Source organism: Pseudoalteromonas sp. NFXS53 (assembly GCF_056629255.1).
The window spans coordinates 56734-114404 of record NZ_JBWVBR010000009.1; the positions used below are offsets into that span (position 1 = coordinate 56734).

General features: G+C 38.8%; 46 protein-coding genes and 1 riboswitch (2 of these 47 only partly in view). Of the genes, 23 read left to right on the plus strand and 23 right to left on the minus strand.

The window, feature by feature from the left end; all coding sequences use genetic code 11:
- Positions 1-382, plus strand: the final stretch of a protein-coding gene (locus AC1HJP_RS11265) for a winged helix-turn-helix domain-containing protein (RefSeq protein WP_480361906.1). Its footprint begins 1703 nt before the window's first position; the window shows 382 of its 2085 coding nt (coding positions 1704-2085); the start codon falls outside the window, past its left edge; the stop codon is at positions 380-382.
- Positions 383-427: 45 nt separating this feature from the next.
- Positions 428-874, plus strand: a complete 447-nt coding sequence (locus AC1HJP_RS11270; protein ID WP_480361907.1) for a hypothetical protein — start codon at positions 428-430, stop codon at positions 872-874.
- Positions 875-939: 65 nt separating this feature from the next.
- Here AC1HJP_RS11270 and AC1HJP_RS11275 read toward each other — a convergent pair whose 3' ends face one another.
- From AC1HJP_RS11275 to AC1HJP_RS11290, 4 genes are read right to left on the minus strand one after another with little or no spacing between them, the layout of a single operon-like run.
- Positions 940-1491: a DUF4136 domain-containing protein gene (locus AC1HJP_RS11275; protein ID WP_480361908.1), complete on the minus strand. Its 552-nt coding sequence runs from the start codon at positions 1489-1491 to the stop codon at positions 940-942.
- Positions 1492-1550: 59 nt separating this feature from the next.
- Positions 1551-4337 carry an ATPase gene (locus AC1HJP_RS11280; protein WP_480361909.1) on the minus strand — a complete coding sequence of 929 codons (2787 nt, stop codon included), beginning with the start codon at positions 4335-4337 and terminating at the stop codon, positions 1551-1553.
- Entirely contained in the window at positions 4334-4885 is a 552-nt protein-coding gene (locus AC1HJP_RS11285) for a condensin complex protein MksE (protein WP_480361910.1), read from the minus strand. Before AC1HJP_RS11285 ends, AC1HJP_RS11280 begins: the two co-directional genes overlap by 4 nt.
- The gene (locus AC1HJP_RS11290; protein ID WP_480361911.1) at positions 4872-6134 is read right to left on the minus strand and encodes a hypothetical protein; all 1263 of its coding nucleotides are present in this window, start codon (positions 6132-6134) and stop codon (positions 4872-4874) included. The genes AC1HJP_RS11285 and AC1HJP_RS11290 overlap by 14 nt, the downstream gene beginning before the upstream one ends.
- A 148-nt stretch (positions 6135-6282) precedes the next feature.
- On the opposite strand from AC1HJP_RS11290, the gene nhaD reads away from it, so the two are divergent.
- The 3 genes from nhaD to AC1HJP_RS11305 all read left to right on the plus strand — a co-directional run bounded on the left by nhaD (position 6283) and on the right by AC1HJP_RS11305 (position 10778).
- The gene (gene nhaD, locus AC1HJP_RS11295) at positions 6283-7530 is read left to right on the plus strand and encodes a sodium:proton antiporter NhaD (RefSeq protein WP_138482439.1); all 1248 of its coding nucleotides are present in this window, start codon (positions 6283-6285) and stop codon (positions 7528-7530) included.
- Positions 7531-7660: 130 nt separating this feature from the next.
- Positions 7661-7834, plus strand: a riboswitch (Lysine riboswitch).
- Between the two features lie 81 nt (positions 7835-7915).
- Positions 7916-9262, plus strand: a complete 1347-nt coding sequence (lysC, locus tag AC1HJP_RS11300) for a lysine-sensitive aspartokinase 3 (protein ID WP_480361912.1) — start codon at positions 7916-7918, stop codon at positions 9260-9262.
- A gap of 193 nt (positions 9263-9455) precedes the next feature.
- Positions 9456-10778 (plus strand): sodium-dependent transporter, encoded by a 1323-nt coding sequence (locus AC1HJP_RS11305; protein ID WP_480361913.1) that lies wholly within the window; start codon positions 9456-9458, stop codon positions 10776-10778.
- A 631-nt stretch (positions 10779-11409) separates the two neighbouring features.
- Here AC1HJP_RS11305 and AC1HJP_RS11310 read toward each other — a convergent pair.
- Together AC1HJP_RS11310 and AC1HJP_RS11315 are read right to left on the minus strand one after the other, a co-directional pair.
- On the minus strand, positions 11410-12609 hold the full coding sequence (locus tag AC1HJP_RS11310) for a DUF642 domain-containing protein (protein WP_480361914.1): 1200 nt from the start codon (positions 12607-12609) through the stop codon (positions 11410-11412).
- Between the two features lie 262 nt (positions 12610-12871).
- Entirely contained in the window at positions 12872-14512 is a 1641-nt protein-coding gene (locus AC1HJP_RS11315; protein ID WP_480361915.1) for a SulP family inorganic anion transporter, read from the minus strand.
- A 156-nt stretch (positions 14513-14668) separates the two neighbouring features.
- On the opposite strand from AC1HJP_RS11315, the gene AC1HJP_RS11320 reads away from it, so the two are divergent.
- The 4 genes from AC1HJP_RS11320 to AC1HJP_RS11335 all read left to right on the plus strand — a co-directional run bounded on the left by AC1HJP_RS11320 (position 14669) and on the right by AC1HJP_RS11335 (position 18379).
- The gene (locus tag AC1HJP_RS11320; RefSeq protein ID WP_480361916.1) at positions 14669-15880 is read left to right on the plus strand and encodes a lipoprotein-releasing ABC transporter permease subunit; all 1212 of its coding nucleotides are present in this window, start codon (positions 14669-14671) and stop codon (positions 15878-15880) included.
- Positions 15873-16562: a lipoprotein-releasing ABC transporter ATP-binding protein LolD gene (gene lolD, locus AC1HJP_RS11325; RefSeq protein ID WP_480361917.1), complete on the plus strand. Its 690-nt coding sequence runs from the start codon at positions 15873-15875 to the stop codon at positions 16560-16562. The genes AC1HJP_RS11320 and lolD overlap by 8 nt, the downstream gene beginning before the upstream one ends.
- The gene (locus AC1HJP_RS11330; protein WP_480361918.1) at positions 16555-17781 is read left to right on the plus strand and encodes a lipoprotein-releasing ABC transporter permease subunit; all 1227 of its coding nucleotides are present in this window, start codon (positions 16555-16557) and stop codon (positions 17779-17781) included. Before lolD ends, AC1HJP_RS11330 begins: the two co-directional genes overlap by 8 nt.
- 166 nt (positions 17782-17947) lie before the next feature.
- Positions 17948-18379 carry a DUF4826 family protein gene (locus AC1HJP_RS11335; protein WP_480361919.1) on the plus strand — a complete coding sequence of 144 codons (432 nt, stop codon included), beginning with the start codon at positions 17948-17950 and terminating at the stop codon, positions 18377-18379.
- Here the strand turns inward: AC1HJP_RS11335 and AC1HJP_RS11340 are convergent.
- From AC1HJP_RS11340 to cspD, 8 genes are all read right to left on the minus strand, one after another.
- Positions 18363-18821, minus strand: coding sequence for a GNAT family N-acetyltransferase (locus AC1HJP_RS11340; RefSeq protein WP_480361920.1), 459 nt, complete (start codon positions 18819-18821; stop codon positions 18363-18365). The two genes, AC1HJP_RS11335 and AC1HJP_RS11340, sit on opposite strands and share 17 nt — an antisense overlap.
- 87 nt (positions 18822-18908) lie before the next feature.
- Positions 18909-20060 carry a JmjC domain-containing protein gene (locus tag AC1HJP_RS11345; protein ID WP_480361921.1) on the minus strand — a complete coding sequence of 384 codons (1152 nt, stop codon included), beginning with the start codon at positions 20058-20060 and terminating at the stop codon, positions 18909-18911.
- Positions 20061-20122: 62 nt separating this feature from the next.
- Entirely contained in the window at positions 20123-21493 is a 1371-nt protein-coding gene (gene purB / locus AC1HJP_RS11350; protein WP_480361922.1) for an adenylosuccinate lyase, read from the minus strand.
- Positions 21494-21532: 39 nt separating this feature from the next.
- Positions 21533-22135 (minus strand): high frequency lysogenization protein HflD, encoded by a 603-nt coding sequence (gene hflD, locus AC1HJP_RS11355; RefSeq protein WP_480361923.1) that lies wholly within the window; start codon positions 22133-22135, stop codon positions 21533-21535.
- Positions 22135-23235, minus strand: a complete 1101-nt coding sequence (mnmA, locus tag AC1HJP_RS11360; protein ID WP_058029681.1) for a tRNA 2-thiouridine(34) synthase MnmA — start codon at positions 23233-23235, stop codon at positions 22135-22137. Before mnmA ends, hflD begins: the two co-directional genes overlap by 1 nt.
- A gap of 87 nt (positions 23236-23322) precedes the next feature.
- Complete coding sequence (locus AC1HJP_RS11365; protein WP_480361924.1) at positions 23323-23964, minus strand: pseudouridine synthase; 642 nt, start codon at positions 23962-23964, stop codon at positions 23323-23325.
- A 117-nt stretch (positions 23965-24081) separates the two neighbouring features.
- Positions 24082-26304 carry an NADP-dependent isocitrate dehydrogenase gene (locus tag AC1HJP_RS11370; RefSeq protein ID WP_480361925.1) on the minus strand — a complete coding sequence of 741 codons (2223 nt, stop codon included), beginning with the start codon at positions 26302-26304 and terminating at the stop codon, positions 24082-24084.
- Positions 26305-26624: 320 nt separating this feature from the next.
- Complete coding sequence (gene cspD / locus AC1HJP_RS11375) at positions 26625-26843, minus strand: cold shock domain-containing protein CspD (protein WP_138482390.1); 219 nt, start codon at positions 26841-26843, stop codon at positions 26625-26627.
- Between the two features lie 200 nt (positions 26844-27043).
- Here cspD and clpS point away from each other — a divergent pair, with 200 nt between their 5' ends.
- Both clpS and clpA read left to right on the plus strand, forming a co-directional pair.
- The gene (gene clpS / locus AC1HJP_RS11380; protein ID WP_138482388.1) at positions 27044-27361 is read left to right on the plus strand and encodes an ATP-dependent Clp protease adapter ClpS; all 318 of its coding nucleotides are present in this window, start codon (positions 27044-27046) and stop codon (positions 27359-27361) included.
- Positions 27362-27390: 29 nt separating this feature from the next.
- The gene (gene clpA / locus AC1HJP_RS11385; protein WP_480361926.1) at positions 27391-29658 is read left to right on the plus strand and encodes an ATP-dependent Clp protease ATP-binding subunit ClpA; all 2268 of its coding nucleotides are present in this window, start codon (positions 27391-27393) and stop codon (positions 29656-29658) included.
- Positions 29659-29808: 150 nt separating this feature from the next.
- Here the strand turns inward: clpA and infA are convergent, their stop codons facing one another.
- From infA to trxB, 4 genes are all read right to left on the minus strand, one after another.
- Positions 29809-30027, minus strand: a complete 219-nt coding sequence (gene infA / locus AC1HJP_RS11390; RefSeq protein ID WP_058029687.1) for a translation initiation factor IF-1 — start codon at positions 30025-30027, stop codon at positions 29809-29811.
- A gap of 95 nt (positions 30028-30122) precedes the next feature.
- Entirely contained in the window at positions 30123-30830 is a 708-nt protein-coding gene (locus AC1HJP_RS11395) for an arginyltransferase (protein WP_480361927.1), read from the minus strand.
- Positions 30823-31542: a leucyl/phenylalanyl-tRNA--protein transferase gene (gene aat, locus AC1HJP_RS11400; protein WP_480361928.1), complete on the minus strand. Its 720-nt coding sequence runs from the start codon at positions 31540-31542 to the stop codon at positions 30823-30825. The genes AC1HJP_RS11395 and aat overlap by 8 nt, the downstream gene beginning before the upstream one ends.
- An 80-nt stretch (positions 31543-31622) precedes the next feature.
- Positions 31623-32573, minus strand: a complete 951-nt coding sequence (gene trxB / locus AC1HJP_RS11405) for a thioredoxin-disulfide reductase (RefSeq protein WP_138482380.1) — start codon at positions 32571-32573, stop codon at positions 31623-31625.
- Between the two features lie 252 nt (positions 32574-32825).
- Here trxB and pssA point away from each other — a divergent pair, with 252 nt between their 5' ends.
- The 6 genes from pssA (at position 32826) to AC1HJP_RS11435 (ending at position 40829) form a co-directional block, all read left to right on the plus strand.
- Positions 32826-34151, plus strand: coding sequence for a CDP-diacylglycerol--serine O-phosphatidyltransferase (pssA, locus tag AC1HJP_RS11410; protein ID WP_480361929.1), 1326 nt, complete (start codon positions 32826-32828; stop codon positions 34149-34151).
- Positions 34152-34271: 120 nt separating this feature from the next.
- Positions 34272-35480 (plus strand): ABC transporter substrate-binding protein, encoded by a 1209-nt coding sequence (locus AC1HJP_RS11415; RefSeq protein WP_480361930.1) that lies wholly within the window; start codon positions 34272-34274, stop codon positions 35478-35480.
- A 3-nt stretch (positions 35481-35483) separates the two neighbouring features.
- Positions 35484-38789, plus strand: a complete 3306-nt coding sequence (locus AC1HJP_RS11420; RefSeq protein WP_480361931.1) for a response regulator — start codon at positions 35484-35486, stop codon at positions 38787-38789.
- A gap of 33 nt (positions 38790-38822) precedes the next feature.
- Positions 38823-39164 (plus strand): DUF1294 domain-containing protein, encoded by a 342-nt coding sequence (locus AC1HJP_RS11425; RefSeq protein WP_480362007.1) that lies wholly within the window; start codon positions 38823-38825, stop codon positions 39162-39164.
- 87 nt (positions 39165-39251) lie between these two features.
- Complete coding sequence (locus AC1HJP_RS11430; protein WP_480361932.1) at positions 39252-40007, plus strand: Nif3-like dinuclear metal center hexameric protein; 756 nt, start codon at positions 39252-39254, stop codon at positions 40005-40007.
- A gap of 9 nt (positions 40008-40016) precedes the next feature.
- Entirely contained in the window at positions 40017-40829 is an 813-nt protein-coding gene (locus AC1HJP_RS11435; protein ID WP_480361933.1) for a methyltransferase domain-containing protein, read from the plus strand.
- Positions 40830-40908: 79 nt separating this feature from the next.
- On the opposite strand, the gene AC1HJP_RS11440 is transcribed toward AC1HJP_RS11435, so the two are convergent.
- Positions 40909-42681 (minus strand): DUF885 domain-containing protein, encoded by a 1773-nt coding sequence (locus tag AC1HJP_RS11440; RefSeq protein WP_480361934.1) that lies wholly within the window; start codon positions 42679-42681, stop codon positions 40909-40911.
- 12 nt (positions 42682-42693) lie between these two features.
- Positions 42694-43203: a redox-sensitive transcriptional activator SoxR gene (gene soxR / locus AC1HJP_RS11445; protein WP_480361935.1), complete on the minus strand. Its 510-nt coding sequence runs from the start codon at positions 43201-43203 to the stop codon at positions 42694-42696.
- Between the two features lie 105 nt (positions 43204-43308).
- Between soxR and AC1HJP_RS11450 the strand changes: the two genes are divergently transcribed.
- Complete coding sequence (locus AC1HJP_RS11450; protein ID WP_480361936.1) at positions 43309-44745, plus strand: sigma-54 interaction domain-containing protein; 1437 nt, start codon at positions 43309-43311, stop codon at positions 44743-44745.
- A gap of 134 nt (positions 44746-44879) precedes the next feature.
- Positions 44880-46262: a cytochrome c oxidase accessory protein CcoG gene (ccoG, locus tag AC1HJP_RS11455; protein ID WP_480361937.1), complete on the plus strand. Its 1383-nt coding sequence runs from the start codon at positions 44880-44882 to the stop codon at positions 46260-46262.
- 179 nt (positions 46263-46441) lie between these two features.
- Here ccoG and AC1HJP_RS11460 read toward each other — a convergent pair whose 3' ends face one another.
- Complete coding sequence (locus AC1HJP_RS11460) at positions 46442-47278, minus strand: transporter substrate-binding domain-containing protein (protein ID WP_480361938.1); 837 nt, start codon at positions 47276-47278, stop codon at positions 46442-46444.
- Positions 47279-47467: 189 nt separating this feature from the next.
- Between AC1HJP_RS11460 and AC1HJP_RS11465 the strand changes: the two genes are divergently transcribed.
- The 4 genes from AC1HJP_RS11465 (at position 47468) to AC1HJP_RS11480 (ending at position 55008) form a co-directional block, all read left to right on the plus strand.
- On the plus strand, positions 47468-48064 hold the full coding sequence (locus tag AC1HJP_RS11465) for a dienelactone hydrolase family protein (protein WP_480361939.1): 597 nt from the start codon (positions 47468-47470) through the stop codon (positions 48062-48064).
- A 122-nt stretch (positions 48065-48186) separates the two neighbouring features.
- Positions 48187-50430, plus strand: coding sequence for a TonB-dependent receptor (locus AC1HJP_RS11470; RefSeq protein WP_480361940.1), 2244 nt, complete (start codon positions 48187-48189; stop codon positions 50428-50430).
- Between the two features lie 42 nt (positions 50431-50472).
- Entirely contained in the window at positions 50473-53139 is a 2667-nt protein-coding gene (locus AC1HJP_RS11475; RefSeq protein WP_480361941.1) for a 7TM diverse intracellular signaling domain-containing protein, read from the plus strand.
- A 132-nt stretch (positions 53140-53271) separates the two neighbouring features.
- The gene (locus AC1HJP_RS11480; protein ID WP_480361942.1) at positions 53272-55008 is read left to right on the plus strand and encodes an MFS transporter; all 1737 of its coding nucleotides are present in this window, start codon (positions 53272-53274) and stop codon (positions 55006-55008) included.
- Positions 55009-55241: 233 nt separating this feature from the next.
- Here AC1HJP_RS11480 and AC1HJP_RS11485 read toward each other — a convergent pair whose 3' ends face one another.
- Positions 55242-56402, minus strand: coding sequence for a putative manganese transporter (locus AC1HJP_RS11485; protein WP_480361943.1), 1161 nt, complete (start codon positions 56400-56402; stop codon positions 55242-55244).
- A gap of 71 nt (positions 56403-56473) precedes the next feature.
- On the minus strand, positions 56474-57671 hold the 3' portion of the coding sequence (locus AC1HJP_RS11490) for a M28 family peptidase (RefSeq protein WP_480361944.1). The gene runs 428 nt beyond the window's last position; the window shows 1198 of its 1626 coding nt (coding positions 429-1626); its start codon lies off the right edge, out of view — the gene reads right to left on this strand; its stop codon occupies positions 56474-56476.

Here is a 57671-nt window from a genome sequence, read left to right on the forward strand (position 1 = left end):
TGAAGTATCTCAAAACTTATATGTTGAGTTGGCAAAAAAGCAGGTTTTCTTAGACGCTAAAGACAATTTAATAAGCTTGTCAGAGGGTCAAATCATTGAGCACACTAATGACCAAGAACTTCTGAAAGGTGTTGAGGGTATCAAACGTGTTTACCCGCATTACCAAGGCTTTTCTTATCTGGTTAAAAAAGACTCAAAAACACGCCTTGGTTTTTATGAGTATGACCCCTTTACTAATAACAACAATGAAATACGAAGAGAGTTACTAAAGTTCTGTGATTTATGGTGTGAAAGAATTACTACGATATCTAACAAAGTAATTTTGCTAGAACTAAGCAACAATTCAGCCGATATTCTTGGACTTGATATTAAAAGCCTTTAGTGATGAAGGCTTAAAGCTATTAAAGGTTATATAGTAAAGTTCGATATGATGAGAAATTATTTAAACCGTATTAAATTTGATGTAGCCGTTGCTTTGATGCTATCAGTTTTCGTTTATCTCCTGTTTGAAATTGAGTACGCTGACATTGAAGTAAATAGAATTGATTTATCAAATGCAACTTTACAGTGTAGTGAAGCGGATAAACTTAACAGAGTAAACGGCTATATAAAGTTTCACGGCTTACAATTAAGGCTAAGAGATTCATTTGCCCGTTGTTCAGATTTTGAAAATGAGTTTCAGAATAAAATAATAGAGGTGGAATACCTTAAAGGTGATGGCCTTATCACAAAATTAAAGATGAACGGTGAGGTGTATTACACTCGCTCTGTATTACTGACTTCATTAATAAGTTTCTTTATCTCAGCAATTTTATGGGTTTATTGTCGCAGTTTTGTTCTAGGGTTAGTTAAGCTTGTGGCCAAGAGAATATAGTAGATATTTTAATTTTTTTAAGCTAAAAAGGCGCTAAACAAAGCGCCTTTTAACTTTATCGATTATTAATGCTGAGGTTTAGGTGGAAAGTTCTTTAAAATCTCAGCTATCGTTTTGTTAATCGCTTCAGTACGTTGCTCAGGTGTTTGCTTTTTACGTAAACGACCTTCTTTTGCACCACGCCAAACCAGTTGATTTGATTTAGCATCTACAATATCAACTACGAGTGTGCCAACATCGTATTCTCGGGTTGTAGTTTGAGTTTGATAGCCCCAGCCCCAGTAATTCCAACGCGCAGAATAGGTGGTTTGCATAGTGTCTGATTCTAACTTTTGATCAACAGACGCATGATAGTTTACTAATACATCCGCGTTTTTAGCGTCAACAAATTTGATCCCTTGCGCAGCTAAATTGTCAACAATGGCTTTGCGAATGCGTTTTTCCATTAAGTCATTAATTTGATAGTCACTGCCGTGATTTTTAATATCAGCATGTTCTGACCATGCAAACGTTTTGTAGTTAGCAAACTCAACCGAGGTATCATAATCCCAATCTGGTGTGCTACCACAAGCCGCAACAAGCATGAGCAATGCTGTAATAAATAAATGCTTTAACATAGCGTTCTCCTAATTTCTGGGATCCATCCCAGTTGATAATGTCATTTGCTTTCTGAGACCTAACTGGCCTCAGAATGTTCCACTTCAATCCAATCTTTTTCATCAACCCAGTTCTGACTGCCATCTTTTACACTACGAATAGGCACTAGGTAGTCACAACTGATTTGCGGTTTAACCGAAGCAAAAATTGGTACAAAGCCGAAACTCAATGCGGTTTCAATAATGGCTTTTTGGTTTTGCGGGTCGATATCAGCCGCTTCATCTATATAGATAGGAATACGATACAATGTTTGTTCCTGATCTGATAATAGATAACGAATAAACAACATACCACATAACAGCTTGATTGTAATACGTGTTCCGTTAGAGCCGGCAGAATCGATTTTATCGAAATGCTCAGTCTCACCAGCGCGGTTAACCACTTCAAAACGAATATCGAATAGATCGGTAAGCGTTAAACCGGCTTTTTCGCTGGCAAGCTTAATTAAATGATCTTTTGCTGCGTTGACGGCTTTTTCGTCCGTAGGTGAGTCACTTAACAGGTCAAGATTGTCACCTTTCTCATAGCTGTCAGACGTGCTAATAATGGTATCGATAGAATCAACCAGCATCTTGCGAGGGATAACATTGATCTTAAACGCTTGTAAGTTTGAGATCCTATGTTGACTGATCCCTTTATTAAAACTGTTCATTTCGCGACGTAAACGATCTAAATCTTCACGAAGGCCTTTAATGGTTGCAGCAACTTCAGTGAGCGCAACACGTGCTTGTTTTTCAACCGCGTCACGTTCATTGTCAATATTATGATATGCGCTGATAAGTTTCTGATACTTAGTAAATTCTTCAGATTCATTATCAAACTTCGTGATTCCCGCATTGTAAATATGCAAATAGGTATTACGCACGTTCACAGCAAGGTTACGCAGCTCATGGCAATCTTTATTGAACTGGTGGATAACATCGGCCAAGTTATCGAAATCAAGATTTATCTCAACAGGGTAAGGCGCTTGTTGCTCGCTCACTATGTCTAATGTGTGATCAATACGCTCAGATTTAACCTGTTTTAATCGATCCCCTTGACGTTTAATTAAGTCTTGCTTCGATAAAATAATTGAACGTCTATCTGAAATTGAGCTGGCGTTGCGTTGTATATCTTGTAGGTAGCTGTCTACTTGCTCGCGCTCTGCGTCTAATTGTTCTTTGAGTAGAGATTGCGCTTCAACAGATTGCAACATGGTTTGGTATTGTTCGAAGCGTTTAAGCGTTGCTTCTAGCGCCATTAGCTCGTCATATAAGGCATCACGCTCTTGCTGCTTTTGTACTACGTTTGCTGCAACTTCACGCTGTTGTTTGAGCTCGACTAACGATTGCTGTAATGATTCTAACTGCGCTTTTAACTGTGCTTTGTTCTCGCCACTTTGCATTTGCACAGGGCTCAGTTTTTTAAGCTTAATGGTCGCACCAGGCAGTTTTAATTCACCGCCTTTAACGCTGTTTGATAAGTTTGCTAAGAACTCACCGAAAGCATCTTCATCATGAATGTCAACTTCACCTTGGCTTGTCGTTGCAAAGCTCAGAATATCCGGATTTAAAATACGAGAAATTTCTTCTACTTCTTTTAGAGACAGATCTTCACGCATACGAGTAAACAGGTTGAACTCAAGGTTTTTAAGTTGCAGCTTTAGGCTCTTGATCTGCTTATTGTTCTCGTTAATACGATAATCAAGGGTATGTAAGCTTTGCCCTTGGGCGCTATTTATAGAAAACGACAACTGCTCATATTCTTTTTTCAATAATTGCAGATTGGTTTTTAAAGTCGCGTGATTGGTTAATTCAAACTCAGTTTTAAGGGCCGAATAGTCAATAAACCACTGCTCAATTTGCGCTTGGCGGCGGGCAATGTCGCCAGATTGTTGTAAGTAAAGCTGTTGCTTTTGTTCGAAGTCGTGTTTTTCTTGCTCTATGTCTTCTAGTTGAACTTCAAGCTCACTCATTTGTGATTCTTGATAATCGGCAAATTCCACCAGTGCCATATCAATTTTAGGTGCGTAGGCGGCAAGTTTACCTTTTATACCGCTCTCGCTATCAAGCATTTGTTCAAGTGCCGCAATGGGCTCTTGCATCGACTCAAGAGCAGCAAGTTCACGACGAGAGTGGTTTACTTTATCAAAAGCGCGACGCCATACTTCATAAAAGTCGACTTTTGAGTTTGACATGTGGCGTTCAAATACACGCAGCATAAAGCGTTTTACGTCTTGTGCGCCTAACTTATGTAAGTTCAAAATTCGTCTGAAAATCTCTTTGTAAATAGACGCATCTTGTACGTTATTTAATGGGATCATTTTCAGGTTAATATCACCATCAAATTGTGTTGCGCCACCAATGAGAAGGGCATTTAGCTCTTGTGCTTTTAATTCGACCGCTTTTTTGCCTTTGCTCTCAAGGTGATTAAACAGCTTGGTATATTTAATGATGCTTTTATCTTGCGTGAAATCATTTAAATCTAGCTTACCTGGATAGCAGAAAAATTGGTGGGCGTAACCTGCGATTTTACCTAAACCAGCAACGCCGATGACGACATCGCCGTGGGGTAGGTTGGCTTCAAGTAAGATATAACTTTGATCGCTTGAGAAGTAGAACTTACGTGTTTCTTCTAAATCGTGACCATCCCATTCAGTTAAACGCAGGTCGTTGATCAGCGGAAATTGTAGCGCATTAATCACCGAGCTTTTACCTGTATTGTTCGGCGCACAAATAGAGGCACTCTTATTCAGCGGGATCACACATTTTGCATATCCTGCTGTATTCAACAGTGCAAGCTTACTTAATCCATATAACTTACTCATACTTCTTCCTCGAGTTCGTCAAAGTTATTATCATTTACTTCCATTAGTGCGTCTATATATCTATAAACTGGCGCGAGTAATACAAAGCCTTGCTCAACTTCTTTAGCCAGCCCTAAGCGTACCATACGTAAATAAACGTCTTTACGAAGCTCCGAGCCAGAAAAAATTTCGAGCTGGTCAAATAGGTGTTTATTCATTTGTACCAATGTTTGCATAAGCTCTAAATCGGCGATGTTATCAAATAGGGCACGAAGGGGATCTTTACCTTGGTTCGCGTAATGCTCAATAAGAATATAGATAGTTAATGCAATGGCACGCGAAATCTTACCCATGTTTGGCGTGCTCTCATCACTACCTAAATAATAAAAGCCTCGGGCATCATGAATAAGATCATGCCCAAGCGCAGAAAATAAGGCTTGGTAAGCATCAATGTTTTGGTCAAGTTGCTGCCATAAAGTGGTGTCTTGTTCACTGATGTGATACCCGCTAACCAATTTTTTATTGATGGCTTGTAATTCTGATAAATCAGTTAAATTAATGTTTGTCATTCTTTTGTTCTTGCTTGTTGGCGGCATTAAATGGATACAGTTTGAATGTCTGTCCCGAAATAGAAACTTTTGTGCGTTGTTCGTCCTGTTGTAATTCGAGATCTGTATCGTTGATTAATTTTTGGTATAAAAACAGCATTTCATCGGCTTCGAGATCTGGATATTGTTCAGATAAGAAACCTAAAATCGCCGTTCGCTTTTTGCCTGTTTTTGCGAAAGTCGTTCTTACGTTGTTGTAATCTGGAATATTTGGGCTCTGATAGGCTGGCACATCGTTTTGATCGGGAAGCTCGTATTCGTCATGCTCAAACTCTACTAAACTTGCCATATAGGCGACCATGTGGCGTTGTTGGCCTAATGAAAAACGTTGAATATCAGAAACAAACTCAGGCTGTACGGCACTTAATGTACGATCAACGCCGTTTTTACGTATAAGACCTAGTACTTTAGATGCTTGTCGTGTAATCAGGTTATTACGTCTTAGTTCTTCTCTCAACGGCATTAGCATATCAGCACTCTTACGCAGACTTTCTCGACCAACTAGATGCATATCAAGAATACGAGTACGAAGTTGTTCTAGCATGCGCTTGTCAATACTGCCACGGCCAAAGAGTTCGATATGTTCTATCTGAGCACTAATTTGCATTTCTATGCGGTTAAAGCAGCGGTGAAAGTCACCTCGAATATCGACCATTTCCAGCATGGGCTCAATATATTCGTCAAATGCCTCTATAACGGCTTTATAACGCTTTTGAAGTGAAACATGGCTAGTATCAGACTTTGCTTGCTCTACAATGTTAAAGATAGCGTTTTCATTGTGATTAAACAGCTTAACGATTTTACGAACACGTTCGTCCATGATGCGGCTAAAGCGACGTAACTCTGTAAAGTCACCATCTTCACCGGATTGTGCTAAGCGGTTACCGAGTCGTTCAAGATCTGTGACTAAAACCGTTATTTCTGCAGCAAGGCCTAAGTCCTCTTCTTGTAATAAGAAACTGATGAACTCAGCAATCGCTCTGTTGATTTCTAATTGTGACGATTTAGCCAGTGGTATGATTATTTCCTGATTTAATAATTTATTAGTTTCCTTGAATATTTTGTCACTTTTCCAATGAGGATTTTTGTTTTTTATGATGTTTTGAACGTCTTTGATGCTGAAATCAGTCATTTTGAAACGTTTAAACAAAAGCTCAATGACAGACCAGTGTTCAGTGAGCGTATTTAAAACTTTCTTCGCTGGGATCATATTTTTCCACTTTGTGTCTTTTTTGTGAAAAAAGACCGTATTTTATACTTATATTGATAGCTTACATGTACCTATAATGCTAGAATCTGCGCCGACTTACGTTACCCACCATTTTTGTTAATTTTTAAACACAGGTTGTTTACGCATTATGGTTACTACTATAATCCTAACACTGATAGCGATAGCTTTTGTGCTCATCGTTATAGAGGATATAATCCATGTAAACAAGGCCAAAACTACACTTTTTTTTGGTACTTTATGTTGGATTATCGCCTTTATCTCTCCGATACATGGTCAAAGCCCAGAAAATGTACAACATGAGCTAAACCACAACATATTAGAGATAGCAACCTTGTGGCTATTTTTAATGGCCACCATGACTTTCGTCGCTTATCTAAACTCTAAAGGCTTTATACAAAATATCGTGCACCGTGTCATGCCATCACAAATCAGCGAACGTAAACTCATGTTCCTGGTGGGCATTGCCGCTTTTGTATTTTCGTCAATTTCAGACAATATTACAGCAACGCTTATTTCATTAGCTGTTGTTATGTCGCTGAAATTAGACCCAAAGAAGCTTATTAAATATGCAACTTTAATCATATTTAGTGTCAACTCAGGGGGAGTATCATTGATCACAGGCGATGTGACAACACTTATGATTTTTCTTGCCGATAAAGTAACCATTCCTGACTTGTTATTGCTTGTTGCCCCAGCGATTGTGAGTGTAATCGTGTTGGCTACATTACTGTCATTTGGCATGAATGAAACGATTGTGTTTGAGAAAGAACAAACACGTCGGATTGAGAAAACAGATGTAACAATAGCGTGTATTTTTGCATTAACGGTTTTTTCTACTTTATTCTTGAGTGTTGAATATCAAGTGCCACCTTTATTAACCATGTTATTTGGTTTGTCACTGATGTTCTTAGTTGCTCAGTTCTTAATGCGTAAAAAAGACGTAAACCGCAAAATTATCGACTACATTCGCGAGATAGAATACGACACGTTACTTTTCTTCGTCGGTATCTTACTTGTGGTAGGCGCACTTAAAGAAGTTGGTTTCTTGGTTAAATTCACTCAGTTGTATGACTATCTAAAACCCGAGTATGCGAATTACATTGTTGGTATTATGTCTGCAGCAGTAGATAACGTGCCTTTAACTGCGGCGCTTTTAAAAGCCGATATCACTATGTCTACACAGCAGTGGCTAATGTTTACCTATGCAACGGGTGTTGGTGGTTCAATGCTAATAATCGGCTCTGCTGCGGGTATAATCGCGATGAACAAGGTTAAAGCACTGACATTTGTTAGCTACTTACGTATGTTCTTTTATCTACTCATAGCTTATTCAGTAGGTTATGTAGGTGCTTATTACGCAGGCATGATGATTTAGAAGCGTTAAGTAAAAATTACTTAAAACAGTACTTGACACCTAGACGTCTAAAAGTTACTTTTTAAAAACCCGCACAAACTTGCGTTTGCGCGGGTTTTATTTTGCCTAAGTTCAGCTTAGATTACGCAAAATAAACAGAAGAGGCGCGAAACTTAGGTAGCTGGTTTGAGGTGACGTATACCGATGACAGTCAGTGAGGGAAGTGTTCGCCGAGAAGAATACCAGTACGTCGCTGTTATTTTTCGGTTTACGAGGCTGAATCCTCGGAACTGTCACCGATTTATGGTGGAGAGCTTCTGGCAATGAGCATATCAAATCTATCCGTATATTCTTGCCGAGTTCTCCTTATTGATGTTGAACACACAGTGTTCATAAAGGAGATAAAATGACTTCCCAGTTCACAGTTGCTAAGTTTGGTGGTACAAGTGTCGCCAATTTTGAAGCAATGCATCGCTGTGCACAAATTATTCATGATGATAATCAAGTACGTATTGTAGTAGTGAGTGCCAGTGCAGGTGTTACTAATCACCTAGTGACATTAACTCAGCAAAAGGCTGATTTAGCAGAGCGTAAAACCCTTGTTAAAGCTGTACTTGATATCCAGGATGCCATTTTAGAAAAACTGACACTAGATGCAGACTTAGCAACCGGCTTTTCTCAAACAATTAGCGAGTTTGAACAACTTGCTGAACTACCAGCGTTAAGCGCACAGCAGTGTGACGAAATGCTTAGCTTCGGTGAGCGACTATCCTCTTTTCTATTTACTCAAGTATTACGTAATTTAGGTGTTACTGCTGACAGGTTTGATGTACGCCAAGTACTTAAAACAGATAACCAGTTTGGTAAAGCAACGCCTGACGTGAGTGCAACTGCAAGCGCAGCAGAGCAGCATTTATTGCCACAACTTGCAGACAAAGTGTTAGTAACACAAGGTTTTATTGGCAGTGATACGTATGGGCAAACAACCACGCTAGGCAGAGGTGGTTCAGATTACAGCGCCGCATTATTGGCGGAAGCGATAGGTGCACAAAGTGTACAGATCTGGACAGATGTTGTTGGCATATTCAGTACAGATCCACGTCTATGCAAAAAAGCGTCACCGATTGCACGATTGAGCTTTGATGAAGCGGCTGAAATGGCCACATTCGGTGCAAAGGTATTACACCCAGCAACCATCTTACCTGCAAGCCGCAGCGGTATCGCGGTCTTTGTTGGTTCTAGCCGCGAACCTCAAGCCGGTGGAACTTGGATTGAGAAAGAAACTGAATCTAAAGCTGGGATCAGAGCCGTTACACAACGTAAGAATCAGATTCTTTTAACGTTAAAGAGCCCAGAAATGTTGTTGGCGAGTGGCTTTTTAGCACGCATTTTTACCATTTTAAGTAAATATAATATCTCGGTGGATTTAGTAACCACTTCTGAGATAAGTGTTGCTATCACACTTGATAATGCATTGAGTTCATCTAGACCTGAACTTGATCAAGCGTGTTTAGAAGAGCTGAGTGAATTTTGTCATGTAACTGTTGAGACAAATCTAACCTTGGTTGCCCTGATAGGTTCTGAGATCCAGCTTCGTCAACACGAAGTGAATCTTATGAATGTACTTAAAGACTTTAACATTCGTCTAATTTGCCATGGCGCAAGTAAACACAATTTGTGTTTCTTAGTTGAACAAAGCGAATCAGATAACGTTGTTCAGTCGATACATGCGCAATTGCTAGAAGCGTGTTAAGAAGGCGTTTCATTGTTAAATTTAATCAAGCGAGCTGAGCTTTAATACTCAGCTCGCTTTTTAAATTCTGATATTTGATAGAAAGTGTCAGTACCATAACTAGAAACTCTATGTTATTAAACTCAGTTGCTTCGCAAAGGGTTTTAACTTGCGTATACTCATCCGTCTATAACAAAAACATAAAGATATCAAAATGGCTCAATTGCGTGATGGCTTTCAAAGTCGCCTAGGCTTTGTTTTGGCAGCTGCTGGTGCTGCTGTAGGGCTTGGAAATATTTGGGGTTTTCCCACCCAAGCTGCAAACCATGGTGGTGGTGCATTTTTATTAGTGTACTTTGTCGTTATATTTCTCTTGGCATTACCAGCTTTGTACACTGAGTTGTATATAGGTCACCAAGCACAATCTAATCCAGTTAAAGCACTTAAACAAGCATGGCAGGATAGCAATCCTAAAGTGGGCGCTACAGCAGGTTATGTTGGCCTATGTGGTGCCATTGTGATGTTAAGTTTTTATTCGATCGTTGCAGGTTGGATGCTGGCCTTTTCACTTGAACCACTTGCAAGGCTATTAGAACTAAATGAACTCGCAGCATTCTTGAAAGGTGACTCGACATTGCGGAATTTCATTTTCACCCCGCTTATGTTGTTGCTTACTGCCAGTATCATTTTGCAAGGTGTTAAGTCTGGTATAGAGGCATGGTCTAGAAGATTAATGCCTTTATTATTGTTATTACTTATAGGTTTAATTGGCTATATGGCAACGCTTGACGGTGCTATAGAAGGCTTTAAGGCTTATTTAGTACCAGATTTTTCAAAAGTAACCGATCCTGATTTGGTTATTGCTGCTATGGGTCAAGCTTTCTTCTCACTTTCATTAGGGGTTGGCTGCATGATGATCTATGGCTCGTATTTAAAACCAAATGAAAATTTACCTAAATTAACTGTGAGTGTTGCCTTGCTTGATACAGGTGTTGCTTTTCTTGCAGGCTTATTAATCATTCCTGCAATATTTGTTGCACAGCAAAGTGGCGTTGAGGTTTTCCAAGATGGTAAGTTGATCGGGGAAGGGCGCTTGATTTTTGCTGTTTTGCCAGAGCTATTTATGAATATGGGGCAAATAGGCCTATTTGTAGGTCTAACCTTTTTTGTACTTATGTCTATTGCTTCGTTAACTTCTACAATATCTTCTACTGAGATACCTGTTTCTTTTTTAGTAGAAAACCACGGTTTTAAACGAAAAAGTGCCACAATTTGGGTAACTCTAGTGATTATGTTGGTTTCAACGACGATTATACTTAATTTTGAATGGCTATTTGGTTTGATTATCAGTGTGTTCACACAGTATCAATTACCTTTAATGGGACTGTTTTACTTTTTGACAGTCGGCTGGATGTGGCAAAGAGGCAATAAGCTTTTAGAAGCAAGTAGCGGTTTCCATTATTACTTTGCGCAATATGTTCGTTTTGTATGCCCGGTATTAATGACTGCGGTATTTGTAAATGTAGCTTTGAAATAGGTAATACGATTAAGCAAAGCCAAGCAAGTTTGTATTAATCACAAAGCACTTAAACATAAAAATTTATAATTCAGCCCTGACATTTGTTGGGGCTTTTTTATGTTTATTAATTCATTAAAGTAACCAATTAAGAATGTTAAGCCCAAACTTGAATAACCTAAGCTGTAGATAACAAATTAAATGACAGCGGTTAATCTTAATTAAAACGGCTTGCACTTACACAAAATAGATGTGTAAATTCGCCCTGTTTTTCTAAAGATTATAGTCTGATGGTGTAGATTTTTTTCAAGCAATGTTTCATGGGTTATTTCAAACAGACTGAGGTTGAAACTTATCCAAGTTTAGATGGTTTTAAACTGCTGTGAGCAGAGCCAAATGTAATAGGCTTCTTAATAGAACTGAAATTAAAGCTGCGAACTGTAGTTTATTAATCTTCGAGGGTAATCAGAGCTTTGTTGCGTAATCTCTAAATTTTTTACTGCTCGATAGGTAGGGTATTAAAAGAAATTATAAGAGAGCATTAATGTTTATCAATAACGTAAAATGAAGCGTACTAAATGATTAAGTCAGTTTAAGGTAAATTTGGTGTAAAAAAATAGCCAGTAAAAACTGGCTATTTTCTAATAAATATTTAGTTGCAGTAGTTGTCCACAAACGTTAAGTCATTAATATGTTCAGGTGCATCCATCACATAGGTTGCAACTGCTGTTTGAGGATTTACACTGTAAATTTTTGCGTTTTCTCCTGACACTCGACCTGATACGTATAGCGTACCGTTGTCAGAAATTGCCAAGCCAGACGCCCAATTAACTCCGTGATGGCCTACTAATGTCAGTGCCATAGTGCTGTCATCAATTGTGTAAAGAGACTTACCAGTTAACACATAAAGCGTGTTGTTATCTGCCGAATAGGCAACATCACCGTGTGAGAATGTGTCACCAGAAAAACGCATTTTACCTAAAACCGTTTTCTCGCCAGTTTGTAAGTCGTAGTCGTACATGTATGTTTTGCTGGTAGCACGCAGAGATTGACCGTCAGCGGTGACTGCAGAACGATAGATAGGCCATGAAGTGGCATCTGCTTCAGCGGTTTGAGTACCTGTTTCTAAATCTAAAGACCAAAGCTTAGATGCTTTAGTTTTTGAATCTAATTGTTCCATGAAATATAGCTTGCCGTTGTGACTAGCAATGTTAGATGCGGTGTTTTGTGCGCCAGCAACAACACTGTACGTTTTAGATTCAAGATCGAATTTGTATACGTAACCTGTTTCTAGGTCGCCATAATTATTAATACCGAAAATACCTGTGTGGCATGCTTGCTTTTTAGTCACACTTACATTGTCGATGAATGCGCCAAGGCTATCGTTCTTGCCTGTACCAACAAAACGCAACTCAGATGAATCAGTGTCAGCAGTTACAGTAACGTTAAATGACTGCCAACCGCGAGTTGTAGAATTAAGGCTTAGTACAGTTTGGCCATTCCATTTAACTTCTGCTTTGTTTGTTGAGCTATTACCTTGAATACGAGGAGAGTAATAAAAAGAAACTTCGTAGCTTTGACCAGCTTCTGTAGCAATATTTTGGAAAATACTGTAGTTCGCAGTCGAGTCCAACTCAATGTACTGATTGCCGTTTTGTGCATTTATGATGCCCAGTCTAGAAGTTTGAATTTCGAAACGTGCGCCTTCACGTTCCCATCCGTTAACTGAATTCAACAATGTCCATTTAGAGTTGATCACATTTTCTTCAAACGAGCCGTTTGTAACTAAATTATCAGCCATTGCAAATTGCGTTGCAAAAAGCGTTGACATTGCTAATAAAGATAACTTCATTTAGTAGTTCTCCAAGTTTAAAAACTGCTTACAACAAACTTTGAAAGCGAAATTAATCCTATTGTCGTATTTTGTATTGGTTTCGTCAACAATTAATAAACAATTAAATCAATAATTAGTTTTTTGCAGTAATTTAATATTCCAAAAATATAGACCTGCAAAGAAAATGCCAGTTAGGAGGTTTTTGATTTTAATTTATAAAAAGAGGTTTTTGAAAGTCGTTTTGGCACAAAGAGTCTACTTTATGCCAAAACGATTAAATTTACATTGATTCCAACGCGCGTTCTAATGCATCACTTCTAGAATTACAAAATGCATTTTCACCTAACTTTTCGTTTATTTGAAAACGATGGAGTTGATCGGATGTTTCTGAGTTTGGAGAGTAGATGAAAACTTTGCAGTCTGCATCTAACGCATCAGTAATCGCATTTTCAAGCGCTAGGCTCACAGTGACATCAAGCATTGGCACATCACTTAAGTCTAAAACCATGGCTTTATATTTACTTATATCGCGATGTTGACGTGCAATGGCTTTAGAGACACTGAATATCATAGGGCCTGATAGGTAAAAGTAGAGCAGTTGACCGTTCGCTTGTTCAAATAATGCCTGTTCTGATTTATTCATCGGAACATCGTCATCAGAGTCACTGATGGCTTTAACTTGTTCTGATTGCACACGGCTAAGTCGTTCTATCACCATAATATTTGAAATAAAGACACCTAAGCCTACAGCGGCAATGAGGTCTACAAATACAGTGAGTAACATTACACCATACATAATTGCCATTTGAGAGATACTCAATTTATGTGCTCTTTGAATAAAGCTCCAATCAAGAATATTTATACCAACATATACGGCAATACCCGCTAAAACAGCCAAGGGAATTGGTTCGGTTAAGCTTCCAGCTACAAATACAACGGCCATTAAAATCAATGCTCGGAAAATACCAGCCAGTGGAGAACGCGCACCGACTTGAATATTTACCACTGTGCCCATGGTCGCACCTGCACCAGGTAATGCACCGAATAAGCCAGAGATAATATTTGCAACACCTTGACCTCTTAACTCTTTATCAGAATCGTGCTCAGTTCGAGTTAAGCTGTCGCCTATAACAGCAGTTAATAAGGTATCAATACAACCTAAAGTACCCAGCACTAAGGCGTCGATTACCATTGATTGAAATTGATCAGCAGTAAAAGTAGGGATAACTATAGAAGGTAGGCCACTTGGTATCTCACCGATCCTACGAATGCTGTCAGTATCAAAAATGATCACTGAAACTAAGGTCACAGCAACGAGTGCGACTAATTGAGCAGGCACATATTGGCGATATTTTTTAGGGAAATAAAACAATATTGCTAATGTTGCCGCGCCTAATAACAACTCTGAAAACTTAATATTTAATAGAAGTTCTGGGAGTTGAGCTAGAGTGCCTGTAACGCCTCCTGCGGGAGCTTGGTGGCCTAATAAAGGTGCAAGCTGTAATATGATGAGGATAACACCAATACCTGACATAAACCCAGAGATAACAGAGTAGGGCATCAGTGTTACGTATTTACCGAGCTTTAAGGTACCTAGTAACACTTGAAAGGCACCGGCCATCATCACAACTGTGAAGCCCATAGCCAGGCCAGATTCAGGATATTTAGCCATCATTGCGGTCAAAACTGCGGTCATAATAACCGTCATTGGACCAGTTGGCTCAGAAATCAGAGAAGTAGAACCGCCAAACAAGGCAGCGAAAAGACCGACTAAAATTGCACCCCACATACCTGCTTCAGCACCGGCTCCTGAAGCAACACCAAACGCGAGGGCAAGCGGGAGAGATATTATGGCAGTGGTAACACCACCAAACAAATCGCCCTTTAAATTCATATGCTTATATCGAGATAGAGATAACATAGAACTTCCATACCGCGAGATTTCACGCATTTTACACCAAATTTTCTTTTTAACTATCGGATTTACAAACTTTTTTACAAGTTAGTATTTATATATGTGATGTGACTTTGTGGTAGTATGCAGGCATGTCTAATATGAAAGTTGAATTTATCATATATGTTTCAACCAGTTAGCCTTTTCGTTGGGCTTCGGTATGCCAAAGCGAGCAAAGGGAATGCGTTTATTTCATTTATTTCTTTTTTTTCTATCGCAGGTATCGCATTAGGACTTATGTCCTTGATCACAGTGAGCTCTGTGATGAATGGCTTTGAGCAAACACTAAAAAACGCCATGCTTGACATGATCCCTCATGTGCAGCTTAAACCTGAAGAGGAAGTAAAATCATCTAATAATTTTAAGGCGCAATTAGCCGAGTTAAGTACGGTTAAGCGAGTGCAATCTTATCTGACCTCAGACGTTATTCTACAAACTAATGAAGAACTTTTAGGCGTTAGATTACAGGGCGTTTTTGAGGGCGGGACCTCGCTGTTAGAGAGTCATATTGAATCAGGCAGTATCAAGCAATTTCAATCGGGTAAGTATCAATTAGCCATTAGCCGTTACTTGGCAAATAGTTTGAAAGTTCAGGTGGGTAGTCAAATTCGAGTGATTATGCCTGAGGTCACAACTTATTCGCCTATGGGGAGGGTGCCTGCACAAAGGCTATTTACTGTGGCCCTTATTTATAATTCAAGAAGTGAAGCTGATACACAACTTGCTTTTGCGAATGGCCAAAGCTTGGCAAGATTAATGCGGAAGAAGTCGCAATCTCAATTAGATATCAGTGTCTCACTACATGATGCTTTTTCTCTTGAAGACTTTTATAAAGAGCTTGCTAGTCTAGATACCTCTAATTACACAAGTATTGATTGGCAATTACAGCAGGGGGCTTTGTTTGAAGCTGTTGCAATGGAAAAAAGAGTGATGTCTTTGTTGCTAGGACTCATTGTCTTAGTCGCGATTTTCAATATTATTTCGGGTCTTTCAATGATGGTCAAAGAAAAACAAGGTGAAGTAGCCATATTGCAAACCTTAGGTTTTACACCCGCGATGATATCGAAAGTGTTTATGGTTCAAGGACTTTACAATGGGGTTATCGGTACTTTATTGGGGTTATTTGTTGGATTATTACTGGCAAATTATATCAATGAAGTGATGTCAATGGTCGGCTTGTCTTTATTAGGAGGGATGACCTTACCCGTTAAGTTTGAAGTCACAGGTCTAATAATCATGGCCACATTGAGTGTTTTATTAAGTTTTATAGCTACCCTTTATCCAGCAAAACAAGCTGCGAAAGTAATGCCTGCTGAGGTTTTAAGATATGAGTAATTTAGTAATTGATTGTCAAAACTTAGGCAAAGTTTACCAAGATGGAAAGAACAAAGTCGAAGTGTTGAAAGGTGTAAACTTACAGTTAGAGCAAGGGCAAATGCTTGCAATAGTTGGCAGCTCTGGATCGGGGAAAAGTACCTTATTACATATTCTTGGTACCTTAGATCATGCAACAACTGGCTATGCCAAAATTAAAAGTACAAATGTTGCGGAGCTATCTAGAAATCAGCAAGCCGAATTTAGAAATAAACATATGGGGTTTATCTACCAATTTCACCATTTATTGATGGAATTTACTGCGCTTGAAAATGTTGCCATGCCACTACTCATACAAGGTGTTAAAGCAAATAGTGCACATACTGAAGCACTCAATATGCTAGAGAAGGTGGGATTGGGACATAGGGCTGAACATAAACCCTCAGAGTTATCAGGCGGTGAGCGTCAACGTGTGGCAATCGCGCGCGCACTGGTTACAAAGCCTGCATTGGTTTTGGCTGATGAGCCCACAGGTAACCTAGATAAGCAAAATGCTATTAAAATTTATGATTTATTAAATGAACTCAATCAACAACTTCAGACCAGTTTTGTCATTGTGACTCATGACTTAGAGCTTGCAGAAAAACTTGGTCGAAGTGTGCAATTAAATGATGGTGTGTTGACTGAGGTTAGTCATGCTTAGCCTGTTTTTATCAAAGCGCTTTAGTCAATCTCGGCAGAAGGGTTTCGCTTCAATCTTAAATAAAGCGTCTACTATCGGCGTTTTACTTGGGGTTAGTGTGCTAATCGTGGCCTTGTCGGTTATTAATGGTTTTGAAGAGCAACTTGAAAAGCGGCTTTTATCTGTTGTTTCTCATGTAACCTATGATGCGCCATATGAACCAATCAATGATTGGCAATCAAAAGTTAATATACTAGAGCAACAACAAGGTGTTGTTGCAGCTGTACCAGAAATAAACGTGACTGGAATGGTTCAATTTAAAGGTAAGTTAAAAGCTGCTCAAATAAAAGGTGTTGATGTTGGCTCACATGAGGATGTATCAAGCGTCGGTGAGTTTATAAAAGATGTCAACATAAAGAACCTGGCGCAAAATGAAGTGATTTTAGGAGCTCAAATTGCTGAAAGCTTGAACCTTTCTATTGGTGATAATTTTACTTTATTAATTGCCAATAAAAATGCGAAATCTATGTTATCAGCGCCTAAACGCTTAAAAGTGACCTTAGTTGGCATGGTTAAAATGGGGGGGCCGATAGATCAGTCAATGGCGCTGATTAGCTTAGAGTCTTTACAAGCATCACTCAGTCTAAAATCAGATCAAGTCACAAGCTTGAGAGTCAAAGTGACGGACGTATTTGAAGCTCATAATATTGCTATGTCTGCAGGCAGAAGCTTACCCGATTTAGTGTATGTAAATAGTTGGTTCAGAACACAAGGCAGTCTGTATCAAGATATTCAAATGGTTCGTACTATTGTATTTCTAGTGGTTATTTTGATTATTGCTGTAGCAAGTTTTAATATCGTTTCGTCTATGGTGATGGAAGTTAAAGATAAGCAATCAGATATCGCAATACTCAAAACAATGGGCGCCAAAGACAGTACGATATTTTCTACTTTTGCCTTTAAAGGTGTTGGTAATGCGTTACTAGGTTCATTAGTTGGCAGTGCGTTAGGTGTTTTAATATCGCTTTATCTGCCTGAATTATTTGCCTGGTTTTATGGTGAGGGTACACAAAACCCACTTTCAGGTGTCTATTTTGTTGAGTTTCTTCCATCAAAACTGATTTGGACCGACATCGCTATCACTTTAGGCATCACGTTAATACTCGCACTTTTAGCCAGTATTTATCCTGCTTGGCAAGCAACAAAAACTGATCCAGCGAAGGTGTTAGGCAACGGTTAAGAATCAAAGTTTGGTTGCTAGAAGCAATATACTTATATGATAGACAAGCTCCGTAATGAATGTTTTTTGTGCAAATAAATCAATAAATAAATTTTTGGGCCTACATATGTTGACAAGATGTTGTTAGGAAGTAGAGTGACAGCAAGAAAAATTATGAGAAAACGACATGTCTGAAGAAAATAAAGCACCGGTTGAACTGACTGAAGCGCAAGTTAATCAGTGGCAAAGAGAATGTTTAGGAAATGCACAAAAGTTTTTGGCAGACAAAGGTGTACTGCCTGTTAGCATTTTAGAGAAGGAATGTAGGATCCTTCCACCACTGTGTGCCGTTTGGAAAATAAAAGGCAATGATGGCAACACTTATTGGGTTATAACAGGCCGTTTACCTACTGATGCAGTACAAATTAGTGCAGCAGAAAATGCAAGAGATGTGTTACGTCACTTTTCATTTCAGTGGCAACTGAAGGCTGATGGGATTATGGCAAGTAAACCAATCGACAAAACTCAAGTTGACTTTGCAAACTTGCTTGTAAACAGAGCGCATGGCATTTACGAGTTATTTGAGAACGAACAGCTTTGGGCTAATGTAGCATCGTAAAAGGTTCTGCATTAAAGTCATTTACAGGGCAGTATAATTGCTGCCTTGGAATGCCAGCCTCCATAAACACCCCTCCTTTTTTAGAAAAGCCGTAGTCGACAAAAGCTGGTACCTCTTCAAGTACCGAGTTGATAAAAATATTAGTTAAGCCTTTTTCTTTAGCAATAACAACTAAGTAATTTAGGATTGAATAGAAGGCATCTTTATTTCTGTGTTGACTAACAATGGCAACGCGACTTATTAACCCATTGGGACAAAGCCTACCTGTACCAACGGGTGTATCAGAGTCGTCATAAATGATTGCGTGTTCAGATTTTTTATCGAGTGAATCGAACTCCACTTTTTTTGGTAAGTTCAGTTCATAGACAAATACTTTTTCTCTTAGCTCAGTTAATAACGTTTGTTGCTCAAACCAATTAACTTTAGTTACATGGTAAACCATGTGTCCTCCAGTAAGATTCAAATCAAATGTGCAAGCCTTGGCACTCAAAGTAATTAATTGTCAGGCTTGCTTGCACATACAGGATCTTTATTCTTCTTGTTGGATAAAGTAGTAACCTTCATTAATAAGCTTAGTTAACATTTCAGCAAAATCCAAACATGTAATTGAAAGAATAATTTGGTCAGCTTCAAAATAGGTTAAGTCTGTGAGTAATTTGGCAGCATCTAACATGTTGATTGGTAGTGAGAAAGTTTCACTGTTTACACTGAGAAGTATCGAGTCTTCAAGCAATTGGTAAAAGGTTCTAACACCACCTGCTCTGTTAATTACTTGTGATGATAAGTAGTTAGCTAACTCATCTGATGAGATTGGTTCATCTAATGGCAATAAATCCATATCATGCTTAGGTTGACTTAAATAATTGCCAAGCCAACGTTTAATAACATCTTTGTCTTGAATTGCATCAAGCATTAAGTTTTGGATTTGCTCGACTTCATCGTTTTTGAGCTCGCCAGATGATTCTCTGAGTGTAAGTGTTTTGTCAGAATAGTGTGTTTTACCGAGCTCATTATCAATTAAGTAATCTGCAAAATTACTTAAGAAATCCTTAGTGTCAGGCGCTCTAAAGCCCACAGAGTAGTTTAATGCATTCTCAACGGCATAGCCTTCATGCGGGCAGCCCGGTGGAATATAAAGAATATCGCCGGGTTCAAGGACCTCGTCAATGATTGCATTGAATTGCTCAACTTGTAGGAGACTCTTATTTTGTGCAAACTCTTTTAGGTTTGTGTCAGGCATGCCTACGCGCCAATGTCTTTTACCTTCACCTTGAATAATGAACACATCATACTGATCAAGGTGGGGTCCAACACCGCCGCCAGGGGTTGAGTAGCTGATCATCAAGTCATCAATTCGCCAGTTCGGAATGAATCGAAATGGCTCCAACAATTCAGCAGCAACAGGGTGCCAATGGTCCACTGCTTGAACAAGTAGGGTACTATTAGTTTCTGTTAATAATGAAAAGTCTTCGAATGGGCCATGGTAAGATTCCCATTTATCGTCATGGTTTGTGATAAGACGAGACTCGATGTCATCTTCCATGGCAAGACCCGCTAATTCTTCAGGCTCAATCGGATCTGCGAAATCAGCAAAACCACCTTTGATTAATAACGGTTTTTTTTGCCAATACTCTTTTAGAAATTCGGCGTGAGTTAATGCGTTAATTTTTAAATCAAACATATTTTTTCCATAAAAAAAGCGAAAGGAAACCCTTTCGCTTTATAAACTAAATTTGTGTCTAATTACACTAATTCGTCAATGAATGCTTCAGCACGACCGATATAGTTAGCCGGCGTCATTAACTTCATTTCAGCTTTAACTGCTTCTGGTAGTTCTAAACCATCAATGAAATCAGCCATGATTTCTTGGTTTACACGTTTACCACGAGTTAACTCTTTAAGTTTCTCGTACGGCTTTTCGATACCGTATTTACGCATAACTGTTTGAATTGGTTCTGCAAGCAGCTCCCAGTTTTGATCTAGCTCTTCTAGAAGACGATCAGCATTTACTTCTAATTTGCTTACACCTTTTAATGTTGCTTGGTACGCAATCAGTGTATAGCCCATACCAACGCCAAGGTTACGTAAAACTGTTGAGTCAGTTAGGTCACGCTGCCAGCGAGATACTGGCAGTTTTTGCGCTAGGTGAGCAAAAATTGCGTTAGCTAGACCTAGGTTACCTTCTGAGTTTTCAAAGTCGATAGGGTTAACTTTGTGTGGCATAGTTGATGAACCAATCTCACCAGCAATTGTTTTTTGCTTGAAGTGATTTAGTGCAATGTAACCCCAAACGTCACGGTCGAAGTCTAATAAGATCGTGTTGAAACGCGCGATTGCATCGAATAACTCAGCAATGTAATCGTGCGGTTCGATTTGCGTTGTGAATGCATTCCAAGTTAAGCCAAGGCTTGTTACGAATTGCTCTGCATGCGCATGCCAGTCGTAATCAGGGTACGCGCTCAAGTGCGCATTGTAGTTACCTACAGCACCATTGATTTTACCTAGTAATTCTACGTTTGCGATTTGCTGACGTTGACGTTGTAAACGAACATACACGTTTGCAAACTCTTTACCCATTGTTGAAGGAGAAGCTGGCTGACCGTGTGTACGAGTCATCATAGGTACGCTTTTGTACTCAACAGCTTTTGCTTTGATTGCTGCAAGTAGCTCATCACAGTAAGGTAAAAGTACTTTGTCACGCGCTTCTGCTAACATTAAACCGTGAGACAGGTTATTGATATCTTCAGACGTACATGCAAAGTGAATGAATTCATTGATTGCATTTAATTCTGCATTATCTGCAACTTTCTCTTTTAGAAGATACTCAACCGCTTTAACGTCATGGTTCGTTGTGCGCTCGATTTCTTTAACGCGCGCAGCATCTGCTTCGCTAAAGTTGTCAACAATGCTGTCTAAAAGCGCATTTGCTTCGTCACTGAAAGCTGGTACTTCATCAATACCTTGTGCTTTAGCTAGGGCTTGTAACCAACGTACTTCAACAGTTACGCGGTACTTGATAAGGCCGAACTCACTGAAAATGCCACGCAATTCAGTAGTTTTACTACCATAGCGGCCATCCACTGGAGAGATAGCGGTTAACGCTGAAAGCTCCATAATTTCTCCTAAACTAATTGGTTTGTTTGAACGATTTCTTTAAATACTATTTTTAGCGATTTCGATAATTTTCTTTTTGCCAAAGAAAAATTGACGTCGCTTACCACCAAGTTGGCGCCAAAGCACGGCACTACGAATGCCAGCTAGTAACAGTGCTCGGATCTTATGTTGGTAACTTGGTTGTTTTAATAAATCTGGTTGACCAAATACTTGAATCTTTTGTCCAAGGGGACTCAGTACTTGGCTGTAAATATCAGCAAAAGCAGCAACTATGGTGCTGTCGCAAATATCAAAATGTAATAGTTGTCTTTCAACTTGATTCAAGCGACTTGCCAGCTCATCTAACGCTTTGGGGTTAGCTGAAAGTGCACGTTCTAGTTGCATCAAACTGCCAACATATTTAACCAGCTCAACATCTTTTTCGCCTTCTGGGGAGAGCTGTTGAATAAGCGTTTTATAACCGTCTTTGATCACCCATTTGTCGTCATAGACGTCTTCTGGGTGAGCTGGGTTCAGGTTAACGATACTTTTTAAAAAAGTACTGACTTCCGCTTCATTAAACTGGCCGTATTTTGCTGTTTTTTGAACAAGTTTGCTGATCTGACACATGGCCGCCAGCGGTAAAACATAACTTGTCGACATTATTTGATCACCGAGTCGATGATACCGCCACCTAAGCAGACGTCATCAGCATAAAATACTGCTGACTGACCAGGGGTTACTGCTTTTTGAGGCTCATCAAATAAAACCCTTGCCATACCGTCTTCACCAACCAACAAAGTACATGGAATGTCAGTTTGTCTATAACGGGTTTTTACTGTGCAACGTGTTGTGCCTTTTGGTCCAACTCGGTCAACCCAATGTAATTGATTTGCGTTAAGGCCGTTACTAAATAGGCGAGGGTGGTTTTTGCCTTGACCAACAATTAACACGTTACGCTCTACGTCTTTGTCAACTACATACCAAGGCTCGCCACTGCCTTCTTTCATACCACCGATTAATAGGCCTTTTCTCTGACCCAATGTGTGGTACATTAAACCTTCATGTTCACCCACTTCATGACCGTCAGTGTCTTCAATTTTACCTGGTTGCGCCGGTAAGAATTTTTGCAAGAAGTCTTTGAACTTGCGCTCACCAATAAAGCAGATACCGGTACTGTCTTTTTTGTCGTGTGTAATTAAACCTTGTTCTTCAGCAATACGACGTACTTCAGGCTTTTCAACTTGACCTACCGGAAATAGCGTTTGTGCAATATGCTCGTGGCTAAGTGTATAAAGGAAGTAGCTTTGATCTTTGTTGTCATCAAGACCACGTTGCATCACAAACTTGCCATCGCGCTCTTCACGACGAACATAATGACCAGTTGCAATGTAATCTGCACCGAGTGCTTGTGCAGCGAACTCTAAAAAAGCTTTGAATTTGATTTCTTTGTTACACATGATGTCTGGGTTTGGCGTGCGGCCCGCTTTGTATTCCTCTAAGAAATACTCAAATACGTTGTCCCAGTACTCAGCGGCAAAGTTTACGGTATGAAGCTCAATACCTAACTTATCGCAGACAGCTTGTGCATCTTTAAGATCTTCAGCAGCAGCACAATATTCGTCATTGTCATCTTCTTCCCAGTTCTTCATGAACAGGCCTTCTACCTGATAGCCTTGTTGTTTTAATAAGTAAGCTGAAACTGAAGAATCTACACCACCGGACATACCAACGATGACTTTAATCTGACTATTATCGCTCATATTTTTTGCTGTTAATCTCTATGATTTTGAAAGGCGTGAGTATAGCACGATATTTTAAGAGGCTGAATCCTAAGTTGGCGTTTAACGCTAAAGCACTTTATATTCGCCATTGTTAATGCCATCAAGGGTGTATTTTCCAATACGATAGCGTATCAAGCGAAGTGTAGGGTGACCAATATGGGCTGTCATTCTGCGAACTTGTCGGTTTTTTCCTTCAGAAATGGTAATTTCAAGCCAAGTAGTTGGAATATTTTTGCGTTCTCGTATTGGTGGATTACGAGGCCAAATATTTGGTTCGTTAATAATTCTGACTTTTGCAGGCTTAGTAAGGCCATCTTTTAATTCGACGCCTTTATTCAGTGCATAAATTGACTCATCACTCGGCACACCTTCAACTTGCACCCAGTAAGTTTTATCTGTGTCTTTTTTCGGATTCGTTAGAGTGTGTTGTAATTTTCCGCAATTTGTTAAGAGTAATAATCCTTCACTGTCTCGGTCTAATCGACCTGCTGCATATACGCCTTTTTCTTTTACGTAGTCTGCCAAAGTTGCACGGTTTTGATCATCGGTGAACTGGCAAAGTACATCAAAAGGTTTATTAAAAAGGACAATTTTAACTTGATCTGCAGGAAGCGCTTCTTTGACCACGCGTTTTTTATTAAATGGTTTTTTGTGATGAGGTTTTTTTTGGAATGTTTTGTTATTGCGATTAGGCGCGCGATTTTGCATTGGTTATATGAGGTAAAAACATTGATGTGTGCATAATAGCAAATTATATGTTTGCTACTAAGTAAAATACCTATAAAAAAGGGCATCAAAAGATGCCCTTAATCATTCAGTTTAGAATTAAGCTAGTTTAGCTAACACTGCATTGAAAGTTTCGCTTGGACGCATAGCTGCAAAAGCAAGTTGATCATTTGGCTGGAAATAACCGCCAACATCTTTGCTTACGCCTTGCGCAGCGTTAAGTTCTTCAACAATTGTTTGCTCTTGTGAAGTTAACTCTTCAGCGATTGGCGCGAACAACGCTTGTAGCTCAGCATCGTCTGACTGAGCTGCAAGTGCTTGTGCCCAGTAAAGAGATAGGTAGAAGTGGCTACCACGGTTATCAAGTTCGTTAACTTTACGAGACGGCGACTTGTTTTCATCTAGGAATTTACCAGTCGCTGCGTCTAGTGTATCAGCAAGAACTTGTGCTTTAGCATTACCATTTACTTGGCTTAAGTGTTCAAGAGATGCAGCAAGTGCCAAGAACTCACCTAAAGAATCCCAACGTAAGTGGTTTTCTTTTTCGAACTGTTGAACGTGCTTAGGTGCAGAACCACCAGCGCCTGTTTCGAATAAGCCACCACCGTTCATTAGCGGAACGATTGAAAGCATTTTCGCACTTGTGCCCAGTTCAAGAATTGGGAATAAGTCAGTTAGGTAGTCACGTAAAACGTTACCAGTTACTGAAATCGTATCTTGACCGTCTTTCATGCGAGCAAGAGAGTATTCTGTTGCTTCAATTGGTGCTTTGATAAGGATTTCAAGGCCCGCAGTATCGTGATCAGCTAGATAAGTGTTTACTTTCTTGATTAGTTGCGCATCGTGAGCACGGTTTTCGTCTAACCAGAAAACAGCAGGTGTGTTTGTTGCGCGAGCACGGTTAACAGCAAGTTTTACCCAATCTTTGATTGGCGCATCTTTAACCTGACACATACGCCAGATATCACCTTGTGCAACGTCATGTTGAAGAAGTACGTTACCGTCAGTGTCTACTACGCGGATTGTACCAGCAGAAGCCGCTTCAAATGTCTTATCATGTGAGCCATACTCTTCTGCTTTTTGAGCCATTAGACCAACATTAGGAATTGTACCCATAGTACGAGGGTCGAAAGCACCATTTTTCTTACAGAAGTCGATAGTTGCTTGGTAAACACCAGAGTAACAACGATCTGGAATAACAAAGCTTGTGTCTTGTTGTTTACCGTCCGCATTCCACATCTGACCGCTTGTACGGATAGCTGCAGGCATAGACGCATCGATGATCACATCACTCGGCACGTGTAGGTTTGTGATACCACGATCAGAATCAACCATAGCAATGCTTGGGCGCTCAGCGTAAACAGCTTGAATGTCAGCTTCAACTTCAGCACGTTTTGCATCGTCTAATTGTGCGATTTTAGCGTAAACGTCGCCAAGACCATTGTTAACATCAACACCTAGCTCTTCAAATAATTCGCCATGTTTAGCAAATACATCTTTGTAGAATACTTTTACAGCGTGACCGAAGATGATTGGATCAGACACTTTCATCATCGTAGCTTTCATGTGTAGAGAGAAAAGTACACCTTTCTCTTTAGCTGCATTGATTTCTTGTTCTAGGAAAGCTTGTAAGTCAGCTGCGCGCATGCGTGATGCATCGATGATTTCACCAGCAAGTAGAGGTGTGCTTGCTTTAAGTACAGTAACGTCGCCATTCTCTGAAACGTGTTCGATGCGAACGTCAGTAGCATTTTCTACAGTTGTTGATTGCTCAGAACCAAAGAAGTCACCATCAGTCATGCTAGCTACGTATGATTGTGAGTCTGCAGCCCATGCACCCATTGAGTGTGGGTTTTTACGTGCATATGCTTTTACAGAAGCAGGTGCACGACGGTCAGAGTTACCTTCACGTAAAACTGGGTTTACTGCAGAACCTTTGATTTTGTCGTAAGTTGCTTTAATAGCTGCTTCTTCATCAGACTTAGGTTCTTCAGGGTAGTTAGGCAGTGCGTAACCTTTTTCTTGAAGCTCTTTAATTGTCGCTTTTAATTGAGGTACTGACGCAGAGATATTTGGAAGCTTGATGATATTTGCTTCTGGTGTTTTAGCTAATTCGCCTAGTTCTGCAAGTGCATCGCCAATGCGCTGCTCTTCAGTTAAAAACTCAGGGAAGTTTGCAATTACACGACCTGCAAGTGAAATATCACGAGTTTCAACTTCAACGCCTGCAGCATTAGTGTAAGCTTGAATGATTGGAAGCAACGAGTATGTAGCTAAAGCCGGTGCTTCGTCAGTTTTTGTATATATAATTTTAGATGTCATTATCATTCCTAGATCAGGGGCACAGCGTGCCTATCAAAACGCAATGGGAATGCTATGTTGCCTAAGGCAACTTTATATAGCAAGTTTGATAGTTATAACTACTCTAAAAGTCTATATGCACCATTGGCGGTGACATCTTAAAGGTTAATCAAAATAATTGGGTAAACCTAAATAGGCATAACTAACAAGCCTGAAAACAGACACTAGTTTAACAAGCAATTTATATATGGGCTAATTTAAAAATTTAAAGTGGAGAAGAGAAATAAATAAGAAGGGGGGTGAAGCGAGTTAAAACCCGCTTTATTAATGAGATAATAACATCAAGCGAGTTCAGTCTCTCTAGGAGCGATGTTCGTTGCATGAAGTCCTTTAGGACCTTGTTGCAACTCGAAGGTTACATCTTGACCGGCTTTAAGTGTTTTGTATCCATCCATCACAATCGTTGAGTAATGGGCGAAGATATCTTCTTCACTGCCGTCTTCTACGATGAAACCAAACCCTTTGGCGTTATTGAACCATTTGACTTTTCCGCAAGCCATACTTCCACATCCTTCTATAAGTTGACTAATTTAGTTAATCTAAACTTTATAATTTGCTAGACTGCCCATAGATTAGACAATCTAATAACGACTGTAGTTTAATTGAGCAATCAGTCAAGGCTTTTAGACAAATTTTTAACAAAAAATTTATTTTTCAATTCAAGTTTGCTTGAGTTAACAACACAAGACTATATTTTATTATGAGTGGTATTAAAGATTCTGGTGTAATCGATACAGTTAGAGAGAAGCAAAAGCAAAAGCTAAGCCCACCTCGAAAGTATAAAGTCATTTTAAATAATGATGATTACACTCCAATGGACTTTGTAATCGAAGTATTAATGACGTTTTTTAATATGGACAGCGAAAAAGCAACTGACGTGATGCTGCGCGTGCATCACGAGGGAAAGGCAGTATGTGGCTTATATCCTTCAGATATTGCACATACTAAGGCGGAACAAGTAAATCGTTACGCTCGCGACCATGAACATCCACTGCTATGTAGTTGTGAGCAGGAATAACCGATATAAATCTCGTTTGGGGGTTGCTTATGCTAAACAAAGATCTTGAAATTACCTTAAATGCAGCGTTTCGTGAGGCAAGAACACGTCGTCACGAATTTATGACTGTTGAGCATTTATTACTTGCATTAATAGATAACCCATCAGCAGGTGAAGCATTAGGCGCATGCGGTGTTGATACAGAAACGCTCAAACGAGAGCTTTCTGAGTTTATCGATGAAACAACACCATTATTACCTGAAAGTGAAAATGATAGAGAAACGCAGCCGACGCTAGGTTTTCAGCGTGTTTTACAAAGGGCAGTGTTTCATGTGCAATCATCTGGGCGCACCGAAGTTACAGGTGTTAACGTATTAGTCGCAATTTTTTCTGAACAAGAAAGTCAAGCTGTCTATCTACTGAAAAAAAGTGATATTAGCCGCCTAGACATAGTGAATTTCATTTCTCACGGTGTGGCTAAGTCAGATGACGAGCATCATGAAGATGATCACGAAGATATCAATAGTGATGATTCAAACGACATACAAGGTGAAGAGAAGACTAAACTTGAAAACTTCACAACTAACCTGAACGCGATGGCACAAGCCGGACAGTTAGATCCATTAGTAGGCCGAGATCAAGAAGTAGAACGCACAGTACAGGTTTTATGTCGTCGTAAAAAGAATAATCCTTTACTTGTAGGCGAAGCTGGCGTTGGTAAAACCGCGATTGCAGAAGGGCTTGCCTATAGAATCGTAAACGAGCAAGTACCCGATGTGATTGCCGATGCGGTGGTCTATTCACTTGATATGGGCGCCTTATTAGCGGGTACTAAATATCGCGGTGATTTTGAAAAGCGTTTTAAAGCCCTTTTAAAAGAGCTACAAGCTAAACCACATTCAATTCTGTTTATTGATGAGATCCATACAATCATAGGTGCAGGTGCTGCATCGGGTGGTGTAATGGACGCCTCGAATCTAATTAAACCGTTACTGTCTAGTGGCCAATTAAGATGTATGGGTTCAACAACTTATAACGAGTTTAAAAATATCTTTGAGAAAGACAGAGCACTTGTTCGTCGCTTCCAAAAGATAGATGTACTCGAGCCAAGTGTTGAAGACACCACAAAGATTTTAATGGGTTTGAAAGACCGCTACGAAGATCACCATGGTATTCGTTATACCCAAAAAGCACTTCGTGCGGCTGCAGAATTGAGTGCGAAATATATCAACGAGCGTCACTTACCAGATAAAGCCATTGATGTGATAGATGAAGCAGGGGCAAACCAACGTTTGCTGCCAGTATCTAAACGTAAGAAAACCATCAATGTTGCAGATATTGAACAGATTGTATCTAAAATTGCGCGTATTCCGCAGCAGAGTGTGTCTTCAAGTGATAAAGAAACACTCAAAAACTTAGACAGAAACTTAAAAATGTTGGTGTTTGGTCAAGACCAATCAATTGATGCATTAACTTCTGCAATTAGATTGTCTCGCTCAGGCCTTTCAAATGAAGACAAGCCAATTGGTTCTTTCTTGTTTGCAGGTCCAACCGGTGTTGGTAAAACAGAAGTAACAAAGCAACTTGCAAAATGTATGGGCGTGGAGTTTATTCGTTTTGATATGTCAGAGTATTCTGAACGTCACGCGGTTAGCCGATTAATCGGTGCGCCTCCAGGCTATGTTGGTTATGAGCAGGGCGGTTTACTGACTGATTCTGTGATTAAGCATCCACATGCTGTTGTGCTGCTGGACGAGATTGAAAAAGCGCACCCTGATATTTACAACATTTTGCTACAAGTTATGGACCACGGTACATTAACTGATAACAATGGTCGCAAAGCAGATTTTAGAAACGTTGTACTTGTCATGACCACGAATGCGGGTGTTCAAGAAACGATTCGTCAGTCAATTGGATTTGCGCAGCAAGATCATTCGCACGATGCGATGGTTGAGATTAATAAGGTGTTCACACCAGAATTTAGAAACCGCTTAGACAACATTATTTGGTTTAACCATTTAGATAAAGATGTCATTTTACAAGTTGTAGATAAATTCTTAGTTGAACTTCAAGCGCAACTTGATCGTAAATCTGTGAACCTTGAGCTTACAGCAGCAGCAAGAGAGTGGTTAGCTGATATAGGTTACGATAAGGCAATGGGTGCAAGACCAATGTCACGTGTTATTCAAGAGCAATTGAAAAAGCCGCTTGCTAATGAAATCCTGTTTGGCAAGTTAGCCGAAGGTGGCACTGTTAAAGTGGGCCTGAAGAGCAATAAACTTAACTTCCAATACGATGTTGAAATGGCTGAAGCTTAAGAGTGAAAGAGTGTAAACACACCTTTTATGAAACATTAAAAAAGCCTAGCTAAGCTAGGCTTTTTTATTTAACACATAGAGTGAAATCACACTGATGCGTTAAAGTAAAACGAATGAATTTAACCAATACGCTTTACAATCACGGCGTAATTAACGCGCGCGGAAAACGATACGACCTTTAGTTAAATCGTATGGCGTCATTTCAACAGTTACTTTATCGCCTGTTAAAATACGAATGTAGTTTTTGCGCATTTTACCAGAAATATGAGCAACCACTACGTGGCCGTTTTCAAGTTCAACGCGGAACATTGTGTTTGGTAAAGTATCAAGGACTGTGCCTTGCATTTCAATTACGTCTTCTTTCGCCATGTGTAGCGTAACACCTCTTTGATTAGATTAACGCAGCAGATTTTGCCGAAAACCACACAATAAGTAAAGGTAAGGGGGGAAATTAGTTAATTTAATTACAGCTTCAATTGCCAAACATCCGATATAAAACGCTCTGCAGGTTTAAATTGAGACTTGTAAGACATCTTTCTGCATTCATCAATTTGATAACCGAGATAGACGTAATCAAGACCAGAATCGAGTGCGAATTCTATTTGAAGCAAAATCATCACAACACCAAGGCTAAACTTGTCATAGTCCGGGTGATAAAAGGTATAAATCGCAGACAATGAATTTGGCATAGTATCTGTGACAGCAACGGCGATGAGTTTATTTTTATCCCATAATTCAATGAAGGTAACTGGTAACCAATTACAAAATAAAAAGCTTTCATATTGTAGGCGGTTTGGAGGGAACATGGTGCCGTCATGATGCTTTTGATTAATATAGTTTTCATATAAAGGATAATAATTTGATTGCTCTTTATCACTCACCTTAATATGGAAATTGCTTTTAGCTGTTTTTAGCTTTCGCTTTTGTGATTTTGATAGCACAAAATCTTTAACAGGAAGGCGCATTGACTCACAGGCATGACAACTCGGACAATGAGGGCGATAAATTTGATCACCACTGCGTCTGAAACCCAATTCTAATAAGTCTTGAAAGCGTGCTGCGTTATAGCATTGACTATCAAGAATCACGAGCAGTTGTTCTTGTTTGTCAGGTAAATAACTGCAATCAAACTGTTGGCTTAATCCAATCTTTGAAGGAAAATGTTCAGTCATAAATCTCTTCCAATACCTGTGGTTTCCACATCGAACTGGGTATTTCAAAGCTCTGAGCTAACTTAAGTTTAGCTAAAAACTCAGACCTTGAAATTAATTTTGCACCTAAAGTGGTTAAATAGGGGTTTTCCAACTGACAATCTACAAAATGGGCGTTGTGTTTTTTAAGCCAATTAACTAACGCCCACATGGCTAACTTTGAACCGTTTGCTTGATCGAAAAACATAGACTCCCCACAGAAAACCCCCGAGTTCATAATCCCATAAAGTCCACCCATCAGATTATTGCTTTGATCCCAGACTTCGAGGCTATGTGCAAGACCTAATTTATGCATATCAATGTAAGCAGCTAACATCTGATGGTTTATCCAGGTGCCTTCTGCATGTAACCTTTGCTCTCGGCAGGCATTGATGACAGTTTCAAATGCTTTATTAACAGTAACTATAGGTTTTGTTCTTCTTGCCACTTTTTTCAATGAACGACTGACATGGAAATCATTCAGTTCAATCACACCTCTTTCATTTGGGGACCACCACATGATGGGCTCTTTTTCATTAAACCAAGGGAAAATACCTGACTTGTATGCAAGGTTCAGCCTTGCAGGCGTAAGGCAGCCTCCGATAGCAAGTAAACCATCAGGTTCATTTAAAGCCAAACTTGGTGAAGGAAAATCGATTGTTCCAGCTGATAACTGGTATAGGCGTGGTGTCATTTAAGAAATTAATCGTATTTGTTAATGAAAAACATCTTAAAGTGAAAGCGGAGGGTTAAACAACCCTCCAGGTCTGAAATTTATTGGTTATCTAGGAAGCGCTCAGCATCTAGTGCTGCCATACAACCAGTACCAGCTGACGTAATTGCCTGACGATAGATGTGATCGGATACATCACCAGCAGCAAACACACCTTCAACAGAAGTTTGTGTTGCATTACCATTTAGACCTGACTGAACTACTAAATAGCCATCTTTCATTTCAAGTTGACCTTCAAACATATCAGTATTTGGTTTGTGACCGATTGCAATGAACACACCAGCTAAATCAAGTTGCTCAACATTATCAGAGTCAGTATCTTTAATTTTGATGCCAGTTACACCCATTTCATCACCAACTACTTCATCTAAAGTACGATTAAAGTGAAGCGTGACGTTACCGTTTTTTGCTTTTTCCATTAAACGGTCAGACAAAATCTTTTCACTGCGGAATGAGTCGCGACGGTGAATAACATGAACTTCATCTGCAATGTTAGAAAGATACAAAGCTTCTTCAACAGCAGTGTTACCACCACCAACAACCGCTACTTTTTGGCCGCGGTAGAAGAAACCGTCACATGTAGCACATGCAGAAACACCACGACCTTGGAAAGCTGTTTCAGATTCAAGGCCTAAATACTTAGCTGAAGCACCAGTAGCAATGATAAGTGCATCACAAGTGTATGTACCTTGATCGCCTGTCAGCGTAAATGGACGCTTTGTAACGTCTACTTTGTTGATATGGTCGAAAACGATCTCAGTTTCAAAACGTTCTGCATGTTCTTTCATACGATCCATCAATGCAGGACCAGTTAAGCCGTGTGCGTCACCAGGCCAATTTTCAACTTCAGTCGTTGTAGTTAGCTGACCACCTTGCTGCATACCAGTAATTAGCACAGGGTTTAAATTTGCGCGCGCAGCATAAACTGCAGCAGTATAACCTGCAGGGCCTGAGCCTAAAATTAAAAGTTTACAGTGTTTTGCATCACTCATGAGGTATTCCTAATCAATTATCTTTTTAACGAAGTGAGGACGATTCTATGTAAAACAAGTGAGAAGTAAAATAAATTAGGAATATTGAAAATTAATAAATTTAAAAGGTGTCAAATAATCTGTACTTGTTGAAAAAAACATCCAAAAATCGATGTTTTATCAGAAATTCATGACCTAATAATATTTTTTTGATATGTTCTTACTAATTTTGTGTGAGACTCTGGATTGAGTCACCTTTATTTATAGGTTGTTATGGCATTTTGGCAGGACATTCCAAGCTTTGAGTTAGCAGACAAAGACGTTGAAATACTAAATAGCGCAAAGCAATATCATGAAAGACTGTTAAGTCTCATTGAAAGCGCTAAATATCGGATTTATATCACTGCTTTGTATTTACAAGATGATGAAGCGGGTAGAGAAGTGCTTTCAGCACTTCATAAAGCTTCACTTGCAAACCCAACGCTTGAGGTTAATGTATTAGTTGATTTTCACCGAGCTCAACGTGGCCTCATAGGCGCTGCGAAATCAGAGGGAAATGCAGCCTTATACTGTGATGAACTAGAAAAACATCTAAGTAATGTAAAAGTATTTGGTGTGCCAGTTAAAGGCAAAGAACTATTTGGCGTTCTGCATTTAAAAGGTATCGTTATCGACGACGCCTTGCTTTATAGCGGTGCTAGCATAAACAATGTGTATATGAATGTGGGTGAAAAATATCGACTAGATAGATACTTCATCTTGCAACAGCCAGGGTTAGCGGATTCTTTTTGTAATTTCACAAATGATTTTTTGTTGTCGTCAGAGGCAGTACCAAGAATAGATAGCCGCCCAATACCTAAATACAATGAGATTAAAGTATCTCAGCGCCAACTTATGAAAGAGTTGAGAAAAGGTCGATACAACATAGAATCAGCTAACACAGATTCTCCTTTAAATGTTCGACCATTCTTAGGGTTTGGTAGACGTGCAAATAAGTTGAACAGGTTAATTAAAACATTGTTTGACACAACAGAAAAAGAACTGCTGCTTTACACGCCATACTTTAACTTTCCTGCGCCACTGCTTCGATCTTTACGTCGTTTATTAAAGCAAGGTAAAGAAGTAACCATTGTTGTTGGTGATAAAACAGCGAATGATTTTTATATTTCTCCAGAACAGCAATTTAGTAAAATAGGTGCTTTACCTTATCTTTATGAAACAATTTTATTTAAATTTTTAAAATCTAATAAAAGGTTCATTCAATCAGGGTTACTTAAGGTGTACCTCTGGAAACATGAAAATAACTCTTTTCATTTGAAAGGCGTGAGTAAAGATGGTCAACTCCATCTACTGAGTGGTCATAACCTAAATCCTAGGGCTTGGGGCTTAGATATCGAAAATGGTATTTTGATCGAAGATAAAGCGCGCAAGCTAGACCAATTGTTATTGAATGAGAAGCAAGACATTCTTCAACACTGTCGGTTATTATCTAGTCATGAAGATCTGGAGTCAGTTCAAGACTACCCACAACCTGTCAGGAAACTACTAGGTCAGGCGAAGCGTGTAAAAGTTGACTTCATAATCAAAAGATTCATTTAGAAAAAGGCCAATTATGGCCTTTTTTTATTGAGTTTTTTCTACTAAATATACTTTCTTAAATTTCTACAAAGTTGATATTTTAGACTAAGGTTAAATAAACAAAATCAACTAGATGAAATTATGACGGCCATCCAATATTGCTTTATTCTTTGTTTTTTTGCCTATAGTTCATCAAATTGGGCGCAATCAGTTCACCAATTCAATATTTATCATGACTCAGATTACTCAAACCATTTTGCATCCGCCAATGCAATCAAAATGGGATTTATGTCTGCGTTAGAATCTGAAAAAAGCAGGCTAGAAAACGTCGAGTTTAAATTCCTAGAAATGGATCATCGAGGTAATAGCAATCGTAGTTTGTTACATATGAAGAAGTTTCTTAAAGATCCTAAAGCATTATTTATTTTAGGTGGTCTTCATTCCCCTCCGTACATAAAAAATAGAACCTTCATCAATAAAGAGCAGATTTTATTGTTGGTACCTTGGGCTGCAGGCGGTCCAATTACTCGCTATGAGCATGGAACAAACTGGGTTTTTAGATTGTCAGTAGACGACACTAAAGCAGGGTACCGAATAATCCAATTTGTAAAAGAAGCACGCTCTTGTAAACAGCCTCATTTACTGCTTGAAAATACGCCATGGGGCAAATCAAACGAACGAACCATGCAAGATGCGCTAGGTAAAAATAAAGCTGAAGTCACTTGGTTTAATTGGAATACGAGACTAAAAAAATCAAAGTTAATTTTGAGGGGGATCATAAATACAGGAGCGGACTGTATTGTCTTTGTTGGAAATGCTATTGAAGGTAAATATTTTACTCAGGCAATGGCAGAAATTGATAAAACTTTACAAAAGCCAATCATTAGTCATTGGGGAATTACAGGTGGAAATTTCTTCACTAATACCAAGCAATACTTAAAGGATGGTATTGACCTTAATTTTATTCAGTCTTGTTTCTCGTTTGATGATCTACCTCGTTCAGATAGCGCAAAGAAAGCGATTAAGTCTGCGAAGAAATTGTTTAAGAGTGATTTTGACGTTGAGACATTGCAGGCTCCAGCTGGTTTTGTGCATGGCTATGATTTGGGGTTACTGTTTGTTCAGGCCATGACACAAATTAAAACTACAAAGAATATAGTTAGTACAAGAGAGGCGTTAAGACATGCGCTCGAGAATCTCAACTCAACAGTAGATGGCTTGATTAAGGTTTACTCTAGGCCATTTTCAAATAAGGGTGTAGATTCACATGAAGCCTTAGGTTTAGAGGACTTTTGTATGGCTAGATACAAAGAAAATGGCTCTATTTCTATCATTAAGAATAAAGGCTAGGGTGTGAAATCACATTTTTTAAAGATGCAACTTGATGCAAATAAAGCTTTTATAGTATTTGTTGTAATGAGTCTTTTTTTATCGGTATTGATAAGCGTGATGCTAGTAGGAAGAGAAGCCTCATCAGTATTAAACGGCTATAAGCAACAAGCATCAGAAACAGAAGCGAAGCTTAGTGCAAAATATATAGAAAATTTTTTAGAAACTAGAATTTTGTTGCTGAAAGATTTAGCAAGTCAACCCATCATCATTAACGGCGTTATGGGTTCAGGTGTGTCAGAAGCGTCTTTAAATGATTATTTGTCCGAGTTTAAAATTCTAGGTATAAAAGAACAACTTTGGGTATTCAATGTCCTTGGTGATTATGTCTATAGAAATAGTGAAGAGCAGGCTATTAGGGAAACTCCAAGTGACTGGCTTGAAGATTTACTTAATGGAGAGCTTTCATATGCTGTATTGCTTGATCAAAACCAAGGGCAAGCATATTTCAAATTGGCAGTGCCGATTAACTATAATGGATTCACCGAAGGAGCACTGATTGTCAAGTTTGAAACCCCTATTGATGTTTTATTGTCTGAAGTCCTTGAGTCAAATACACATGGCGTTAAACTGTCAGGCCCTTGGTTAAGTTATTCAAATTTAAGTACAAATAATCAGTACGACTCAGTTTTAAAGTCTGACCTTCATAGTTCAGGATTAATGCTGAATTACTTAGTTGATTCTACTTTGGTAGAAAAACAAGTGAAGCAAGTCATCATAAGTATCGCCAGTGCAATTTTTGTGAGTTTGTTTTTATCTTCTTTATTCTTATTCTTAGTAGGCCAGAAGCTACTTTTAAATCCCTATAGAAAGCTTGAATTGTCTCAACAAGCAACAAAATTGAGTGAAGAAAGGTTAAACCTTGCTATCAACGGGAGTTTAGATGGCATTTGGGACTGGGATATAAAAACAGGAAAGGTATTTTGTTCTGAGCGTTTCAGGGAATTACTCGGTTATGCCCCCAATGATGAGTTTCCCGAGGACTACACTGTCTTAGAAAGAATGGTTCATATTGAAGATCGTGAGTATGTAAAAAGAAGCTTAAAGGCGCATCTTCAGCAAAAAGCAATTTATGATGTGCAACACAGATTCATGACCAAAAAAGGGGAGTTTAGAGTCTACAGAGTGAAGGGCGATGCATTATTTGACAGTACTAACAAAGCCATCAGAATGGCTGGGTCAATGACTGATGTCACAGAGCAAATACAAGCCCAACAAGCGCTAAAAAAAGCGAAAGAAGAAAATGATTTATTAGCTCTTTCTATTAATGCTAGTAACCTCGGAGTAACAATAAGCTCAGTATCTGATCCAGAGTTTCCTCTTTTATATATAAACCAAGCTTTTACTAACATTACTGGTTATGGAGATGAGATCCTAGGGAAAAGCTGTCGTTTCTTACAAGGAGAGCAAACGTGTCAGATCTCAGTTGAAAAGATCAGACAGGCTTTACAAAATCATGACATAGTGAAAGTTGACCTCTTAAATTACAAAAAAAATGGTCAACCATTTTGGAATAGTTTACAGCTTTTTCCAGTACATAATGAGTCTCGAGAGCTCACTGCTTATGTTGGTATTCAACAAGACATAACAGATAGAGTTGCATCAGAAAAAGCGTTAAAAGAAGCTAAAATGATGGCGGAGCAAGCCAGTATTGCCAAAAGCGAGTTTTTGGCTTCAATGAGTCATGAAATTCGTACACCAATGAATGGGGTACTAGGCATGCTTAATTTGCTGCTTAATAGTGACTTAAATGCAGAACAACAACACCGAATAAACGTTGCAATGAGCAGTGCTAATTCTCTTTTAACACTAATCAATGACATCTTAGACTTTTCAAAAGTGGATGCAGGAAAGCTCGAGCTAGAACACTTAGAATTTGATTTGCGAGGGTTGCTCGGTGACTTTGCGGAGTCAGCCGTCATACAAGCACATAACAAACGCATAGAACTCATTTTAGATGTAACAAACATAGATGAAGCTGTTGTAATTGGTGACCCCGGTAGGTTGAGGCAAATCTTAAGCAATTTGGTCGGTAATGCCATTAAGTTTACTTCAGATGGTGAAGTATTAATAGAAGCCACCTTGATTGAGTTTGACACTGACAACTGGCAATTAAATTGTAATATCAAAGACACTGGCATTGGTATTTCGCCTGAGCAACAAACTAAATTGTTTCAATCCTTCAGTCAGGTTGATGCTTCAACGACCAGAAAATATGGCGGTACAGGGCTTGGCCTGGCAATAGTAAAAAAACTCTGTGAATTGATGGATGGTGAAGTCTCTGTTTCAAGCCAAGCAGGTAAAGGGTCTTGTTTTAGTTTTTCGATTCTACTAGGAAAGAGTAATGCGTCATTTCATGTTATTCCAGATGTTGAAATGAAGCACCTTAATATTTTACTGGTAGACGATAACAAAACTAATCGTGAAGTACTCCGAGCGCAGCTTGAACATTGGGGGGCTACTGTAACAGAAGCACGTTCTGGCATTGAAGCCTTAACAATTAGCGAAACTTACTTTGCAAAGCACAATAAATGCTTTGATATCGCATTTTTGGATATGCAAATGCCAGTCATGGATGGGGCACAGTTGGGTGAACATATAAAAGCAAACGAACACTTAAAAGCCATGAAGTTAATTATGATGACTTCGATGTGTCATAAAGGCGATGCAAAGTTTTTTGCAAATTTGGGATTCGATGGATATTTTCCCAAGCCTGCAACAACATTCGATTTGTTTGCAGCACTTTCAATCGTTGCAGAAGATGGAGAAGCCCTAAAAGGCGCTAAGCCTTTAGTTACGACTCATTATATAAAGTCGCTTAAAGCCCAGTCAGCTTTGAAGCCTGAAGACATAACTTGGGGGGAGGGTATTCGTATTCTTTTAGCAGAAGATAATCGGGTTAATCAGATTGTTGCACAAAGTATGCTGGCAAAACTAAATTTAACGCATATTGATATCGCAGCTAATGGTGAAGAGGTGATCCAAAGCTTACTTAATACAACAAGAGATACGAAATACACCGTTATTCTCATGGATTGCCAAATGCCAGAAATAGATGGGTATGAGGCCACAATTGCGATTAGAAATGGAAAAGCTGGGGAGCTTTATAAAGATATTCCGATAATTGCTATGACGGCAAATGCGATGGTTGGTGATAAAGATAAATGCCTAGAAGCCGGTATGGATGATTATATTTCAAAGCCAATAAAACCCGAGGTTTTATTCGAACGTTTGTTACAATGGCTGCCTTACAAAGAAATAGAATCATGAGAATAACAAAGCTTGAACTTATTTTTTCGAAGTGTGAATCACTCCTTACTTATATTGACACTGTTCTTATTCACGATTTTTATCGCCATTAATGAAAGCTTTTTACAGATTACTTTACTTTATTTGGTTATAACAAATTCGATCTTTTGTGCTTTATTTCTGCTTGATAAAAAGCGCGCAAAAGTTGATGGGCAAAGAGTGAGTGAATTTAGTTTATGTGTCTCAGCACTTTTATCATTCAACCTTTCAACTTTATTGATGCAAGAATTTATACGCCATAAGACAATAAAATGGCAATTTAACGGCAAGCTCTTAATTACGTTTGTAATTCAAAACATACTTTTATTCTCTTATTTTGCTATTACGGTATTTTAAATTTATTAATTAGTAGCTTGTCATTGAGCTTTATCATCATCACTAAGCTGTTAAAATATGCGTCAGTTTCAAGGGCCGAGAAATCAAATGAAAAGAACAAAACTAGTTAATCAATTAACAGAACTATTAAAACCATTTTCTATTAGCGACTACTGCCCGAATGGTTTACAAGTTGAAGGGGCTGAAGAAATAAAAAAAATCGTGACGGGTGTCACTGCCAGTCAGGCATTGATTGATGCAGCGATAGAAGCTGGTGCAGACACGATTTTGGTTCATCATGGTTTTTTCTGGAAAGGAGAAGACCAAACTATTACGGGCATGAAGCAAAGACGTATAAAAGCTTTATTAGAAAATAACATCAATTTAATTGCATACCACCTTCCTCTTGATGTTCACCCTGAGCTTGGCAACAACGCGCAATTAGCTGAGTTACTCGACATAACTTACGAAAGACCTTTGGAGCCATGGAATAAAAACTGTGTGGCTGTGAAAGGCAAACTTAAAACACCAATGAGCTTAGATTCATTCTCTCAATTGGTAGAAGAAAAGCTAGATAGAAAACCATTAGTAAATCAAGCGGGTGATCATCTAATTAAAACCATCGCTTGGTGTACAGGTGGAGGCCAAAGCTTTATCGATATGGCTGCTAGCCAAGGCATTGATGCCTACTTAACAGGCGAGGCTTCTGAGCAAACAATCCATAGTTCTAATGAACAAAACATCCACTTTATAGCAGCAGGTCATCACGCAACGGAACGCTATGGTGCCAAAGCTTTAGGTGAATACCTGGCTGAAACCTATGATTTAGATGTAGAGTTTATTGATATCAATAATCCGGTTTAACCGCTGAATATGAGTAAGAAAGGCAAAAGCTACAAAGATAAATTAGCGCGAGATAGAAGCTTTAATGCTATCTCGCAAAAATTTAAGAAGAATATTTACGGTACACCTAAAGGCAAAATACGAGAAGCCGTTTTAAAACGTGATTTTTCTCAGCATATTTCTTGGCTAGATAATGCAACTTCACCAAAGCGAATAATCGATATCGGCGGTGGGCAGGGGCAGTTAGCGATTTATTTAGCAAGTTTAGGTCATCACATTACGCTGGTGGATATATCGGAAGACATGATACAGCTTGCAAAAGAGCATGTTGAGCAAGCGGGCTTAAGTACTCAATTTGAATTTATTCACGCACCATTACAGGCATTGCCTGAGTTAGAGTTAGGTACTTTCGACTTTGTACTATGCCATGCGGTGCTTGAATGGTTAGTTGACCAAGTTGAGGCGATCACGATTTTGTCAAAGCTTGTCAACGATGCGGGTTATTTGTCTTTAATGTACTTCAATAAAGACGCGCACTTATTTGCAAATATGGTCTATGGAAATTTTGATTATGTAAATCAAGGGTTGCATGTAAAACAAAAAGTAGGGTTAAGCCCTAATCACCCTGTAGAGCCAGAAGTTGTAGACAATGCTTTAAATCGCGAAAATTTTTTGCGCCATTGTAAAACGGGTGTGCGCTGTTTTCATGATTATTTGAGAGAGCTTGAAAAAGGCAAAGCGCAATTTGATGATTTACTTGCATTAGAGCTTAAATATAACCAACAAGAGCCTTATGCGTCGCTCGGTCGTTATACGCATATATTACTACAAGCAAACCAGTGAATCTCTTAGTAAAATTTAGACTAACTAGAGCCTAAATAAAAAGCCCTTAAATAAGGGCTTTTTCAATTCATTTTTTGTTTTATTTATCAGTCATTAACGCCTTGACGTATTTTACTGGTGTACTGCCATAGCTTAAAAACTGCTCATGGAACGCTTTTAGGTCAAAGTCATTACCTTGCGCGGCTTTTAACGATTCTCTGAAATCATAAATCTCTCTGTAACCGCTGTAGTAGCTAGTTAATTGGACTTGGCTTAATGTCGCACGACGCCATTTACCTTCGGCTTCCGCTTTTTCTTGGAAAGCACCGTTCATTAATAGGTCTAAGCCTTCTTCTTTGTTGATCCCTTTTACTTGAATAGCATAATCTAGGATAGTGTTGCAGATGACACGAAGGTTCCATTTGTAGTACATAAGCCACATTTCGGGTTCAAAATCCCCATAACCTTCTTCTAACATCATACGCTCTGTGTACACCGCCCAACCTTCGATCATCGCGCCATTCGCAAAAATACTCTTAATTAAAGAAGGTGACTCGTTTGAGTAAACTAATTGCGTATAATGGCCAGGGATCGCTTCGTGAATATTTAAGATTTGTAAAATCCAATGGTTATATTCTCTTAAATATGACTCTGCTTGTTCATCAGACATGTTATCCAGTGGAGTCACATTGTAATACGTGTTTTCTTTTTTATCGTATGGGCCAGGTGCACTAATAGACGCACCAGCAAATCCACGCATATACTCTGGTGTTTCACGAACTACCAATGGTTTTTCTGGGTCTAGCGTGATCAGATCTTTTTCTCTGACGAATGCTTCTAAGTCTGGAATTTGGCGCTTAATTTCAGGCACGAATTCGTCACGAGCAACATGCTTGACCGATAGGTGCTTGATGAGTTTAGCTACTGCATCTCTGTCTTCAGATGGGCGTTCAGCGTTCGGGAAATACTTAGGCCATAGTTCATCTGTGATCTTAACCATCTCAGCGGTCACGCGATCTTTGTCAGCAACTGCTTTGTGATACATCTCTTTTGCGCTATACCCTGATTGAATATCTAGTGCGAACTTCTCTTCATAGAGCTTCTCACCAATTCTAAATGAACGGGCGTTACCATTTTCTACAAGCGACTTTTCTAGTTCAGTTAAAAAGTCGATGTAATCATTAATTGCGTCTTTCGCAGCATTGAAACGCTTAACAAACAGTGCTTTATCACTTGAAGATAAATTTGAACCTTCAACTTGCGCCAGTAGTTCGTCTTTTAGCACACTGAAAGCGCCTTTGTTTTGGCCGATAGCAAGCTGGGTATATTCTAAAGTTGGGTTATTAATGTTTGCTTTTGCAGCATCGTAATATGCAGGCACGTATTGAAGGCGTTTTAAAACAGTCGCAAATTTTTCGTCATCAGTTTTAAAACGGCTATTTAAAATTGTCGCAAAACCACCAGATACATTGTAGTTAGACGGGTTCCATTGCCAGCTTTTGAAGGTTTCAGAGTGCCAAATAGTGCGTTTTAAAGCATTTTCGATTAGGTAATAATCTGTCTTTTGCGCTGTCGGCAATGAGTCTAAATCGAACTGTGCTAGTTCGTTTAATTTTGCGTTAGCAAAAGCCAATGTGCTTTCGCGATAGGCTTGATTTGGAATACTGATAATATCATCGTATTTACCATAGCCAGCCCAAGCAGAATGCTCAGGGAACTGTTTCCAATAATCATGGATAAACTGTTCGGAGAACTTAGCAAAATTTTGTTGTACTTGAACGCTGTTATTTTCAGTTTGTTGTGTACTTGTTTGCGAACAAGCAGTCAGTCCAAGCGCTGCGATAAGTGCGAGCGAGAGTGCAGTTTTTTTCATGAGTGTTCCTTGTTAGTGATTCTTATCTATTTTATCAGCTTTTTCATGATTAGCCTGTGCATCAGGGGTAGAAGGCAAAAAAGCTGCACCGGATTGCGATTTTCCGCAGACATCATCTGGGTTATACATTGGGCATTGGGCCATAGATAAACAGCCGCAGCCAATACAGCCGTCGACTTTGTCTCTGATCTGCTCTAGATACTCAATTTGCTTGGTCAGTTGTGCGCGCCATCGCTGAGACAAATTTGTCCAATCTTTTTTAGTCGGGGTTCTATTATCAGGCAATGCATCTAGGGTCTCTTTGATGTCTTGTAATGTAACCCCCATATGTTGTGCTGCTTTGATCACAGCAATTCGCCTGAGCACATCGGGTTTGTATCGACGTTGATTTCCTTGATTTCGCCAACTTCTGATCAGCCCTTTGGTTTCATAGAAATGTAGGGTTGACACTTTTACGCCAGCACGCTTGGCAATATATCCGACAGACAAGGTTGCATCTTGAAGTGGTTTGCTCATTATCATCTCATAAAAACGTGTTTTAGCGACTTTAAACGCATTTGTCAGAATTTGCTAATGGTATAAGGTGTCAATATGTTACAGTTTTCGTGATATTTCACGAGGAATACTATGTCTCACTTACTAAAACGTTTACTAAATGATCCTGAACTACTACTTAACTCTGTTGGTGAAGGCATTTACGGTTTCGACTTATCAGGTAATGCAGTATTTATAAACCCTGCAGCTGAGCGTATGACAGGTTGGAAAGCCCAAGAGTTAATAGGTAAAAAAATTCATCAATACAATCATCATAGCTATGCTGATGGTTCGCCGTATCCGGCAGACGAATGCAACATCTACTGTACTATGTTTGATGGCAAAGTAAGACAAATATCCGACGAAGTGTTCTGGAGAAAAGATGGCACTAGTTTCCCTGTGGAATATACCTCTACGCCAGTATTCAAAGACGGACAAATTATCGGGGCAGTCGCGATATTTCGCGATGTAACAAAGCAGCATGAAGCAGAAAGCGCACTAAGAGCCGCATTAGAGCAAGTCCAAACTTTAACTGAGCAATTAAAAGAAGAAAATTCTTACTTGTTGGAAGAGTTAAATGCAGATTGGCAAGAGTCAGGTTTAGTCGGGCAAAGTCATATCTTCCAAACCATGCTTGAACAAATCAACTTGGTTGCAAAAACAAGCAGTACCGTATTGATTTTAGGAGAAAATGGTACAGGTAAAGAGCTTGTTGCCAGAAACCTCCATAGATTGAGTAATCGCAGCTCAAAACCATTTGTAAAAGTAAATTGTGCTGCTTTTACGCCTAGTTTATTAGAGTCTGAGTTATTTGGGCATGAAAAGGGCGCATTCACAGGTGCCAATGAGAGAAGAAAAGGGCGCTTTGAACTCGCAGATACGGGCACCTTGTTTTTAGATGAAATTGCGGAGCTATCGCTTGAGGCACAAAGTAAACTATTGCGCGTACTCCAAGAGCAAGAGTTTGAACGTGTAGGCGGCAGTAAAACGCTAAAAGTTGATATTCGTATTATAGCGGCAACCAATAAAGATTTGTGGCAAATGGTTGGAAAAGGTGAGTTTAGAATGGACCTTTATTATCGCCTCAACGTCTTTCCTATCAGAGTACCAAGCCTAAAAGAGCGAAAAGAAGACATTCCACTACTGTGCATAAACCTCATTAATCAGCTCAATAAAAGGCTAGGTAAACACTTAATGGGGCTTACAAAAGCTGCGATAGACAAACTTCAAGCTTATGATTGGCCTGGAAATATCAGAGAGTTACAAAATATATTAGAGCGAGAGGCTATCTTGTCTAAAGGACGATTAGTGTCAATTACTCAGCCATTAAATATGACGGATGAACAAATGCTTGAAGGTCAAAGTTTAAGGCTCGATGAGGCAGAGAAACTTCATATTGAACACGTATTAGAACTTTCTAATTGGCGAATAGCAGGCCCAAAAGGCGCTGCGACTAAATTAGGGCTTCCCGAGAGCACACTTCGCTCTAAAATGAAAAAACTGAAAATAACTAAAAATCGCGAAATATAACGTTATTCGTGAAATGTCGCGTTTACATATTTTTATTATAAAATTAAGTTTATAAAAAACAGTTGCTTATAAACTTTCAGATTGGACTGAAACTTGCTCTATAGACATTAACTAATGTTAGTAGAGCAAGTACTATGAAGTTTGATATTAAAGAAGAAGACATGATCATTAAGCCACATAAATCGGAAGGTCCGATTTATGTGCGAGAACAAAAAGGTTTTTTCCAAAAAATCCGTCGTAATCTTGGCTGGGTTTTAATGCTGACCTTTATTGCTATTCCTTGGCTGCAATATAACGGCCAGCAGGCGGTATTGTTCGATGTAGGCAGTCAACATTTTAGAGTTTTCGGCCTCACATTTTTGCCACAAGACTTTATGATTTTAGCTTGGGTATTTATGGCAGGCGCGTTTGCGCTTTTTTTTGTGACCAATTGGCTGGGGCGAGTATGGTGTGGCTATGTGTGCCCACAAACCATTTGGATGCTGATGTTTACTTGGGTCGAGCACCGTATTGAAGGCAGTCGCAATAAACGCATTAAACTAGATAAAAGCCCTTGGGATGCAAAAAAAATTGCTTTAAAAATAGCAAAGCATAGCGCTTGGTTAGCTATCTCTCTCTTCACTGCTACGTCATTTATGGCGTATTTTATACCTGCACAAAAATTATATATCGACATGTTCACACTAGAATGGTCAGGCCTAGTTAGTTTTTGGGTATTCTTATTTGCATTCTGTACCTATGGTAATGCTGGATTTTTAAGAGAAAAAATGTGTACGGTTGCTTGCCCATATTCACGTTTTCAATCTGTGATGTTTGATAAAGACACACTATTAGTCACCTACGATGCACAACGCGGCGAATCACGAGGCAAACGTAAACGTAAACAAGATCCAAAAGATCTCGGCCTCGGTGATTGTGTTGACTGTAACTTGTGTGTTGAAGTTTGCCCAGCAGGTATTGATATTCGAAATGGTCTGCAATATGAATGTATAAACTGTGGTTTGTGTATTGATGCCTGTGATGACACCATGGATAAGTTCGGTTATGCCAAAGGGCTCATTAAATATCAAAGTGAACACGAAGCATCTGGCAAAAAAACCAATCCGTTTAGACTAAAGCTACTTGGATATGCAACCCTTACTGCGCTAATTATTTTAACAATGGTGGTGTGGGCGTTTAATCGTACGCCAATTGAGGCATCGGTGATCCGAGACCGTAATGCGTTATATCGTGTTAACTATGAAGGCTTAGTTGAAAACCCTTATACATTAAGCGTGATCAATAAAACGCAAACCACCATGAGCTATACGGTTAGTCTTGAGGGGTTAGAAAATGCTCAGCTTAATGTGCCTGCTGTGATTGAAATTGAAGGGGGAGAAATGTTGCAAATACCTGTTACTGTTATTAAAGACGGTTATGACTTAAAGCTTAAAGCAACCCCCATTAGTTTTACAATTGAGTCTAAGCAAAGAGCAGACATAAAAATAACGAAAGAAACTTATTTTTATAAAAACTAGTTAGTTATATGGGGCTTATATTAGCCCCTTTTTTGAAGAAGTTGAGTACGTGTTAGTTAACTTATTGACCATTAAAACTGCATATTTTTTTGGAAAATTTATTTCAGGTCAGAAAAGTTTAAGTACCATATCCGCAACGATGGTTTATTTAATAATTCATCATAGTAACCCGTTAAAATTTATTGATTGTTTAATTCATTGACAAAGTTCTGTTGTAAATATTTTGGAACCCACCTCAGCATTAACGAAGCGTATTCTGGTGATGCTTTGATCATACTAAGGCTCATATCAGCTTTTTTTAAAAATTGCTCACTCTCTTTAGATTGATTACATCCAATGAAACCTAAAACGGTTTTTGGTGATTCTGAGATTTGCAATTGAATAAACTGACTCTCTTTTTTTAGCTTGGATTGAAGATAAAGGTGTTCGCCGGGGTAACCAATAATTAAGTCGAGTCTTTTCTTGAGTAGCATATAAGTTAGACTTTCTAAGGAGTCTTTACCTGCACGAACTATCATATCGTCTTGTGGAATTTTAAGGATAATCCTATCGACATTTTGACCATACGAACGTTCAGTTGATTTACCAAGGAGCAGAGCGTTTTTGAAGATAAGGTCTTTTAACGAAGTAGTGGTAATACCTTTGGGGATTACTTTTTCGGCAATATCTTTGTGCATGGCAATGGTTGGTGCTAGACCAATTGTGGAGTATTGTTCAGAAAAATAAAATTGCTGTTTTCTTTGCTCCGTTTTATACAGTGACAACATGCAAGTTGTTTTTTTATTATGTTGTAACTCAAATAAAGCTCGACTAGATGGAATAAATACCTGTTTAAATTTGTATTCAGGAAGCGATTGCTTTAGTAAATTTATGACAGCCTCATCCCTACCTTGTCCTTTATCTACCCCGTCGAGTATATAATATGGCGCAAAGTCTACTTTTAAAAAAGTGACTGTTTTAGCGGCTGATTCAAAACCCAATAGCAGAAAAAAAATAATAACTGGGAACTTAAACATTTTTCTACATTTCAAGTATAAAGATGTTAAGTGTAGCAAATGGTTGATATAAGATTCCAAATAAACAAAATCTTTACAATTATTTATCAAGTGGTAGATTGGAGAAAAGTTAATTTCACATCACCAATACGTTGTTCAGTGGTAGAATATGAAAGTTTTATAAGAGTCTGTAAATAAGGACCCACAGCTATGAGAACATTAATTGTATCCGATATTTTTGGTTGTACAAATCAGCTAAAAAACTTTTGTGAGCAGTTTTCTGGTGAATTGTTAATTGTTTCTCCTTATGAAGCAACTACTGCTGACAATGAACTGCAAGAGCAGTTAATGTACGATAAGTTTATAGACAGGTTAGGCCATGATGGTTACGCAAACAAAGTTCAAGAAGCGCTGATCAAGTTTAGCCCTGACTTTATAATTGCTTTTAGTGCAGGTGCAACTGCGGCTTGGCGAGCTTTAGCCATGACTCCTTTGAAGCGCGTGCAAAAGATGATCGCTTTTTACCCTGGCCAAATTAGACATTTCACAAATTTAAATCCACAATGTCATGTAGATATCTATTTTCCTGACGTTGAAAAGCATTTTGATCTAAATCCTGTTATAGCCACATTGAAGACAATCCCATACCTTAATGTAATTAAATCACGGTATAAACATGGTTTTATGAATGCATTATCTGAAAACTTTAACCATGAAGCATATCAGCATTACGCTAATATTTGTTTGAATGAGCAACAAAACCTACAAGAAATAACAGACAATCATCTTCTTTCTTGTCAGGTGTAGAATATTTTTTGTAATTTACAAGTAGCTTATTGAAAAACAAAGTTAAGTATCTCCTTTGGTCACATAAGACATTTAAACTATACTTCGACTTGCACACCTAAATCTGCACTGAGAGTATGGAAATGTCTAATTTATCCCCGAAAAGCCTTCTATCAACACTGATTTCTTTGTCTTTAATGCAATCGTGCTATTCATACGCGAATGAAAGTATTGAAGTTATCGAAGTTTATGCTCAAAAAAGAAAGCAACTTGAAAGTAAAGTGAGCGTGACTGTTAATCAACTTAAAGGGGAGCAGATAAGTAGTACCGGCTTAAAAGATACGACAGACTTAGGCTTGCTTATTTCAGGTCTTAAAATCAGTCAAAATGCAGCAGAAGGTACGCCACCAGCAATAAATGTTCGTGGAATAGGCTTAATAGATTACAACACTGCAAATACATCTCCGATAGCAATGTATGTAGATGGAGCATCTGTTGGCTCTGCTAATAATCAATTATTAAACCTATTTGATATTGAGCAAGTAGAAGTTTTGAAAGGCCCTCAAGGTACTTTGTTTGGCCGAAATAGCACAGGCGGTGCAATACTTATCAGAAGTAAACGACCGGATGCTGGTGATTATGGACAGCTTACAGTCGGTGCTGGCACTGATGGTTTTTATAAAAGTGATGGCTTTTACAATGTACAGATAGATGATACATCAGCGTTTAGGGCTGCGTTTAATCATAATCGCTACGACTATACGAGCTATAATGTATTTCCTACTTCACCAGAGGCGGGCATGGAACAAAATGATCTGCGATTGAGCTATCTGGGTCAGTGGGATGAGTTGGAATGGTATTTAAAGTTAAATTACAGTCACTGGAATGGTATTGCTCAACCCGTCGGTAATATAGGCATATTCTCAGATCCTGTAAATCGTGTTATGTGCTCAGTTGGTGATATTAATGCCGGAAATTGTTTGGATGCATTTGGGTTTAATGATGGTGTTGACGACTTCTGGGCTGTGAGCGTAAATAATGACTCTCCTCATCATGGTATAAATAAAGGCTGGACAAGTGAATTAACTTGGCAATTAAGTGATGATGCATCGGTCATTTGGCTAAACAGCTTTAACCGCTTAGATAGAGAGCATGCATTCAATTGTGATGGCTCACCTGCGAGGTTATGTGAAGGCCAATTGGGTGTTAAAGCAGAAGTTTTAAATAACGAAGTTCGGTTGAACTATGAATTAGGTGATGATCATTTCACATTTGGCCTATTCTCACTACAAGAAAGAATTTATCAAGACAACTACAATGATATTCTAAGAGATTTACGTGGTACCCCATTTGGCAGTAATTCTGCCAATTTCTTTTATGATAATGACTTAGTCAGTAAATCTTTCGCACTATTTGGACAATATGATTGGCAACTGTCAGAGCGCTTAATCCTCACAACGGGTCTTCGTTACTCTGACGAAGTGTTTGAATACAACTCAATAAGTAACATTAATGTTGTAGTAGATACTAGCTCATTAGAAGGTGTTTTATTGCCTTTCTATCGTGTTAAAGGCGAAGTTAAAGATGATGACATTTCTGGCAAACTTTCCCTAATTTACGCATTGAGTAATAATCATTCAGTATTTTATAGTCTGAGCAATGGTTATAAGAGTGGTGGTTATTATGGGGGGTACTTATCAAGCCCTGAGCAAGCTATGCTTGCAGATTATGGCCCAGAAGAACTTATTTCTAATGAAGTCGGAGGTAAGTTTATTAATGACAATAAAACGTTAAAAATAAACTGGGCATTGTTCCACTATGATTATAAAGACCAGCAGGTCTTCATGAATCAGCCCTCTCTCATTGAAGGCGCTCCGCCGATACAACTTCTAGAAAATGTCGGTGACTCAAAAATTTACGGTTCAGATATTGATGTTAAGTATAAATTAACAGATGAATTTAACACCACCTTAGGCTTTAGTTATATTCCACATGCAGAATTTGAAAAATTTATTGACCCACTTGGCAATGAACTGACAAACCATCGCTTACCTTTTACTTCCGAAATGAATATAAATGGCGCGCTTACTTATGAAACAGATCTACAAGCTAACCTAAGGATGACAGCAACGTTGGGTTTTGATTACCAGTCGGATTATTATTTTGACCAAAATCAAAATATCCTGGCTCACCAAACAAGCTATACATTATGGTATATGAATAGCCAAATTACTTTTAAAAACTATCAGCTAAGATTTTGGGCTAAAAATCTATTTGATAAAGAATATAGTCACTTAAAATTCGACTTATCTAGCTTCTTAGGTATGTTAGAAGACTTTAAAGGTGAGGGCAGGCGTGTTGGGCTAGAGGTTTCATATAACTTTTGATTGATATGATGAATAAACACAGAAGAGTAGTTGGCTGACTTAATGCGTAAATTGATACTTTCTATTACGCTGATTATATTGAGTATTGTGTGTGCGGTGTCACACGCACAGACATTTAATTATCACCATAACATGCAAGAAACAAATTTGCATGATTCAGCCTTACTTTTAAAGTCGAAAGAAAATGTGGTTTTCCCTTCAGATTATCAATCTGTAAAAGAATGGCAACAAGGCCTTGAGATACTGCCAAAGAGGGCGCTTTTTGGAGGAAAGTACTGGCTTGTTACAGAACTTGTAAATCATACCAATGACACAGAGTTTGTCTTATATCCCTACAATACCGTTGTATCAAGAATAGAAAGTAAGCTCTACAGTGAAGAAGGTGAAGTTCAAACTATTGTTACAGGGGGAGAAGTCAGTAATGAATTTGCATTTCATTACGGTAACTCGATTCGACTCAACCCGAATGAAAAATATGTATTGGTCACTTCTTTTGAAAGTGATTTTTTTTACACACCCATCAAATTTGTCATTAAACCTAAAGAAGAGTTCGAGCGTTTAGTCGTCACTGAAAATTTGGTAATGATTTTATGCTTTGGTGTTGGCTTAGTTCTAGGTTTGTACAATCTACTTATTTACTTCGGCTCAAAAGACAAAACGCATTTATATTACGCATTATTTGCTATTTGCTGGGTTTTTGCGTGGAGTCACTTTTTCCATATTTCTGATCAACTATTTGGCTTTTATTCCCCGAATCTACACTGGCTTGGTTTTGCCTTAACGCCGCTAACGAATATCCTTTTTTACATTAACTTGCTAAAACTTAAAGAAACCCATCCAAAATTAACCAATGGGTCACTCTTGCTAGGTGTTATAGCTGCGTGTGGTATACCAATGGCGATGTTGTTTCCAAGTTTTGGTTTTCTCTGGGCCACAATCGTTACTGGCGCAGCACTTTGTTTGGGACTCTATGTAGGCTTTTTGCGAATAAGCGAAGGCTTTAAACCTGCAAGATATTTTGTACTTGCGTATGTCGCAATGGCCATTCCAAACATGATTGGTAATCTAACTAACCTTGGCGTGTTGCCTCCATCTAGCTTAAACCTCTATCTACTTGGGCTAATAGGGACAGCAATGGATGCGCTGTTGCTGGCATTTGCTGTTGCAGATAAGTTTAGATTAACCAATTTAGAAAATATTGAGCTCAACAAAAATCTAGAATTGAAAGTACTACAAAGGACTCAGGAGTTAGAAGATTTAGCTTCTGAATTACGTGATGCCAGTGAAGCAAAAAGTCGATTTTTAGCAAATATGAGTCACGAAATTAGAACGCCGATGACTTCAATTATCGGTTATGCAGATGGCATGTTGCTAGGTGACATAAAACCCTCTGAAAAAGGGCATGCTATCAATGTCATTCTCCAAAATGCCAGACATGTACAAAACCTGATAAACGACATTTTGGATATGTCTAAGATTGAAGCCAATAGGTTGGAAGTAGAATTAATTGAAGCAGATATGTTTAGATGTATTGCTGAAATTGAATCACTCCTCGGTAAACAGATAAGAGATAAAGGCTTAGAATTTGAATTAAATTATCATTTTCCTTTACCAAACTTAATTGTTATTGACCCGACCAGATTCAGACAAATATTGCTAAATCTAACTTCAAACGCATTAAAATTTACCAGTGTGGGTAAGATCTGTATTGATGTGTCATGTGGTGACGAGAAGTTGAAAATCTCGGTGAGAGATACCGGAATAGGCATGACCAAAGATGAAATTAAATCATTGTTTACTGCTTTCCATCAGGCTGATACTTCTACCACACGGCGTTATGGTGGTACGGGCTTAGGTCTTAATATATCAAAAAGTTTAGCCCGTAAGCTTGATGGTGATATTACCGTTGAAAGTAATGTGGGCTCAGGTACTACGTTTACACTTGAGTTAGGTTTATATACAACCAAAGATACTCAATGGGTGAGCAATCTTAATGAGTTGCCACAATCTCAATTAGACCTACAATCTATTGATACATCGGGCACGCTTAAAGGCAAAGTATTGCTTGCTGAGGACCATCCAGATAATAGAAAGCTTATCACCATTATACTTGAAGGCATGGGACTTCAGGTGATCGCGGCCGAAAATGGGCAAGAAGCCGTTCAAGCTGTTTTAGATCATGAGTTTGATTTAATCTTATTGGATATACAAATGCCTGTAATGGATGGTGAAGAAGCATTTAAGTTTATCCAAGCAACTGGGGTTAGTTCACCTGTATTAGCACTAACCGCGAATACCATGACTCATGAAGTAGAGCGTTATCTAAAAATGGGCTTTACGGATCATTTATCAAAGCCAATAGATAGAACAAAGTTCCATAAGAAGATAAGCCATTATCTCAACCTAGAAGTAGAAGAGTTAAACCTTCCTATCGGTGAGTTTGAAGCTCTACAAAATAACTACCTTCAGGGGTTAGACGAACAAAAACACCTATTGCACTCAAGTTATGAAAATAGTGATTTTGTGGCACTGAAAAGGCATGTACATGCCATCAAGGGGACTGCGGGTATGTTTGAGTGTCACGAAATTCATAACTATGCGACACAACTTGATGAGTTACTGAAAAGCGGTAGTTTAGAAGGTGTTGACGTACTGTTAGACCTTTTAGTCAATGCGATGTCTGATGCTTCAAAAGCAGTTATGAATTAGTGACTTTGCTACTTTCTTCTGTTGGTCAAAAGTAATCCTTATTTTGTAAAGATCTTCCTCTAAGAATTAATGCTTTACATTGCTGTATATTTTGATGGTATATTGTATGCAAAAATAAAAAGGGGAGCTAAAGTGTACTCTAATCATAAATCGGGATTTGGAAAGAGCTTTTATATTGCAAATATCATGGAAATCTTTGAACGATTAGCTTGGTATGGTTTTTTTGCAGTGTCATCTATTTATATGACGACTCCAAAGTCACAAGGGGGTGTTGGATTTTCTGATATTGAGAGAGGAGCAATTCAAGGGATCATTCCTTTCTTTTTGTATTTATTGCCTGTTCTAACAGGTGCACTTGGTGATCGAATAGGTTATAAGAAAATGTTTATCATTTCTTTTGTCATTATGGCGCCGAGTTATTTCTTACTGGGGCAAGTGAAAGACTTCTGGCCATTTTTTATTGTGCTCAGTTTTGTCGCTTTAGGTGCTGCATGTTTTAAGCCTGTCGTTGTTGGCACGATTGCTCATAGCACCAATGACCAAAATAGAGGACTCGGTTTTGGTATTTTCTATACCATGGTTAACGTCGGTGGGTTTCTAGGCCCGCTTATAGCCGGAGCAATGCGCGCAATAAGTTGGGATGCGGTATTCATGATGTCGGCGGCTTGGATATTATTAAATTTTTTGCCTGTTTTATTTTTCTACAAAAATCCACCATCACTTAAGAAACAAAGCGATAAAAGCTTAAAAGAAACGATCAATGAAGCACAAAGTGTATTAGGGAATGGCCGTTTTGCCTTGGTCTTATTTGTTTCTATCATATTACTAATGTGTGCAGGGGTTGAGTGGTTAACTTATCCTCAAGCGTTTTTAGCCATTTTGCTTTGGCTTATATTAAATGTGATTTGGAACTTATTTGCAAAAGAAAGTGCATCAAGCTGGTGGCAACAGAAAGTAAAAGTCAGTAATGTTAAATTCGCGATTTATCTTGCGATATTAACGGGTTTTTGGACCGTTTATAACCAACTTTTTTACACTGTGCCACTGTTTATTCGTGATTTTGTTGATACTAAAGATTTAGTTCAGTTCTTATCATTATTTGGGCAGGGCGCAGTCGATTTTTTCGCATTTGTAGATGAAGAAAAATTATCTGCAGCTATAGTGGCTTTATTTAATGATATTAAAATGAGCGATGCCATTGAATTAGAAACTTTGAGGCTTGAGTGGGTGAATTTAAAAGTAAATGTGCCAACTAATGAGTTAGCAAATTTGGTGACAGAGCTAAGTTTAATTGCAAACAATACAAGCGAATTAAGTAATAGCCAAATACAAGACTATACAGCTTACCTTTTGGCATACCGACAGGTTAACCCTGAGTACCTAATTAACTTAGACTTTGCTGCAATCGTTTTACTACAAATCTTTGTGAGTTTACTTTGCCAAAGGTTTAAATCTATATATGTGCTTATTGCTGGGCTCATCATCATCGCGGCCGCATTTTTATTCTTAATTGGCTCTCAAAACAATATGGTTGGTTGGGTGATTACTATTGTGATTTTATTAATTGCTTTAGGTGAAATGCTTACTTCACCAAAGAGTCAAGAATATGTGGCAAGCATAGCACCGAAAGAGCAAGCAGCCTTGTATATGGGTTATTACTTTGTTTCTATGGCATTAGGTTTTTTGTGTGCAGGGTTTTTGTCAGGCTGGAGTTATGCGAATCTAGCATTAGGTATGAATAAACCAGAATTGATGTGGTTACTATTTGCAGCCATTGCCGGTGTCACGTCTATTGCGTTGTGGTGTTTTAATATTTACTCGAAAAATGTGGCTGCAGAGCACATGATACCAATCCGCAAAAACACTTAATCATTTTGAGGGATTAAACCTGACGATAGCTGCGTTAAAGATATCTCATTTAGAACAACTAAATAACGAAATCTTTGCCTTGCTACCAACAAGGTTTTCTTGCCTCAAAATAGACCACGTTGTTAAGCGGATTGGTATTATAAATTAACGTCAAATACTTTAACAAAAACAATAAAGCCTTTAGAGCAAACACTAAAGGCTTTTTTCTTGTCTCTACAACTGTTAAACCTTGATTATAAATACCAAAATAAAAGGTAACTCACTAATAATGCAGGAATTGCTGAATAAAGCGTGGAAATTAAAGCTGCCTTAGGTGCCATTGCTAAAGCAGGGAAGAGTGCGTCACCATCATTTGATATGGCATTACCAACCAAAGCACTAAATGGGATAATGCCTTGTATATACAATGTGGTGATGACTATTTGAGGACCACAACCAGGTAAAAAACCAATTGCAACAGCAATCAGTGGGGCATAAATGGCATATTCACTAAACCAAGCTTTAATGTCTAGTCCAAAGACTGTCACTGCAATTTCATAGAACATAAAGCTCGCGATGACCCAGGCTGTTACAAAGTGGGTATCTTGAATTATTCGAGAAAACTTACTCGGGGGTGATACCTCTTCATCTTCAGCAGCAATTTGTTGATAGGTTTTACCTTCTGAAGAAAATGCCCAAATGATGACTGCGATAGCAGCAAACAAAGCACCAAAATAAGTGATGGCATTATCAAACTCGCCGAAATCCACATTAAATGCAATAAGTAAAGATATAACCACACAAGGCGCTAGAAAAAACTTCCATAACTTTTCACCAACATGAATGGCCTTATTAGATTTCATGCAATTATGTGCATAGTTTGCAGCTTTTTGAGGATAGCAAAATGAATCAGCATGGAACAAGTGGACAATTAAACCACTTATTATGCCAGTAGCGACGCCTATACTAATTACACTCAAAGCGGCAAAAGGATCTTTAGCTAGCAGAAGAAAAGCAGCATCTCCCATGGTTGCAGTTAATACAGCGACAACAGAAGCAAAACTGGCTTGTTTTTTGGTAAATTGTGTCACAACGATAATTGCACCGCCACAGCCAGGTAGTGCGCCGAGTATTGCTGCGAAGGTGATTTCTAAAGAAGGTGATTTTGCTTTTAAGTAACTGAGTTCAAGTTGAGGTAACCTATCGACTAAATAGTAATAGATGAATAAAGTTGCTGCGACGAAAACAGTGACCTGAAAAAATGCATCTGCAAGGGTAGGTATTGTAATGATTCTTATTGGTTCATAGAGAAAAGACAGAAGTATAAAAACAGGTAAAATAAGTCGCTTATTGGCAAGCATGAATGCAAGCGAATTGAGAACAGGTGAATGCCTTAACGTTGTGAGAGTGTTCATAAAGTGCAACCAATAAATATTATCAGTTGCACTTTAGTGTTAATTTAAATAAAAATCAATCTCATTTGAGTTTATTTGCGTTTGAATTCAGCACCTGCTTTCCATGTTGGCCAATCAGCTTGTTGAGAAACGTCATAGCCTACTTGGAAGAACAACTGCAAATCTTGAACTGCACCGCTTAAGTCCCATTCATCACGGTATCTATCACATGGTTGGTGATAACAGCCACGAAGTACCAAACTCATTTTCTTACGATAGTTTGCTGTTGCTTCATCAAATGCTTCTGTACCGCCACCAGCGTACATCGCAGGTACGCCCATATTTGCGAATGCAAAGTGATCTGAGCGGTAATAACCTCCTGATGCCGGACGTGGATCTCCTGAAACTACACGACCTTGAGCTTTAGCAGCATCAGCCAACATTTCGTCTAGACTTGATTTACCGATACCCACTACGCTGATATCTTTCACTTTACCAAGCAGGTTCAAGCTATCCATGTTGATGTTAGCAACAGTCTGCTTAGCTGGAATAACTGGCGTATTTGCATAGAATTTTGAGCCAAGTAAGCCTTGCTCTTCTGCAGTTACAGCTAAGAAGGTGATTGAGCGGTCTGGACGAGTTGGCAGTTTAGCGAATGCTTCTGCTACTTCAATCATACCACCAGTACCCGTCGCGTTATCATGTGCGCCGTTATAGATCTGGTCACCTTTACGGTTTTTATCTATTCCTAAGTGGTCCCAGTGAGCAGAATAAACAATGTGCTCATCTGGCTTTTTGCTACCAGGTAAAGTCGCAATAAAGTTATAAGACGTTGATGTTTTAATTTTGCTCTTAACCGTCACTGAGGCTGATAAGTCGCCCATATCAACATGATAGGCGCCTTGTGCCGCTTTTTTCTTTGCATCTGAAAAATTGAGTCCTGCTTTTTCGAACAACTCTTTAGCTACATCGACAGTTACCCAGCCTTCAACTGCCACACGGTCCATGTTTTTATTTTCTTTTTGGAAACCAAATTGTTCGCCACTCCAAGAGTTTTCTACAACGCTCCAAGGGTAAGAGGCTGGTGCTGTTTCATGGATGATGATGGCACCCGCAGCACCCTGACGACTCGCTTCTTCGTATTTATATGTCCAGCGACCATAGTAGGTCATGGCTTCACCGGTGAACATACTCGGATCTTTGGTCGCAAAACCAGGATCATTGACAAGCATTACAACCGTTTTACCTTTAACATCTAGGCCTTCATAGTCGTTCCAGCCGTATTCTGGC

Coding starts and splice junctions, on each gene's coding strand:
- AC1HJP_RS11270 (WP_480361907.1), top strand. CDS start 428: ATGATGAGAAATTATTTAAACCGTATTAAATTTGATGTAGCCGTTGCT.
- AC1HJP_RS11275 (WP_480361908.1), bottom strand. CDS start 1,491: ATGTTAAAGCATTTATTTATTACAGCATTGCTCATGCTTGTTGCGGCT.
- AC1HJP_RS11280 (WP_480361909.1), bottom strand. CDS start 4,337: ATGAGTAAGTTATATGGATTAAGTAAGCTTGCACTGTTGAATACAGCA.
- AC1HJP_RS11285 (WP_480361910.1), bottom strand. CDS start 4,885: ATGACAAACATTAATTTAACTGATTTATCAGAATTACAAGCCATCAAT.
- AC1HJP_RS11290 (WP_480361911.1), bottom strand. CDS start 6,134: ATGATCCCAGCGAAGAAAGTTTTAAATACGCTCACTGAACACTGGTCT.
- nhaD (WP_138482439.1), top strand. CDS start 6,283: ATGGTTACTACTATAATCCTAACACTGATAGCGATAGCTTTTGTGCTC.
- lysC (WP_480361912.1), top strand. CDS start 7,916: ATGACTTCCCAGTTCACAGTTGCTAAGTTTGGTGGTACAAGTGTCGCC.
- AC1HJP_RS11305 (WP_480361913.1), top strand. CDS start 9,456: ATGGCTCAATTGCGTGATGGCTTTCAAAGTCGCCTAGGCTTTGTTTTG.
- AC1HJP_RS11310 (WP_480361914.1), bottom strand. CDS start 12,609: ATGAAGTTATCTTTATTAGCAATGTCAACGCTTTTTGCAACGCAATTT.
- AC1HJP_RS11315 (WP_480361915.1), bottom strand. CDS start 14,512: ATGTTATCTCTATCTCGATATAAGCATATGAATTTAAAGGGCGATTTG.
- AC1HJP_RS11320 (WP_480361916.1), top strand. CDS start 14,669: ATGTTTCAACCAGTTAGCCTTTTCGTTGGGCTTCGGTATGCCAAAGCG.
- lolD (WP_480361917.1), top strand. CDS start 15,873: ATGAGTAATTTAGTAATTGATTGTCAAAACTTAGGCAAAGTTTACCAA.
- AC1HJP_RS11330 (WP_480361918.1), top strand. CDS start 16,555: ATGCTTAGCCTGTTTTTATCAAAGCGCTTTAGTCAATCTCGGCAGAAG.
- AC1HJP_RS11335 (WP_480361919.1), top strand. CDS start 17,948: ATGTCTGAAGAAAATAAAGCACCGGTTGAACTGACTGAAGCGCAAGTT.
- AC1HJP_RS11340 (WP_480361920.1), bottom strand. CDS start 18,821: ATGGTTTACCATGTAACTAAAGTTAATTGGTTTGAGCAACAAACGTTA.
- AC1HJP_RS11345 (WP_480361921.1), bottom strand. CDS start 20,060: ATGTTTGATTTAAAAATTAACGCATTAACTCACGCCGAATTTCTAAAA.
- purB (WP_480361922.1), bottom strand. CDS start 21,493: ATGGAGCTTTCAGCGTTAACCGCTATCTCTCCAGTGGATGGCCGCTAT.
- hflD (WP_480361923.1), bottom strand. CDS start 22,135: ATGTCGACAAGTTATGTTTTACCGCTGGCGGCCATGTGTCAGATCAGC.
- mnmA (WP_058029681.1), bottom strand. CDS start 23,235: ATGAGCGATAATAGTCAGATTAAAGTCATCGTTGGTATGTCCGGTGGT.
- AC1HJP_RS11365 (WP_480361924.1), bottom strand. CDS start 23,964: ATGCAAAATCGCGCGCCTAATCGCAATAACAAAACATTCCAAAAAAAA.
- AC1HJP_RS11370 (WP_480361925.1), bottom strand. CDS start 26,304: ATGACATCTAAAATTATATATACAAAAACTGACGAAGCACCGGCTTTA.
- cspD (WP_138482390.1), bottom strand. CDS start 26,843: ATGGCTTGCGGAAAAGTCAAATGGTTCAATAACGCCAAAGGGTTTGGT.
- clpS (WP_138482388.1), top strand. CDS start 27,044: ATGAGTGGTATTAAAGATTCTGGTGTAATCGATACAGTTAGAGAGAAG.
- clpA (WP_480361926.1), top strand. CDS start 27,391: ATGCTAAACAAAGATCTTGAAATTACCTTAAATGCAGCGTTTCGTGAG.
- infA (WP_058029687.1), bottom strand. CDS start 30,027: ATGGCGAAAGAAGACGTAATTGAAATGCAAGGCACAGTCCTTGATACT.
- AC1HJP_RS11395 (WP_480361927.1), bottom strand. CDS start 30,830: ATGACTGAACATTTTCCTTCAAAGATTGGATTAAGCCAACAGTTTGAT.
- aat (WP_480361928.1), bottom strand. CDS start 31,542: ATGACACCACGCCTATACCAGTTATCAGCTGGAACAATCGATTTTCCT.
- trxB (WP_138482380.1), bottom strand. CDS start 32,573: ATGAGTGATGCAAAACACTGTAAACTTTTAATTTTAGGCTCAGGCCCT.
- pssA (WP_480361929.1), top strand. CDS start 32,826: ATGGCATTTTGGCAGGACATTCCAAGCTTTGAGTTAGCAGACAAAGAC.
- AC1HJP_RS11415 (WP_480361930.1), top strand. CDS start 34,272: ATGACGGCCATCCAATATTGCTTTATTCTTTGTTTTTTTGCCTATAGT.
- AC1HJP_RS11430 (WP_480361932.1), top strand. CDS start 39,252: ATGAAAAGAACAAAACTAGTTAATCAATTAACAGAACTATTAAAACCA.
- AC1HJP_RS11435 (WP_480361933.1), top strand. CDS start 40,017: ATGAGTAAGAAAGGCAAAAGCTACAAAGATAAATTAGCGCGAGATAGA.
- AC1HJP_RS11440 (WP_480361934.1), bottom strand. CDS start 42,681: ATGAAAAAAACTGCACTCTCGCTCGCACTTATCGCAGCGCTTGGACTG.
- soxR (WP_480361935.1), bottom strand. CDS start 43,203: ATGATAATGAGCAAACCACTTCAAGATGCAACCTTGTCTGTCGGATAT.
- AC1HJP_RS11450 (WP_480361936.1), top strand. CDS start 43,309: ATGTCTCACTTACTAAAACGTTTACTAAATGATCCTGAACTACTACTT.
- ccoG (WP_480361937.1), top strand. CDS start 44,880: ATGAAGTTTGATATTAAAGAAGAAGACATGATCATTAAGCCACATAAA.
- AC1HJP_RS11460 (WP_480361938.1), bottom strand. CDS start 47,278: ATGTTTAAGTTCCCAGTTATTATTTTTTTTCTGCTATTGGGTTTTGAA.
- AC1HJP_RS11465 (WP_480361939.1), top strand. CDS start 47,468: ATGAGAACATTAATTGTATCCGATATTTTTGGTTGTACAAATCAGCTA.
- AC1HJP_RS11470 (WP_480361940.1), top strand. CDS start 48,187: ATGTCTAATTTATCCCCGAAAAGCCTTCTATCAACACTGATTTCTTTG.
- AC1HJP_RS11475 (WP_480361941.1), top strand. CDS start 50,473: ATGCGTAAATTGATACTTTCTATTACGCTGATTATATTGAGTATTGTG.
- AC1HJP_RS11485 (WP_480361943.1), bottom strand. CDS start 56,402: ATGAACACTCTCACAACGTTAAGGCATTCACCTGTTCTCAATTCGCTT.